The sequence below is a fragment of the Pseudomonas sp. MYb185 genome, assembly GCF_002979975.1.
Lineage (GTDB): Bacteria > Pseudomonadota > Gammaproteobacteria > Pseudomonadales > Pseudomonadaceae > Halopseudomonas.
Map to the genome: position 1 here is coordinate 1 of NZ_PCQD01000007.1, position 57,432 is coordinate 57,432.

Consider the following 57,432-nt stretch of genomic DNA (forward strand, 5'->3'; position numbering starts at 1 on the left):
TCCGCGCCCCGGCCCTTCGCAGAGCTCAGGGCGCTCCAGCGGGCGAAGCAGTGCTTCGCTATTCCCGCTTCCGCCCCGCGAGGGGAGAGGGGGGCGGTACGGCGGTGCTTGAGGGTTTGGCGTAGGGTGTTTGGGGCTGGCATGATCTCTGCATGTTTGTGCTGAGATCTTCTTTTTCAGCAGCGAACCGTCAATAAACGGTCGCAGAGGGTAAGGTTATGGCAATTACCGGTATCGGTTCGGGGATGGATGTCAGCGGCATGGTGAGTGCGCTGGTGAATGCGGAAGCGGCGCCCAAGACGGCGCAGCTTGACCGGCTGGAAAAGACCACCACCACCAAGGTATCGGCGCTGGGGCAGTTCCGCAGTGCGTTGTCGACCTTCCAGAAAGCGCTTGAAAAGCTCAACGACCCCTCGCTGTTTGAAAAGCGCAGTGCAACTTCCAGCGCAGCTGATACTGTCAGCATCACGGCGGATTCCAAGGCGATTGCCGGTAACTACAACGTGCAGGTGTTCAACCTGGCGCAGAGCAGCAAGGTGGCGCTGGCCGGTTTCGACAATGCCAGTGATGTGCTGGGCAGCGGTACCCTGACCATCAATGTGGGCGATGAGTCGCTGGATATTGATGTGTCGAACGGTAGCCTTACCGATATCCGCGATGCGATCAATGCTGCCGGGAAAGACAAGGGGCTCAGCGCAACTATCGTCAATGACCCGAATGGCGAGGGTGGGGCGCGGTTGGTGTTGAGTTCGGACAAATCGGGTACCGGTAACGATATCAGCGTGTCGGTGTCGGCGGATGCTACTGGTGATCTGAGCGAGCTGGCGTTCGCGCCACCGTCCGGTACCGAGGCCGATTTCGAGCCGACCCCGGTGAACGCAGATAATCCCCGCGCCGCACGGGTGATCAGTTATTCCCGCGATGCCAATCTGGCGATTGATGGAATCAACCTGAGCAGTGCCAGCAATACCGTGGAGGACGCCATCGAGGGCGTGACCCTGACGCTCAAGGGTGCGCAGTCGGCGGAAGCGTTGGCCAATGCCGAAACCATCAACCTCGGTGTGACCGAGGACAAGGCTGGCGTCAGAAAGTCCATTACTGATTTTGTCGATGCTTATAACGCGATGCTCGACAGCATCAATGCGCTGACCAGTGTGGTGTCGGTCGGTGGGGATGATGGCGAGCCGCTGGCTGCGGCGCTGGTGGGTGATTCCTCAGTGCGTTCGTTCATGAGTGCGATGCGCAGCGAGCTGACCGCGCCAAGCAGCGGGGAAGGTATCCGCATCCTGGCGGACCTGGGTATCAGCACCCAGCGCGACGGTAAACTGGCGGTCGACAATACCAAGCTGAACAAGGCGCTGGATACCAATTTCGAGCAGGTGAACAGCTTCTTTACCGGCGACCAGGGGTTGATGGCTCGGTTGGAGAACAAGGTCAAGCCCTATACCGAGACCGGCGGCATTCTGGAGAATCGCACCAAGGCGCTGCAGAATACCCTGTCGAGCGTGGATGACCAGCGTGAGACGCTGGCTACTCGTCTGACCAAGCTGGAATCGCGCCTCCTGGCGCAGTTCAATGCCATGGACTCACTGATATCGCAGATGAACAGCACCAGTTCCTTCCTGACCGCTCAACTCGACAGCCTGCCGGGCGTCGTGAGAAAGGATAAGAAATAAACCATGAAAAGCCCCATCGATACCTACAAGCAGGTCAACCTGGCCCAGGAAGTTTCCCAGTACCGGGCGGTGCAGTTGCTGCTGGCCGGCGCCATCGAGCGCCTGAAGCTGGCCCGGCATGCGCAGGCTACCGGCAACCCGGAGCGGCGTGGTACCGCGGTGAGCAGCACCATCAGCATCATTGGCGCGCTGCAGGCGTCGCTGGACAAGGATCTGGGTGGGGAGATTGCCGAGAATCTGGATGGCCTGTACGACTATATGACTCGCAAGCTGGCAGGGGTGGCGCTGGATGATACGCCGCGGTCGCTGGATGAAGTGCAGCAGTTGCTGGAAGAGATCAAGGAAGGGTGGGATGCGATTGAGCCCAGATAAGGGCGTGATGCGTTTCGGTTGATTGATGAACCCTGGCTTTGGCTGGGGTTTGTTGTTTTTGGGGTGGGCTTTCATCGAGCTGGTGCTCGATGTTCCCAGGGGGCTCGCCAACCCTAGGAGGGGAATTGTTATCCGGGGTGGTATAGATTAGGTTGTTATGTTTCTTATTGTTTACAAATAAGCAAAAATGCACATAATGAGAAACGGTTTTATTAGAGGATGCGCTGTATGTCTGCAGATATGCCCCCTTCTGACATCGCGGCGAGGGCTGCTCGACTGGGAAGCAAGATACGTGCTCGTCGCAAGGCGCTGAGAGTCAGTACCACTGTGACTGCCGAGGCTTCCAGTATTTCCAGGGTCACGCTGCATCGAATAGAGCGTGGAGAGCCCTCGGTGAGTATGGCGGCCTACCTCAGGGTTCTGGCGGCTTTGGGACTGGAATTTGAGCTGATTGAGGCGGCGAACGCTGAAAAGCCTGATCTGCAGGCACAGGCGAGTATTCCAGTTCGTGTATCGCTGGTGACCTATCCTGTTCTGAAGAGTCTTGCCTGGCAGGTACAGGGAACCGATAGTCTGAGCCCGCAGGAGGCTTGGGATATCTACGAACGTAATTGGCGCCATGCTGATCTGGATAAAGCCCTGCCGGATGAACTTGCTCTTATGGAGGCTCTGCGCCAGGTATTTGGTGGGGGAGGCCGGAATGTTTAAACGGGCACACCATCAGCGCATTGCCTTGGTACTTGAGAGCATGGATTCGGCCTTGTTGCGCGAGTGAGCGCATGAGCTGCATTCCGGACAATGTGCTGGCCTGAGATGGCGCTGGCCGGGATGGAACCCGGCCGTCCATGGTGCTGGTGTTGCCGGAGGGGTTAGATCCGGCAGTCATTTCCCAGGTTGGCTTCGATGATGGCTCTGTCTGCTTCGTCGGTCAGGCCGTCATGGTTGAAGTCGTACCAGCTGGAGTAGCCGCCGCCCTGTGCCGGGTCGCTCCAGTAGGCCCATTGCTCCAGGTCTTGTTGATTCACCTGCAGGTCGCCGTTACCGTCGCCGGGGCAGTCGATGCCGCTGGCCAGCAGGTGGGTCAGTTCGTCGCGCAGGGCGGTGAAGTTGGCCTGTTGCTCGCCGGTCAGTTGCTCGGGCGTGTTGCTGGCCAGCAGGTTGAGTTCTTCGCGGTCGAGCTTGAGTTCGGCGGGGTTGGTGCTTTCGTTTACTTCGTAGAACTCCTCGGTGTCGACCAGGGTGTCGGTGGCACAGTCCAGGCGGCGCAGGCGGACCAGTTTGAAATCTTCGTTACGCAGCGCGCTCTGGTGCTGGGGGAACATTACCGTGGCGGGTTGGTTCTGGCTTTCCAGGTAGGCGTTGACCGCGCAGCAGGAGCTGAAGCCGTTCGGGTCGATGTCGCTGCCGGGGCCGTACCAGACGCCGCTCTGGTCTTCGCACACGCCCTGCTGCGGGAAGATCTGTACGCAGGTGTTGGCGGCGGGAATCACGCAGGGTGGCGGGGTGGAGGCGCTGATGTTGGTGCCCTGTTCGGTGAAGTTGGTGCTGCGAATGCCGTCCCGGTCCGGTTCGGTCAGGTAGGGCATGACCGGCTGGGCATCCAGTTGCAGCTCACTGGGCAGGCTGCTTTCATCGATGCCGGCGATTTCGCGGAACAGGCTGAACAGGTCGGTGCTGTTGACCATGTGCGGCACATCCCGGTCCGGGCTGTTGACCATCGGGCCGGTTACCACCAGAGGTACCCAGACGCCGGTCTGGTACAGCGAGCCCTTGGCGCGCAGCGGGTCGAATGGCAGCTTGACGGTGGGCATGTAGGTACCGTTGTCACTGGTCAGCACCACCATGGTGTTGCTGTCGGGGTTGTATTGCAGGCTGCCGTCGTCGAGGCGCAGGGCGATGCCGGTGTCGACCAGCAGGCGGCCGATCTCCCGGTCCACGGCTTCCAGCATGTGCTGGGCGACCGCCCGTTGCTGGGCGAAGTCGGCGAGATCGACAGGGTCAACCGGGAGGATGCCGAGTTCGGTCAGGGAGTCGGCCACCGGAGTGCCGCAGCCAACCAGGCTGAGGGTGGCATCCGGGTTTGGCAGCAGGTTGGCTGGTGGCGGCTGCAGTGGGGTATGCAGGGAGGAGTAGCCCAGGCTCAGCATCCAGGGTGTGTCGGGCTGCTGCTGGCGCTGTTCGATCCAGTCGATGGCCAGGTCGGTTTCCAGGATGGTGCGGTAGCCGCGGGCGCGTGGGTGGTCGGCTTCCAGGACTTCATTGCTGCCATCGGCGTGGTTGATCTTCCAGGCGCCGGTGTAGTGGCCGTTCTGCACGCTGAAATCCAGTTCGGCGCGGCGTGACTGGCTGTAGGCGCTGCTGAGCGGGTCGAGGATGCCGCCCAGTTCCAGACAGGTGCGGCCGGGCGTGGGGTAAGTGTTCGGGTCGGTCATCAACAGATGGGTGCCGCTGGCGTGACCATCGGGTAGGTAACAGACGCCGTAGTCGGCGCCGTTGCTGCTGTCGGCGGTGGTATTGGGCACGAAGCCGCAATGATAGGTGCCCACCGGGGCGACGCCGCCGGCGGTGGTGTCGATGGGGTAGGGTGCGCCATCCAGGTAGCCGGCGAAGTAGTCCCAGCCCAGTTCGCGCATGGCGTCGTCACCCAGCGGGTGGTTGTGGGGGCTGATGTCGGAGCCGGTGAGGTGCATCTTGCCGATCAGTGCGCTGACATAGCCGGCCTGCTCCTTGAGCAGCTTGGGCGTGGTCAGGGTGTAGGGTGAGACCTGGGAGTTGGCCAGGTCGTTGGAGACGATGGCGTTGCGTACGCCGCTGCGGAATGGATACCGACCTTCGAAGAAGGTGGAGCGCGTTGGCGAGCAGGTGGGCATCGACCAGGTGTTGCGAAAGCGCACGCCGGCGTTGGCGATGGCGTCGATGCTGTCGGTCTGCGGCGGGAGAGCGCCGCCGTAGCCGAAGGCTTCGAACTGGTCGACGCCGACATCATCGATGACGATGAACAGGATGTTGGGTGGCGGGGCCTCGGTTGCGCTGTCCTTCGATCCGGAACTGGAGCTGGAGCCGAATTTGCAGCCGGTGATGGCCAGCAGGCACAGGGCGGCCAGGAGGAGGTGGCGAGTACTCATGTTATGTCCTTTGTCGGTACTACTGTTCGCTATTCCGTCAGATGCTTGCATATAGCCATTACGCAAAGATAGTCGCTGACTGCTGTTTGGGCAAAAATTTCTTCAAGTTTTTCCGGTGCTGCCGATAACAGAGGCATGTGCAACAGCTCAACAGGATCTATGCTCCCATGAATGCCTACGCAATGAAGCAGTACCAGACAGTCAGTGTCCATGCCCAGGTCAGCGAGGCGGACCCGCATCGGTTGATCCAGATGCTGTTCGAAGGTGGCCTGCAGCGTCTGGCCCAGGCCAGGGGCGCACTGGAGCACGGCAATATCCCGCTCAAGGGTGAGCTGATCGGCAAGGCGATGGGTATCATCGGTGGTCTGCGCGAGTCGGTTGACCGGGAGAAAGGTGGCGAAATAGCGGCAAATCTGGATAATCTATACGCCTTCATGCAGCAGCGTCTGAGCCAGGCCAATCTGCAGAACGATCCAGCCATGCTGGATGAGGTGGCAAGTCTGTTGCGTGAGATCAAGCAGGGCTGGGATGGCATTCGCCAATCCTGAGCCGCGAGGAGAGAACCCATGGCCGTTGCCGTAGAACAATTGCAGGATACCCACCAGGCGCTGATTGCCGCTGTGCAGGCGGGAGACTGGCAGCAGGTGGGGGAACTGGATCGACTGTGCCGCCAACTGGTACAGCAGGCCATGGCCCAGCCTGATCGGGACGAAGCGTTGCTGGCCGAGGTGCTGGGCTCGCTGTCGGCCACCTACCGTGAAGTCATCGGCCTGTGCCAGGCGGTGCAGGGCAAGCTGGCCGAGGAGCTGCAAGGGGTGCAGCGCGGCAAGCAGGGTGCCAAGGTATACCAGATGTTCAGCTGAGCCGAGCTCCGCGAATATCGCGATGCCGATATTTGCGGAGGCAATGAGACCCTCAATTCCGCTTTTTGTTCCGCCAATGAATGCGTTATGCGACGAGTTGCGCTAAAAAGGTGCGCCAAGTATTTGACTCGCGCTGCCAATCTCTCTACCTTGTGCTTATAGCCGCTAGATATGGCGTAAGGCCATTATATTCTGCGTGGAAACGCAAGTAGAGGAATTTCTGCCAGTCATGCAGCCCAATAGTCATATCCTTCTGATCGATGATTGTCCGCAAAGCCGCCACGACCTCAACCTGATTCTCGGATTCCTCGGAGAGGATACGCTGTTCACCAATTCCACCGCCTGGCAACAGGAGGCGGCCGCGCAGTTGCCGTCTGCCGCCGCGGTCAAGTGCGTGATTCTCGGCAAATGCGAACATCCCCAGGGGGCTGACGGGGTATTGGGCCAGCTCGACAAGTGGGATGCGCACCTGCCGGTGGTCATGCTCGGGCGGGACCAACTGGTCGGCTGGCCGGATCATCTGCGCCAGCGGCTGCTGGCAACCATCGAGCCGCCGTTGAGCTACAACCAGTTGCTCGATACGCTGCACCGCGCCCAGGTCTACCGTGAGGTATTCGACGACGGGCAGCGCAAGCGCCAGCGCGAACCGAACCTGTTCCGCAGCCTGGTCGGTACCAGCCGGTCGATCCAGTCGGTGCGGCAGATGATGAAGCAGGTGGCCGACACCGAGGCCACGGTGCTGATCCTGGGTGACTCGGGCACCGGCAAGGAGGTGGTAGCGCGCAATCTGCATTATCACTCGCAGCGCAAGGATGCCCCCTTCGTGCCGGTGAACTGCGGAGCGATTCCGGCCGAGCTGCTGGAGAGCGAGCTGTTCGGTCATGAGAAGGGTGCCTTTACCGGGGCGATTACCAGTCGGGCCGGGCGTTTCGAGCTGGCTGCCGGGGGCACGCTGTTCCTTGATGAGATCGGCGACATGCCGCTGAACATGCAGGTCAAGCTGCTGCGTGTACTGCAGGAGCGCACCTTCGAGCGGGTCGGCAGCAACAAGCCGCAACAGGCCGATGTGCGGGTGATCGCCGCCACGCACAAGAACCTGGAGCAGATGATCGCCAATGGCGAGTTCCGCGAGGACCTGTATTACCGCCTGCACGTATTCCCCATCGAGATGCCGCCGCTGCGCGAGCGGATCGAAGACCTGCCGCTGCTGCTCAATGAATTGATCACCCGTCTGGAAAACGAGAAGCGTGGCTCGATCCGCTTCAGCAGCGCAGCGATCATGTCCCTGTGTCAGCACCCCTGGCCGGGTAATGTGCGGGAGCTGGCCAACCTGGTCGAGCGCATGGCGATCATGCATCCCCACGGGGTGATCGGCGTCGGCGAACTGCCGCGCAAGTTCCGCTATCTCGATGACGACCAGGACGATCTGCGCCAACTGCGTGAAGAGCGCGATGACAACGCCTGGCGTCCGTCTGTTTCCGGTCTCAGCGGTCCCACCGGGCTGCCACCGGAAGGGCTGGACCTGAAGGAGTACCTGGCCGAGCTGGAGCAGGCGCTGATCCAGCAGGCGCTGGACGATGCCAATTACGTGGTGGCGCGCGCGGCGGAGCGGTTGCGGATTCGTCGTACCACGCTGGTGGAGAAGATGCGTAAATATGGCATGAGCCGCGACGCCGAGGCGGCAGGCGACCGGGAACCGTCAGAAGACTGACATCCGAAACGGCCATTTATTTATAAAGCATTGATTTTAAATGGTTTATTGTTGATGGCATAACCCTTGCTTGAGTGCTCCCCAGTTAGTGTGCTTATCAGGGAGTCACCATGGCTGTTACCGCTCACAACCTGCCGCAGGAGAGTCGCGCCGCGCCGCAGGAGAGGGAAAAGCTGGAGCAGGCCTATGCCTTGTTCAGCCAGATGTCCGAGCAGTTGCGCGAGTCCCAGGGGCTGCTCGAACAACAGGTCACGCAGTTGCAGGCCGAGTTGGCCGAGGTCAGCGCCCAGCGCAGCCGTGAGCTGGCGGAGAAGGCCTGCCTGGCTGGACGCCTGCAGAACCTGCTGGATCTGCTGCCCGGCGGCGTGATCGTGCTGGACGGGCGCGGCGTGGTGCGCGAGGCCAACCCCGTCGCCCGCGAACTGCTCGGTGAACCCCTGGAAGGCATGCTCTGGCGCGAGCTGATCAGCGAGCGCTTCGCTCCCCGTGAAGATGATTACCATGAGGTATCACTGCGCAGTGGCCGCCGGGTGTCGCTGGCTACCCGTTCCCTGCGTGGCGAGCCAGGGCAGTTGATCCTGCTGACCGACCTGACCGAAACCCGACGCCTGCAGGCGCAACTGGCGCGTAACGAGCGGCTGTCGGCGCTGGGCCGCATGGTCGCCTCCCTGGCGCACCAGATCCGCACCCCGTTATCTACTGCATTGCTGTATGCCAGCCATCTGAATCAGCCTGATCTGACCAGCAGTCATCGCCAGCGTTTCAGCCAGCGGCTCAAGGACCGTCTGCAGACCATCGAGCAGCAGGTGCGTGACATGTTGCTGTTCGCCAAGGGTGACCTGCCGCTGAATGACCGGACCACGGCGCAGGCGCTGTTCGCTGATCTGCAGCAGCAGGCCGAAACGCTGATCGATGAAGCAGGCGCTGTCTGCCGCTGGGAGGACCAGGTGCCGGCCGGCGTGCAGTTGCAGTGCAATCAGGAAACCCTGGTCGGGGCGATGCTCAATCTGATCGACAATGCCATTCAGGCCGGCGCCCCGGTGGCGCGGCTGAAGGTTGTCCAGCGCCTGCAGGAAGGCCGGCTGAGCCTGAGCGTGGTGGACGGCGGGCGCGGCATGACCCCGGCCGAGCTGGCGAAGATCGGTGAACCCTTTTATACCACCCGTGACCAGGGGACTGGTCTCGGTGTGTCGGTGGTGAAATCCGTGGCCCAGGCCCATGGTGGCGCTTTCCTGTTGCGCAGCCGGGCCGGCCGGGGTACCTGGGCGGAGCTGGTGTTGCCGGTTCTGCCGCTGGCGGTAGCGGGAGGAGAGTTGGCATGACGGGTCCACGCATTCTGTTGGTGGAAGACGACCGGGCATTGCGCGAGGCGCTGGCCGACACCCTGGCCCTGGGGGGCTACGATTACCTGGAAGCCGCCGATGGCGAAGCGGCGCTGGCTGTGTTGCAACGCGAATCGGTGGCCATGGTGGTCAGCGATGTGAACATGCCGGGCATGGATGGGCACGCGCTGTTACGGGCATTGCGCGAACGGCATCCGCAATTGCCGGTATTGCTGATGACCGCCTATGGCACGGTGCAGAATGCCGTATCGGCCATGCGGGAAGGTGCGGTGGACTATCTGGTCAAGCCGTTCGAGCCGGCGGCGCTGCTGGCGCTGGTGGCGCAACATGCCCAGGGCCGCCTGCAGGGGCGTGACAGTGACGGCCCGGTGGCGGTCGATCCGGCCAGCCAGCAATTGCTGCAACTGGCCCAGCGGGTCGCCGCCAGTGATTCGACGGTGTTGATTTCCGGCGAGTCGGGCACCGGCAAGGAAGTGCTGGCGCGTTATATCCACCAGCAATCTTCCCGTGCCGAGCGGCCATACATTGCCATCAACTGCGCGGCGATTCCGGAAAACATGCTGGAAGCGACGCTGTTCGGGCACGAGAAGGGCGCCTTCACCGGAGCGGTGGCGGCGCAGCCGGGCAAGTTCGAGCAGGCCAATGGCGGCACGCTGCTGCTGGACGAGATTTCCGAAATGCCGCTGGCGCTGCAGGCCAAGCTGCTGCGGGTGCTGCAGGAGCGGGAGGTCGAGCGGGTCGGTGGGCGCAAGCTGATCGAGCTGGATATCCGCATCATCGCCACCACCAACCGCGATATGCCGAGTGAGGTGGCCGCCGGCCGCTTCCGTGAGGATCTGTATTACCGTCTTGGGGTATTCCCCCTGCAATGGCAGCCGCTGCGCCAGCGCCCGGCGGATATCCTGCCGATCGCCGAACGCCTGCTGGCCAAGCATATCGGCAAGATGAACCAGGGGCCGGTACGCTTTGCCGGGGATGCCTGCCTGGCGCTGCAACAGCACAGCTGGCCGGGCAACGTGCGCGAGCTGGACAATGCCGTGCAGCGGGCGCTGATCCTGCAGCAGGGCGGGGTCATCCGCGCCCAGGACCTGTGCCTGGGTACAGCACCGGGCAGTGCCATTGCGCCCAACAGCATTACCTTTTCCGCACCTGCCTCGCCGGTGGCGGTTCCGGCCGGCATTGCCGTGCCGCCGCCTGTTTCCGGTGGGGCATTGGGGCAGGATGTGCGCCAGCGCGAGTTCCAGCTGATCATCGATGTGCTGCGTGCCGAACGTGGTCGTCGCAAGGAGACTGCGGAAAAGCTCGGCATCAGTCCGCGTACGTTGCGTTATAAGCTGGCGCAGATGCGCGATGCGGGGTTGGATGTGGAAGGTGTGCTGTTTGCCGGGTGAGGGGGTGCTTGGTTGTCGTTCGTTCCCCCTCTCCCCCGGCCCCTCTCCCGCAAGAGGAGAGGGGTGACTGATCCTGAGATCTCATCCTTAGATCAAAGCACGGCCTAACTCCCTCTCCCCTTGCGGGAGAGGTTGGGGAGAGGGGCGATCCTGGCATCAATCTTGCTAAATATTCTGCAGAATCGATTTTGCCGTCAAAATATTTACGGCCTGGAGAATGACCATGACGCAGGGTGTTGAATTCAATCGTCTGATGCTGCAGATGCGTTCCATGCAGATGGAGGCCATGAGCCGGCCGCAGCCGATCGCTCCGGCTGCGCCACAGGATGTCAAGGCGCCGGCGTTCGATGACCTGTTGCAGCAGGCGGTCAACCGCGTCAATGAATTGCAGCAGACCACCAGTGACCTGCAGAGCGGCTACGAACGTGGGGTGCCGGGGATCGACCTGGCCGAGGTGATGGTTGCCTCGCAGAAATCCAGCGTCGCTTTCCAGGCCATGACCCAGGTCCGCAACAAGTTGATTACTGCCTATGAAGACATCATGAAGATGCCTATCTGATATTCTGCGCCGTGATTGACCGAGGATACGATTGATGGATGCTGCCAGCACCCCCAACACCCCAGCTACCCGACCGGAGCCGGCCACCGCCGAGGCGCCGCGCAAGCCGTTCATGGGGCTGAGCTTTCTGGATAACCTGGCGCAGCTGCCGATGCTGCGCCAGTTCGCATTGCTGGTCGGTCTCGCCGCCAGTGTGGCGATCGGCTTTGCCGTGGTGCTGTGGTCGCAACAGCCGGAATACCGCCCGTTGTACGGCAGCATGAGCAACCTCGACGCCACCCAGGTGATCGAAGTACTGCAGCAGAGCCGTATTCGCTACAAGGTCGAGCCCAACAGCGGTGCGCTGCTGGTGCGCGCCGAGGATCTGGCCGATGCGCGGCTGCGCCTGGCCGGTGCCGGGGTGAACCAGGGTGACGGCAACCTCGGTTTCGAGATTCTCGACCGCGAGCGCGGCCTGGGCACCAGCCAGTTCATGGAGACCACCCAGTACCGCCGTGGTCTGGAAGGCGAGATGGCGCGGACCATTTCCAGTCTGTACAACGTCAAGGCGGCGCGGGTGCACATCGCCATACCGCGCTCCACGGTATTCGTGCGCGATGATCGCAAGCCCAGCGCCTCGGTGTTGCTGGAGATGTATGCCGGGCGCAAGCTGGAGCCGGCGCAGGTGATGGCCATCGTCAATCTGGTGGCGACCAGCGTACCCGAGCTGAGCAAGGACCAGGTGACCGTGGTCGACCAGCACGGCAATCTGCTGTCGGATCAGAACGAACTGAACGAGCTGACCATCGCCGGGCGCCAGTTCGACCACACCCGTCGCCTCGAAGAGACCTACACCCGCCGGGTGCACAACATCCTGCAGCCGGTACTGGGTACCGGCAACTACAAGGCCGAAGTGTCCGCCGATGTGGATTTCAGCACCATGGAATCCACCGCAGAGAGCTTCAACCCCGAATCGTCACTGCGCAGCGAGCAGGTGCTGTCCGAGCAGCGGGTTGCCGGGCAAGCGCCGCAGGGCATTCCTGGCGCCCTGAGCAACCAGCCGCCGGGCACCACCCAGGTACCGGAGCAGGTGATCGATCCGGAAACCGGCGAGCCGGTGGTCGTCGCTCCCCCGCGTGACTCCCGTGAGCAGGCCACGCGCAATTATGAACTGGATCGGCAGATCAGCTACACCCGCCAGCAGCAGGGCCGCCTGAACCGGCTGTCGGTGGCGGTGGTGGTGGACAATCACCAGCAGCTCAACGCCGAGACCGGCGAGATGACCAGCGTGCCGCTGAGCGAGGCCGAGCTGGCCAACCTGACGCAGTTGGTGCGCGATGCGGTGGGCTATGACCAGGCCCGTGGCGACAGTGTCAGCGTGGTCAACAGTGCCTTCGTGCCGGCCGGGGACGTGGTCGAGATAGCGGACATTCCGTTCTGGACCCAACCCTGGTTCTGGGATATCGCCAAGCAGGCATTGGGTATTCTGTTCGTGCTGGTCCTGGTATTCGGTGTACTGCGCCCGGTGCTCAAGAGCCTGGGTGGCGGCAATCGCCAGGCAGCGAGCGACAGCGACGGTTATCCGGCGCTGGGTGACGACGCCTTGCTGGGTGATGACCTGCGTGACGACACCGTGAGCCTGTCCGGGCCGACCAGCAGCCCGGTGCTGCTGCCGCCGCCGGGGGCCGGCTACGAGCAGCAGCTCAACGCAATCAAGGGCCTGCTGGCCGAGGACCCGGGCCGGGTAGCCCAGGTGGTCAAAGAGTGGATCAACTCCGATGAGTGAAGACAGCAAACGTACACAGAAACTCAGCAAACTCGACAAGGCGGCGATCTTCCTGTTGAGTCTGGGTGAGTCGGATGCCGCCGCGGTGCTGCGGCACATGGGCCCCAAGGAAGTGCAGCGGGTCGGCAGTGCCATGGCCGGGTTGCGTACCGTGCAGCGCGACCACGTGCAGCAGGTAATGGGCGATTTCATCGAGGTGGTCGGCGAGCAGACCGGCCTGGGTGTCGGCGCCGATGGTTACATCCGCACCATGCTGACCCAGGCGCTGGGCGAGGACAAGGCCAACAGCCTGGTCGACCGCATCCTGATGGGTGGCAGCACCTCCGGCCTGGACAGTCTCAAATGGATGGAACCGCGCGCCGTGGCCGATGTGATCCGCTATGAGCATCCGCAGATCCAGGCGATCGTGGTGGCCTATCTGGACCCGGACATGGCCGCCGAGGTGATCAGCTATTTCGACCACAAGGTACGCCTGGACGTACTGCTGCGGGTGGCCGCGCTGAATACCGTGCAGCCGTCGGCGCTCAAGGAACTGAACGAGGTGCTGGAGAAGCAGTTCGCCGGCAACTCCAACACCACCCGCGCCAACATGGGCGGGGTGCAGCGCACCGCCGATATCATGAACTATCTGGAGAGCGGTACCGAGGCGCAGCTGATAGAATCCATTCGTGATCTGGATGAGGATCTGTCGAACAAGATCGAGGATCTCATGTTCGTGTTCGACAATCTGGCCGATGTCGATGACCGTGGCATCCAGATGTTGCTGCGTGAGGTCTCCTCCGAGGTCCTGGTGGTGGCACTCAAGGGTGCCGACGAAGCGGTCAAGGACAAGATATTCCGCAACATGTCCAAGCGCGCATCGGAGCTGCTGCAGGACGACCTGGAAGCCAAGGGTCCGGTACGCATCAGCGAAGTCGAAGCGGCGCAGAAGGAAATTCTCACCGTCGCCCGCCGCATGGCGGACGCCGGGGAAATCGTGCTGGGTGGCAAGGGTGCCGAGGAAATGATCTGATGGTTGCCAACCGGCCAACCAACCTACCTCGCCACCTGCCGTCATTGCGAACCGCACAGCGGTGAAGCAGTCCATGGGCACGGAGTTGCCGACATGCGCGCCATGGATTGCCACGCCCTTCGGGCTCGCAATGACAGATGAGAGGGGCAGAAGGTCGTACGGGCGAGCGGCTCCCTCTGCGTCATTGCGAACCGCATAGCGGTGAAGTAATCCATGGGCACGGAGTTGCCGACATGTGCCCCATGGATTGCCACGCCCTTCGGGCTCGCAATGACGGGTGAGAAGGGCAGGAGGTCGTACGGGCGAGCGGCTCCCTCTGCGTCATTGCGAACCGCACAGCGGTGAAGCAATCCATGGGCACGGAGTTGCCGACATGCGCTCCATGGATTGCCACGCCCTTCGGGCTCGCAATGACGGATGAGAGGGGCAGGAGGTCCACGGGTGAGCGGCTCCCCTCGGCGTCATTGCGAACCGCACAGCGGTGAAGCAATCCATGGGCACGGAGTTACCGACATACGCTCCATGGATTGCCGCGCCACTGCGTGGCTCGCAATGGCGGGATGAGGGGGTGGTATGGATGGCAGGGGTGAGGGCATGACCGACAAGACCGAGAGTGAGTTGATCCGCGGGGATCAGCTGCAGGCATTCAATCTGTGGGATCTGCCCAGTTTCGACGAGGCGGCGCATCATGTGCCGCTGGAATCGGCCGAGCCGGAACCGGAGCCGGAACCTGCCCCCCAGGCCGAGGAGCCGCTCGACGAGCCGGAAGTCAAACCCTTCACCGTCGAGGAGCTGGAGCAGATCCGCGCCGAGGCCTACAACGAAGGCTTCGCCACCGGTGAGCGCGACGGCTTCCATGCCGGTCAGCTCAAGGCGCAGCAGGAAGCCAGAACCCGTTTGGAAGCACGCCTGGCCGAGCTGGAAGCGGTCATGGCGCAGCTCATGGAGCCGATCCGCCAGCAGGATGACCAGATCGAGGACATGCTGCTGACCCTGGTCGAAAGCATGGTGCGCCAGGTCATCCAGCGCGAGCTGAGCACCGACTCCAGCCAGATCCTGTCGGTGCTGCGCAGCGCGCTCAAGGCCCTGCCGATGGGCGCCGAGAATATCCGCATCTATCTCAACCCCGCCGATTTCGAGGCGGTGAAGGCGGTCCGCGAACGCCACGAGGAAAGCTGGCGCCTGCTCGAGGATGATCAGCTGCTGCCCGGCGGCTGTCGGGTGGAAACCGAGCACAGCCAGGTCGATGCGACCCGGGAAACCCGCCTGCAGCAGATCATCGAACAACTTAACGAGCAGCAGCGCGAGCAGCGTGTCCATCCCCCCGAGCCTGACCTGAGCATTGCCGTGCCGCCAGCGGAGGATGACAGTGGGCAAGCCTGAACGCATCAGCTTTGCCCGACGTCTGGCCGGGTATGGCCTGGCCATCGAACTGCCCGCGGCACCGGTGGTGGAGGGTCGGCTGATCCGCATGGTCGGCCTGACGCTGGAGGCTGAAGGCCTGCAGGCGCCGGTCGGCAGCCGCTGCGTGGTGATCAACGAGACGCCCCAGGGCGAGACCCGGGTCGAGGCCGAGGTCATGGGCTTTGCCGGCAGCAAGATCTACCTGATGCCGGTGGACCGCATGCAGGGCCTGCAACCCGGCGCCCGGGTGGTGCCCTCGGCCGGCGGTGGCAAGCTGCCGATGGGCAGCGAGATGCTGGGCCGGGTGCTGGACGGTATCGGCCGCCCGCTGGACGGCAAGGGCCAGTTCAAATGCGAGGACTGGGTCGATCTCAACGGCCCGGTGATCAACCCGCTCAAGCGCCATCCCATCGAGGAAACCCTGGATGTCGGCATCCGCTCGATCAACAGCATGCTCACCGTCGGGCGGGGCCAGCGCCTTGGCCTGTTCGCCGGCAGTGGGGTGGGCAAGAGTATGCTGCTGGGCATGATGACGCGGTTCACCGAGGCGGATATCACCATCGTCGGTCTGGTCGGTGAGCGGGGCCGGGAGGTCAAGGAGTTCATCGAGCAGATCCTCGGCGAGGAAGGCATGGCCCGCTCGGTGGTGGTCGCCTCACCGGCCGACGATGCGCCGCTGATGCGCCTGCGCGCGGCCATGTATTGCACCCGCGTGGCGGAATACTTCCGGGACAAGGGCAAGAACGTACTGCTGCTGATGGATTCGCTGACGCGTTTCGCCCAGGCCCAGCGTGAGATCGCCCTGGCCATCGGCGAACCGCCGGCGACCAAGGGCTACCCGCCGTCGGTATTCGCCAAATTGCCGGCGCTGGTCGAACGGGCCGGTAATGCCGAGCAGGGCGGCGGCTCGATCACCGCGTTCTACACGGTACTGTCCGAGGGCGACGATCAGCAGGACCCGATCGCCGATGCCTCGCGGGCGATTCTTGATGGTCACGTGGTGTTGTCCCGGCGGCTGGCCGAGGAGGGGCACTATCCGGCCATCGATATTGAGGCCTCGATCAGCCGCGCCATGCCGCAGATCGTGCCGCCGGAGCATCTGCAGCAGGCCCAGCAGCTCAAGCAGCTGTACGCGCGCTATCAGCAGAGCCGTGATCTGATCAGTGTCGGCGCCTACGCCGCCGGTTCCGATCCGATGACCGACAAGGCCATCGCCAAGATGCCGGGCATCCAGGGCTTTCTACGCCAGGGCCTGCGCGAAAGTTTCTCCCTGGCCGACAGCCGTGCTGCCCTGGAACAGCTGATCAATGAGTGACAACCGGGTAAAACGCATGGCGCCGGTGCTGGACCTGGCACTGGAAGAGGAAAAGAAGGCGGCCAGGACCCTCGGCGAATGCCAGCAGCAGCTCGATGAGGCCGGCGCGCGCCTGCGTGATCTGGAACACTACGCTGGCGAATACGAAAAGGGCTGGGCGCAGCGCGGTGGGCAGGGTGTGGGGCGTGAATGGCTGATCAACTACCAGCGTTTCATGAGCCAGATGCAGACCGCCATCGAACAGCAGCAGCAGACCCTGGACTGGCACCGGCAGAGCCTGGAGCGCGCGCGGGACAACTGGCGCCAGCGTTATCAGCGGGTGGAAGCCCTGCGCAAGCTGATCGAGCGCTACCAGGAAGAAGCCCGCGCCCGGGCCGACAAGCAGGAACAGAAACTGCTGGACGAACTGACCCAGCGCGCCTTTGCCAACAGACCCTAGCGCTTTAATCTCCGAAGCGGGCTACCATAGGTAATAGGAGCGGTGTTATCCGCAGGATGCCTTGGTACGCTCGATAAGGGGGCCCCATGCCGATTCATAGCATGTTGTCAGATGATGGACAGCAACTGACCATCAGCGTCAGTGGCCGCTTTGATTTCTCCGCCCACCAGGATTTCCGCCAGGCTTACGAGCGGGCCGGTGTTGTACGTCAGTACGTCGTGGATCTGCGCGATACCGAGTATATCGACAGCTCAGCACTGGGCATGCTGTTGCTGCTGCGCGACCATGCCGGTGGCGATGCCGCGGATATCCGCATCAGCCATTGCAGCAGCGATATGCGTCGGGTGCTGAGCATCTCGAACTTCGAGCAACTGTTTCGCATTGAGGCGCCCGCGACCGCACAGGCTGGCTGCTGAACCGCGCCGGCTGTGTGATGCGGTTGGCATTACAAGCAAACGGTAATCTGAGTGGTGTAGTCTTTGCCCGATAGCTTGGGCATACTCGCGCGGCAGGTCGGCCCGGTGCGGCATGCCTCGGCCGATCTGGTTCTCAATCAGTCAGGTGTATTCATGTTTGAACGACTTTCCGACCTGGATCCGACGGTACAGGACATGCTCCGCGACTTGATGCAGGATGACTATCAGTTGCTGTTGCAGACCTTTCTGCAGGACACCGACCGGCGCCTGTGCCAGTTGCATGACAATCTCCATCGCCACAACTGGGAAGGATTCCGTCAGGCGGCCCACAGCTTCAAGGGCAGTTGCAGCAATATGGGTGCGCTGGCCCTGCGCCAGGCCTGCGAGCAGGCCGAGGATGCGGCGCGGAATGCCGATCCGGTCGCCGCGGCGCAGGTCTGCGCTCTGCTCGATCGGCTCAGCCTGCGTATCCGCCCGCAGCTGGCTTGCCGGTACTGAAAACCTTCCTCAGCAGTGTGCACTACCCACCCGTCGGCGAGCAGGCGCTCGCCAACCCGCCACGAGCCGCTCTCCCAGCGTTCCACGCGCGGTGATATTGACCGGGGTGTAGCGCGCCTGCGCTACGCCAGCGCCCTGCCGTCAAAGCCCCGTCGTCGAGCAGGCGCTCGTCAACCCGCCACGAGCCGCTTTCCCAGCGCTCCACGCGCGGTGATATTGACCGGGGTGTAGCGCGCCTGCGCTACGCCAACGCCCTGCCGTCAAAGCCCTGTGGTCGAGCAGGCGCTCGTCAACCCGCCACGAGCCGCTTTCCCAGCGCTCCATGCGCGGTGACCCTGACCGGGGTGTAGCGCGCCTGCGCTACGCCAGTTTCCTGCCGTCCAAGCCCTGTGGTTGAGCAGGCGCTCGCCAACCCGCCACGAGCCGCTCTCCCAGCGTTTCACGCACGGTGATATTGACCGGGGTGTAGCGCGCCTGCGCTACGCCAACGCCCTGTCGTCAAAGCCCCGTCGGCGAGCAGGCGCTCGCCAACCCGCCACGAGCCGCTCTCCCAGCGTTCCACGCGCGGTGACACTGACCGAGGTGTAGCGTGCCTGCGCTACGCCAACGCCCTGCCGTCAAAGCCCCGTCGGAGCAGGCGCTTGCCAACCCGCCGCGAGCCGCTCTCCCAGCGTTTCACGCACGGAGATATTGACCGGGGTGTAGCGCGCCTGCGCTACGCCAACGCCCTGCTGTCAAAGCCCTGTGGTCGAGCAGGCGCTCGTCAACCCGTGGCGAGCGCTGGTCAGCCGGATGGTGGGAGCGGCGCCCCTCCAGTGATGGGGGCATCTTCAGGGGTTGGCCCGGAACTTGCCTTGTCCATGTAAAGAATCTGCGTTTGCGTTTTTGCATGGAGAGTATCGATGTCTACCAGCCAAGCCTTGATGGCTCTGTTGAGCTCCGACCTGCGTGCTGCCGGCCAGGGGCGCGGCGCTCAGGCAGCGCCGTCTGCAGATGGCAGCGGGGAGTTTGCCGGGCTGCTCGCCGAGCAGTTGCCGGCGCAGTTGGAGTCGGCACTCGATCAGTTGAGCCCGGAACAGCGGGCGGCACTGGAGCAGGCTGCGCTTGCCGCCGACGGCAAGATGTTGCCGGCCGAACTGCAGGATTGGCTGCAGCAGTTGCCGGCAGAGGAGGCCGAGCCGACCGCCGAGGATGCATTGGCGGTGGTGGGACAGTGGATGCAATGGTTGCAGGAGTCGGCTGATGTGGCTGGTTCCCGATCTGCACCCTCTACTCAGGCAGGTGACCCCGCGACCATGCTTGCCTCTCGGGCAGCGGCCGGGGGCGAGGCAGCGGCTCTGGCAGCGTCCGCAGAGCAGGCGGGTGAGGAGGGCGAGGGTGAACTGCCGGGCCGTGAGCTGCTGGGCAGAAACCCGGGCCGGGAGCAGGCCAATATCGAATCCGGCCGCCAGACAACCCAGGCCAATGCACTACAGCAGACTACCCAGCAGAGCGTGCAGCAGGACAGCCAGCAGGAGTTCGCTGCCGCCTTGCAGCGCGCCGCTGGTAATGAGAGTGCTGCCACATCGCCGGCCATGCTCGGCAAGCTGGTGGAGCAGCTGGAAGGCCTCAACCGCAGTGAAGACAGTGATGCCCTGGATGGCCTGGGGCGTCATGCTGCCCAGGCGGCCAGTGCCGCTGCCGCGCTGACCGCGCGCCCGGTCGTCGGCGCGACGCAGCCCATGGGCGTGCCTTTCGGCCAGCCGAGCTGGGGCGAGGCCATGGTCGAGCGGGTGATGTGGATGTCCAGCCAGAACCTGCGCAGCGTGGAGATCCAGCTGGACCCCGCCGAGCTTGGTCCGCTGGAGATCCACATCCAGCATCGCGGGCAGGAGTTGCAGGTGCAGTTCGTCAGCCAGAACCCCAGCGTGCGTGAAGCACTGGAAACGCAGATGCACCGGCTGCGTGAGATGTTCGGCCAGCAGGGGCTGGAGCAGGCGGAGGTCACAGTGGCCGACCGCTCGCCGGGGGAGCAATCCCAGTCCCGCCAGGGCGGTGGTGAATTGGCGGAACGAAGCGCCGGCCAGACCGGCTCCGGCAACAGCCTGAGCGGGGTCGCCGACAGCGAGGTGGTCGAGGTATCGAGCGCCCAGTCGCAAGCTCTGCCGTTGCGGCGGCTGGTCGACTATTACGTCTGAGGTTGCTTGGTCCTCCCTGGTGGGAGGCCTGTGCCATGGATTGCCACGCCCTTCGGGCTCGCAATGACGGGTGAGGGGGCAGTACAGGCAAGCCACTCACTCCCCCTCGTCATTGCGAACCGCAACGCGGTGAAGCAATCCACAGGCACCGGGTAGCCGGCAATCCCCAGATTGCCGGCGAGTACTCACATCAGGTATCCGGCGTGGATTCGACCAGCTTGCGCGCTTCTTCCAGGTGTTCCTGCAGCTTGGGCAGGGTTTCCCGGGCGAAGGCGGCAACCTCCGCATCATCCGAGCGGGTGGCGCGTTCGAACAGTTCGATGGTCCGTTCGTGGGCCGCCACCTGGTTATTGGCGTAGGCCGCATCGAAGGATTCACCCTCCCGTGCCTGCAGGATCATGGTCCTGGCCTTGTCCATCAGCGTGGCTTCATCGGATATCTCCAACCCCTTGTCTGCTGCGAGCTCGGCCATCTTCTCGTTCGCTGCGGCGTGGTCCTTGATCATCCGTTCGGCGAAGGCTCTGACTTCCGCATTCTGCGACTCTTCCAGGGCTTTCTGTCCGGTTTCTATTTCTGCCACGCCGTTGGCAGAGGCTTCTTCGAGAAAGTCCGCAGCATCGATGCTGTCGACATTCGCATCGGTGCCGGCCATGCCGCCATCGACCTGATCGTCATTACGGATGGCACCGGTGGTATCGGCACTGCCGCCATCACCCGTGGTGGCTGGGGTGCCGGTGGGGCCGGAGGTTTGGGGGGCGCGGTCGTCGGTCATGTCCTGGGCAAAAGCGGGCTGGGCAACGTAACCAAGAGCGATTGACATGATGGCGGCGGCCAGGATTTTCAGGTGCGTCGGTTTCGAACTGTACATATCTCACCTCTGCTGTTTTTGTGTACCTATCTGAATAGAGAAATATCCGCCCGCCAAGGTTCAACCAGAATAAAGCGCAGCGGCCGTCACATGTTCAGGACAGATGCCCGATCCGGTCACCGATGATCATCTCGCTGATCCAGTTGGTGAGGATGGTGGTGTAGGCACTCTGGCAGCGCTCGTCGGACAGCCCATGATCGGCTCCGTCGATGATGCGGTGGGTCATCGAGTGGGCCCGGCGGAACGCGGAGCGGTAGTTCATGATGGTGCTGTGTGGCACATGCTCGTCGTATTCCGACTCGACGATCAGCACATCGCCGAGGAAGTCGGCACAGGCCCCCAGCGCCCGGTTGTCCAGTGGGCCGAGCAGGGTCTGGCGGTAGCGCATCAGTTGTTGGCGATCCAGTTGCTGCTTGGGCACTTCCCACTGGTCATCCCAGTACAGTGCGGGCACGCGCATGGCCAGCCAGCGCACCGGGCGCAGGGTGGTGAGAATCGCCGCCAGGTAACCGCCGTAGCTGGTACCGATCACGGCGATACGTTCCGGGTCGGTCGAGGGATATTGCGCCAGGCGGTCATAGGCGACCAGGATATCCTGCAGGTTGTGTTCGCGGGTGACGGTCTGCTTCTGCAACAGGGTCCGCTCATGCCCGCGCAGATCGAACGTCAGGCATACGCAGCCGAGGCCGGCAATGCCGCGTCCGCGAGTCATGTCTCGGGTCTGGCTGCCGCCCCAACCATGCACGAAGAGGATGCCGGGCATGCGTTTCTGTGGTGCCAGCAGGGTGCCGGCGATCTGTTCCTGCGCAACGGTCAGTTCTATAGCTTCGCTGGTGGCTGCCATGGTCGGACTCTGACTCCTGTGGTAAGGGGGCCGGTGGCCGGATCATCGCCCTGATATAGCACCAGGGCACTTTCGGGGATCGGGGGCGCGGCGCCGTAGACTTCCCAACTGCCCGCCTGTACGCGCTGCAATGTCGGATCAGCGGCGAAGGCGAGCAGGGCATGGATCTCGGCACTGCTGGCGCCACCGATGCGCCAGGACTGTTCCAGCACGCCGCTGCACTGATGCCCGGCCGGGTCGTGGCCAACGGCGACATCGCAATTGCGCCGCGAGGCGATGAAACCGGGAAAGGCCGTTTCGGCGGCCTGCTCGTAACGCTGGGCCTGCGCGATGACGGTACGCGCCACGGGTAGATCCAGCTGGCGCACCAGGGCGCGGTAATCGCCACGCACCACCCACAGGTCCGAGCCGCCATATACCGCTTCACCGTCATTGGCCCGGGTCAGCTTCTGGGTGCCGAAATAGCTGGCGACCAGGTTACCGACGCGGGTCTGGCCGACGCTATAGGTGGCTATCGCGCCGAGGTTCTGTTCCAGCACCAGACCTTCCTCGCGCACCCGGATCGCATCCTGCTGGCCCAGCCAGTGTTCCAGTTCGGCGAGTGATCGGATCACCTGTTGTCCACGCCCGGCGCGGCCCGCTACCAGCTTGGTGCGCAACGCGCCGCGCTGCAGTAGCTGGCGACCGGCCCGCAGGGCATCGTCCACATCGAAGGCGCTGTAGCCCGGCAGCACCACATCGCTGGCCAGCTCGATGAAGCGCGTATTCCAGCCCTCGGGCGCGCGGGCATTGGCATCGACCAGCGGATGGGAGATGGCCTTGGTGGCCATGAACGGGTGAGTGACCACGCCGCCATAGAGATCGGCATCACTGCTGATGGCTGGCTGTGGCGCGATCAGCGTGTCGTCGGGCACCACATACAACTGCTGCGGGGCGCTCTTGCCCCGCTGCACGCCGGCGAACGGAATGCCCAGCAGTTCGGCGATCTGGCCAGCGAGATGCCGATGCACATGTTGCTCATGGGCTGAGGTCGGCTGCCCGGTTTGCAGCAGCACCACAGCCGACTTGGGTGGCGATTGGACCTTGCCCAATGACATTCCTCCAAGCCAGGGTGCCCAGGCTTGCGCAGCGGGGGCGTTACTTGAAGCGCGGTGGCGGCGGGATGACTCGCTGTTCGCGCATTTCCTGCAGTCGCCGCTTGGCCGGGCAATAGCCCCGGGCGCCGCGATAGATCACCGCCGCGCCAAGTGCCAGATTAATCAGGCCCAGCGGCCCCGGTCGTTTCAGCCCCTTGCCGATCAGCACCAGGCCGCCACCGATCGACACCCACTTTTCCGCCGTGGTGACATTGTGCGTCGGTGGTTTGCCAAACAGCTCACGTAATACCTCGTACATTGTCGTTCTCCTCAATTGGCCCGGCGCAGGGCATTGACCAGTTCCTGCTTGCGCATGGTCGAACGACCACGGATGTTCTGTGCCCGGGCCTTGGCCATCAGTTGATCCTTGGTCTGCTCCTGCAGCGAGGCCGAACGCGATCCGGCCTTGCGTGTGGCGGCAGCCTGCTGCGCCGAATCACTGCGTGCGGCGGCCTTGCTACCGGCGGATTTCTTCTGTCCGGAGCCGCCGGAGCGGTTGCCGCCACCGGACTGCTTGTTCACCGTGGCCCAGGCTCGGGCCTCGGCTTCCTTCCCGGAAACGCCTTTGCGCTCGTACCCTTTCTCGATGTGTTCGGCCTTGCGTTTCTGCTTGTCGGTGTACTTGTCTTTGTCACCTTGGGACATGTCGATTCTCCCGGTTGGTTAGGGCAGGTCAGGGTTGGTAGTTGTGCCCCGGCTCGGAGTCGGGATGCAGCACTGGGGTCACCTGAATGTCGGTGATGTGTTCCGAGGGCCGGCTGTCATGCCGGGCTTCGACGTGTGCCCGGGCCTGCTCCGGCGACAGGTGCTCGGCAGCGCACTGCACTTCCATGGTGGTTGGCTGGTTGTCGATGATGTAGCTGACAAGGAACCGGTGTTTCTCGCGCATGGCTGTTCTCCCGTGCAGATCGGCCGTAATACCGGTGGCCCGTATCCATACAGACAATGCGCAGTGGCGGGGAGGTTCATTGTTTTTCTGCTGCCCGCCTGGCGCGGATCGGGGCTGAACTTTTGTCTTCGCCACCGGGTCATCCGTAGACAATGCACACAATGGCCAGGAGCATCCTGTTATGGCACGGGCAATCTGGAAGGGCGCGATCAGTTTCGGCCTGGTTCATATCCCGGTCTCGCTGGTGTCCGCCACTTCCTCCAGCGGTATCGACTTCGACTGGCTGGACCAGCGCAGCATGGACCCGGTGGGTTACAAGCGGATCAACAAGGTCACCGGCAAGGAGGTGGCCAGCGAACATATCGTCAAGGGTATCGCGTTCGAAAAGGGCCGCTACGTCATCATCAGCGAAGATGAGATCAAGGCCGCGCTGCCTAGGGCGACGCAGACCATCGATATCTTCGCCTTCCTCGACAGCACCGAGATTCCGCTGCTGAATATCGCCAAGCCGTATTTTCTCAGCCCCGACCGGCGCGGGGAGAAGGTCTACGCCCTGTTGCGAGAAACCCTGGTCAGGACCGGCAAGGTGGCCCTGGCGCATGTGGTGGTACGTACCAAACAGAGCCTCGCCGCGCTGATGCCGCTGGATGCGGCCCTGGCCCTGATCATCCTGCGCTGGCCAGCGGAGGTGCGCAGCATCGAGCAACTGGATCTGAAGGAGGAGGTGCGCGAGGTCAAGCTGAGCAGCAAGGAACTGGATATGGCCAAGCGCCTGGTGGAAGACATGGCCGCCAGCTGGGAACCGGAGGAATACCACAATACCTTCGAGGAGCAGATCATGGCGCTGGTCGACGAGAAGGTCGATGCCGGCGAAATCCAGGCGGTGGAAGCCGAGGAACTGGAGCAAGAGCGGCAGAGTGCGGATGTGGTGGACCTGACCGAGTTGCTGAAACGCAGCCTGGGTGGCAAGCAGCGCGGGGCGGGCAAGGCCGCCGCCGGCAGGACGGCTGGCAAGAGTGCCGGGCAGGGTAGCAGAGCCCCGCGCAAGAAATCCGGCTGACAACCGCATGATTCATATGTCATTGCGAGCCACGCAGTGGCGCGGCAATCCAGGAAGGCGCGCCGGCTATTCCGTGCCCGTGGATTGCTTCACCGCTTTGCGGTTCGCAATGACGGCAGGGAGTGGCGGATGGCCAGGCGCAGGCCGCGCAGGATATGCGTCATTGGGTCCAAAGGCCTCTCATTCACTGGAGTCGTCACCATGCCCAGACCGCTGACCGAATACAATCGCAAACGGGATTTTGACAAGACCCGTGAGCCTCCCGGCCAGCGGTCGAAGGCGCGCCAGCGGGCCGAGGCCGGTTCACTGAGCTTTGTCATCCAGAAGCACGCCGCGCGGCACCTGCACTACGATTTTCGCCTGGAGCTTGATGGCACCCTGGTGAGCTGGGCGGTACCCAAGGGGCCGAGTCTGGACCCCAAGGACAAGCGGCTGGCGGTGCATGTGGAGGACCATCCGCTGAGCTATGGCAATTTCGAGGGCAGTATCCCCAAGGGCCAATATGGCGGTGGTGAGGTGATCGTTTGGGACCATGGCATCTGGAAGCCGCATGCCGATCCGGGCAAGGCCTACCGCGACGGCAAGCTCAAGTTCACCCTGATCGGTGAAAAACTGTCCGGTGATTGGACACTGGTGCGTACGCGCCTGAAGGGCAGTGGGGATCGGCAGCAATGGCTGCTGATCAAGGAAAACGATCATGCCGCGCGGGGCGCGGCTGAGTACGATGTGCTCACCGAGCGCCCGGAGAGTGTGATATCCGGCGCCACCATCGATGAACGCAGCGGCCAGCGCAGCGAAGCCACCGGGAAGAGCCCGCCAGTTGCGAAGACGGCGGCCAGGCCAAAGCCACAGAAAAAACCGACCGCCACGGCAGCGGCCAAGCGAGGCTCCGCAGCCTTTCCCAAAACCCTGGCGCCACAACTGGCGACCCTGGTCAGTCAGCCTCCGGCGGGCGACTGGCGCTACGAAATCAAGTTCGATGGCTACCGGCTGATGATCCGCTTTGATGCCCGTGGCAAGCTCAGTCTGTTGACCCGCAATGGTCATGACTGGAGCCACCGGTTGCCTGAACAGTGCAAGGAACTGCGTGGCCTGGGGCTGAAGAACAGCTGGCTGGATGGCGAGCTGGTGGTGCTCGATGAAGATGGCCTGCCGGACTTCCAGGCCCTGCAGAATGCCTTCGACACCGAGCGCAGCCACAGCATGTTGCTGTATCTGTTCGATGCGCCTTTTTTGAATGGCGAGGACCTGCGCCAGCAACCGCTGGAAACCCGGCGCCAGGCGCTGGAGCAGGTATTGGCGGCGCATGCCAGTGAGTCGCTGCGCTTCTCCGACACCTTCGAGGCGGACTACGCCTCGATCCTCAAGAGCGCCTGCGCCATGTCCCTCGAAGGTCTTATCGGCAAGCGTGCCGGTAGTCCCTATGTGTCCCGGCGCAGCGCCGACTGGATCAAGCTCAAGTGCAAACAGCGCCAGGAATTTGTCATCATCGGATTTACCGCGCCCAAGGGCAGTCGCAGCGGCTTCGGCTCGCTGCTGCTGGGGGTGCATGAGGGCGATCAGGATCAGCTGCGCTATGCCGGGCGGGTCGGTACCGGTTTCAGCCAGGCGCGCATCAGTGAACTTCACCGGCAGTTGGCCCGGCTACAGCAGGATGCCCGACCGGTGGCCGGCAGCGTGCCGGACTCGCGCTCGGCAACCTGGGTCAAGCCACAGCTGGTATGTGAGGTGGAGTTCGCCGAATGGACCACCAGTGGTGTGATCCGCCAGCCGGTATTCGTTGCGTTGCGCAGCGACAAGCCGGCCCGGGATATCGTCCGCGAACAACCTCTGCAGCCGGAGCAGGTGGCGCGGGTGATGGGGCGCAAGAAGGTGTCCGGCCAGGTGGCTGGGGTGCGCATAAGCAATGCGCAGCGGGTGATCGACCAGCACAGCGGCATCACCAAGGGCGAGCTGGCGGCCTTCTATGCCAGCATCTGCGACTGGATCATGCCGCACCTGAGCGGCCGCCCGGTATCGCTGCTGCGCGCCCCCGAAGGGGTGGAGGGCGAACAGTTCTTCCAGAAGCATGCCGAGCGGCTGGCCATTCCGCATATCCGCCATCTCGACCCGGCACTGGATCCCGAGCACGGCCGCTATATGGAGGTGAACAACCTCAAGGCGCTGATCGGTGCGGTGCAGATGGGCAGCATCGAATTCCACACCTGGGGGTCGGGTAGCCGCTACATCGACAAGCCGGACCGCCTCACCCTGGACCTGGACCCGGACCCGGAACTGCCATGGAAGAGCATGCTCGAAGCCACCGAGCTGGTATTGGCGGTGCTGGATGAACTGGGACTGCAGAGTTGGCTGAAGACCAGTGGCGGCAAGGGCATGCACATCATCGTGCCATTGGCCCGGCACACCAACTGGGAAACGGTAAAGGCTTTCAGCCGGGCGATCTCGCGCTTCATGGCCCGGCAACTGCCGGATCGTTTCACCGACAAGATGGGCCCGCGCAATCGGGTGGGCAAGATCTTCGTCGACTATTTACGCAACCAGCATGGCGCCAGCACAGTGGCGGCCTATTCGGTGCGGGCTCGCCCTGGCCTGGCGATATCGGTCCCCATTGCGCGCGAGGAACTGTCACAGTTGCGCAGCGCAGCCCAGTGGCACATCGGCAATCTGCATGAACGCCTGGGGCAACTGGCCCAGGACCCCTGGACGGGCTATCAGAATCGCCAGCGCATCAAGCGCGAACACTGGCAGCAGCTGGACGCAGAAGCCCCCTGACGGGGCAGGGGGCTTCAGGGGTGCAGTGCTGCAGAAGGAGTATCAGGTCGCCGATGCCTTGAAGGCCAGGCGTCTCCTTTCCCACAGGCTGGCCGCGCGGGTCTTGTACAGGCGGCCATTGGTATAGGTCGGTAGGTTGGACACGTCGATGGTGCCAATTACTTCCCGGGTTGGTGGCTGTCCCTTGGCCATCATGAGATCCAGTCGAACGCGACGAATCAGCTGATCCGCACTTTTCTGATCATCGGGGAGCACGCGTCTCAGTTCCTTGCCGTCGGCGGACTTCACGATGATGACAAAGCTCCCATCGGGTCTGGGGTTCGCGGAAATCGTGCAATCAGGCAAGGCCGCATGCCATTTGGCCAAATTGGTAAGCATCTTTCCCTCCTATCTTTAAGGTGGAAGAGTAAATCTAGTACAAGCGAAACATATTGCCAGTGCGGGGATACTTATCCGATGAAAGGGGATATTTCCTGATGTCGCAGTGATGTTGTATTGGTTGTAATTGATCGCTTGAGTTGGTTTATGCGTTATCTATCAGATGACACAAAACGTGAAAGTGCACTATTGCCGTTCCGTTTGATTGTATGAACTTTGGCTGACCAGTCATTTTCTATTGCTTACATTCATCAGAACGGAGGGTCGCACAATGGCTACTCAAGAGCCGGTAGAGAACCTCATGAGCTGGCTGCGGGATGCGCATGCAATGGAGCAGCAGGCCGAAAAGATGTTGTCATCCATGTCTGCCCGGCTGGAGCATTATCCGGTACTCAAGGCGCGGATCGATCAGCATATCGACGAGACCCGCGGCCAGCAGGCCCGGTTGGAAAGTTGCATCCGGCGACTGAATGGCAGCCCTTCCACGATCAAGGACATGGGGGGCAAGCTGATGGCTTTCGCCCAGGGTGTCAGTGGCATGGTCATGAGCGATGAAGTAGTCAAGGGCGCCATGAGCGGCTACGTCTTCGAACATATGGAAATTGCCTCCTACACCATTCTCATCGCTGCAGCCGAGGCGGCGCGTGATAGGGAGACGCAACAGGTCTGTGAGCAGAACCTGCGGGAGGAGCAGGCAATGGCCGAATGGCTGCTGCAGCACCTGCCGGAAGTTACCCAGGCCTTCCTGGCGCGCTCAGCCAACCCGAATACGCAAGCCAAACGTTGATATCCATTTTCAGTTATATGTTATTTCGAAAAGATCAGTATTGAGTCTATAAATGGGTGGAACGAAGACAAGTAAGCTCTGCCTACTTATATAGTTCCGATGTCGGAACTTAACTCGATAAACGAAACGGGAGAGCTGAAATGACTGAGCAACATCGTGGTGGTAAAGGTAACTTCGCCGAAGACCCCAAGCGTGCATCGGAAGCCGGCCGCAAAGGTGGACAGCAAAGCGGTGGCAATTTCAAGAATGATCCCCAGCGTGCCTCTGAAGCAGGGCAGAAGGGCGGTGAGAAGAGCCGTCGCAGTTAACTGACTGAGCCGGCGGGAGCATCTCTCGCCGGCTTACCCATTCATTCCATTTTGTTCAAGCAGAGGTCGAGAAGCACAATCCGGCCGATGGGCTGGGCGCCTCTGCCGGACATGATGTGGTTCAAGAACCAGCGCAACTTCGTTCGCAGGGTGCTGGCCGAGGAGACCGGTCGGGTATCGGTTGGCTATGACCGGGTGCCTGGCGGCGGTGCGGAAGCGGATAAGTGAGGCTGACGATGAGCGACAAACAGACCCCTCCAGCGCAACACCAGGACCAGCAGCCCGGCTCGGAAAAACGCATGCACCCGCAGCCGGAATTCATTTCCGAGCATTACCGGGCGGCGGACAAGCTCGACGGCAAGGTGGCGGTCGTTACCGGTGCCGACAGTGGTATCGGCCGGGCGGTGGCGGTGCATTTCGCCCGGGAAGGGGCCAGGGTGGCGTTGCTGTATCTCAACGAGGAGGAGGATGCGCGCAAGACCGAGGAGGAAATCCGCAAGGCCGGCGGCGAGGTGCTCTGTTTTGCCGGGGATGTCGGCGATCCCGGTTTCTGCCGTCAGGTGGTGGATACCCTCACCGGCAAATGGGGACGCATCGATGTGCTGGTCAATAACGCCGGTGAGCAGCATCCCCAGGAAAAGCTGGAGGACATCAGCGACGAGCAGTGGCAGCGTACCTTCCATACCAATATCTTCGGCATGTTCCTGCTGACCAAAGCGGCACTGCCGCATATTCCCGAGGGTGGCTCAATCATCAATACCACCTCGATCACCGCCTACAAGGGCAACCCTCAACTGATCGACTATTCCGCCACCAAGGGCGCCATAGTGTCCTTCACCCGGTCGCTGGCGATGAACCTCAGCAGTCGTGGCATTCGGGTCAATGCGGTAGCGCCGGGGCCGATCTGGACGCCGCTGATTCCCTCGACCTTCTCCGCCGAGCAGGTCTCCGAGTTCGGTGGCAACACGCCGATGGGGCGGCCCGGCCAGCCGGCCGAGCTGGCGCCGACCTATGTGTATCTGGCCTGCCAGGATTCCTCTTATGTCAGCGGGCAGGTGCTGCATGTCAACGGAGGCACGGTGGTCAATGGTTGAGCAGCAATCCGTCGATCAGGCCATTGCGCAACCCCGCATCGCCATAGAGTCGGTCACGCCGGCGGTGGAGCACGGTCGTTGCGCGGCCAAGGTCCTGCAGGGGCGCGCGGTGACGCTGTCCGCTGTGCTGATTTGCGATGGACATGGCAAGCTGGGGGGCGAAGTACTCTGGCGCATGGACAGGGAAGAGGAATGGCAGGCGCTGACTCTGCAGCCTCGGGGCAACGATCTGTGGCAGGTCGAATTGATTCCGCGCCGCACCGGCATGCTGCATTTCCTGGTGCAGGCCTGGGTCGATGTATGGGCCAGCTACTGCGATGAGTTGCACAAGAAACACCAGGCCGGGATGGCCGTGGACCTCGAGCTGCTCGAGGGCGAGCGGTTGCTGCAGGAAACCCTGGAGCAGGCTGAGCCCGAGCATATCGACATGCTGCAGGAACTGCTGGTGGAGCTGGCACAGACCACGGATGCCGAGGCGCGGGTGGCGCTGTTGCTCAGCCCCCATACCGCCGATGCCATGGCCTTGGCCAGCGAGCGGCCACACCTGTCGCGCAGCGCTCGGCATCTGCTGGATGTGGAACGCTCGCTGGCCGAGTTCGCCAGCTGGTACGAGCTGTTTCCGCGTTCGCAGACCGATGACCCGAATCGGCATGGCACCTTCGATGATGTGATCCGGCGGTTGCCGGACATCCAGCGCATGGGTTTCGATGTGCTGTATTTTCCGCCCATCCACCCCATCGGCCTGGCCCACCGCAAGGGGCCGAACAATACCCTGCAGGCCGGCCCCCATGACCCGGGCAGCCCCTATGCCATCGGCAGCGAGGAGGGTGGGCATGATGCCGTGCACCCGCTGCTGGGCAGCCTCGACGACTTCCACCGTCTGGTCAGCGCGGCGCGTGCGCATGACCTGGAAATCGCCCTGGACTTCGCCATCCAGTGCTCGCCGGACCACCCCTGGCTGCGCGAGCACCCCGGCTGGTTCAACTGGCGCCCGGACGGCAGCATCCGCTATGCGGAGAACCCGCCGAAGAAATACGAAGACATCGTCAACGTCGAGTTCTATGCCGAGCAGGCCCTGCCGGACCTGTGGCTGGCGCTGCGTGATGTGGTGCTGTTCTGGGTGGAGCAGGGAGTGACATTGTTCCGCGTCGACAACCCGCACACCAAACCCTTGCCATTCTGGGAGTGGCTGATCGCCGAGGTGCGCCGCAGGCATCCGGATGTGATCTTCCTCGCCGAAGCCTTCACCCGGCCGGCGATGATGGCACGCCTGGGCAAGATCGGTTTCAGCCAGAGCTACACCTACTTCACATGGCGCAACACCAAGCAGGAGCTGGCAAGCTATTTCACCGAGCTGAACCAGTCGCCCTGGAGCGAGTGCTACCGGCCGAACTTCTTCGTCAATACGCCGGATATCAACCCCTGGTTCCTGCACAGCTCCGGGCGCGCGGGCTTTCTCATCCGCGCCGCGCTGGCCACCATGGGCTCGGGGTTGTGGGGCATGTACTCCGGCTTCGAACTGTGCGAGGCAGCGCCGCTGCCGGGGCGCGAGGAGTACCTGGATTCGGAAAAATACCAGCTGCGCCCCCGCGACTGGCATGCGCCGGGCAATATCGTGGCCGAGATCGCCCGGCTCAACCGCATCCGCCGGGACAACCCGGCGTTGCATACCCACCTGGGTTTCCAGGTCTACCACGCCTGGAACGACAACATCCTGTACTTCGGCAAGCGCACCGCGGACCTGTCGAACTTCATTCTGGTTGCCGTGAGCCTGGATCCGTTCAACGCCCAGGAAGCACACTTTGAACTGCCGCTATGGGAGTTCGGTCTGAAAGATGATGCCAGTACGCACGGCGAAGACCTGATGAATGGCCATACCTGGTTATGGCATGGCAAAACCCAGTGGATGCGTATCGAACCCTGGTATCTGCCGTTTGGGATATGGCGTATCCGACCCATGGCCTGAGGTGTGAAACATGGCAAGACGAAACCGGGCACCGGCGTTTATCAACGACCCCTGCTGGTACAAGGACGCAATCATCTATCAGATCCACGTGAAGTCCTTCTTCGATGCCAACAACGACGGCATCGGTGATTTCGCCGGTCTGATCCAGAAGCTGGACTACATAGTCGACCTGGGCGTGAACACCCTGTGGCTGCTGCCGTTCTATCCCTCGCCGCGGCGGGATGATGGCTACGACATCGCCGACTACCGCGGCGTGCATCCCGACTACGGCAACATGGCCGACGTGCGTCGCTTCATCCGTGAGGCTCACCGCCGCGGCTTGCGGGTGATCACCGAGCTGGTCATCAACCATACCTCGGACCAGCACCCCTGGTTCCAGCGTGCCCGGCTGGCGCCCAAGGGCTCCCGGGAGCGCAATTTCTATGTCTGGTCCGATACCGACCAGAAATACCAGGGCACGCGGATCATCTTTCTCGATACCGAACAGTCCAACTGGACCTGGGACCCGGTTGCCGGCCAGTTCTTCTGGCACCGCTTCTATTCCCATCAGCCGGACCTGAACTTCGACAATCCGCAGGTGCTGCGCGCGGTGCTGTCGGTGATGCGCTTCTGGCTGGACATGGGTGTGGATGGCATGCGCCTGGATGCCATTCCCTACCTGATCGAGCGCGATGGCACCAACAACGAGAACCTGCCGGAAACCCACGTGGTGCTGAAGAGGATCCGTGCCGAGCTGGATGCCCTGTACCCCGACCGCATGCTGCTGGCCGAGGCCAACCAATGGCCGGAGGACACCCAGCCGTACTTCGGTGGCGAGGATGGCGGCCCCGGTGACGAGTGTCACATGGCCTTCCACTTTCCGCTGATGCCGCGCATGTACATGGCCATCGCCCAGGAGGACCGCTTCCCGATCACCGATATCCTGCGCCAGACCCCGGAAATTCCCGACAACTGCCAGTGGGCGATCTTCCTGCGCAACCACGATGAGCTGACCCTGGAAATGGTCACCGAGCAGGAACGCGACTACATGTGGAACTACTACGCCGCCGATCGCCGCGCGCGCATCAACCTGGGCATCCGCCGGCGGCTGGCACCACTGGTGGAGCGCGACCGGCGGCGCATCGAGTTGCTCAACAGCCTGCTGCTGTCGATGCCGGGCACGCCGACGCTGTACTACGGTGATGAGATCGGCATGGGCGACAATATCTTTCTCGGTGACCGCGATGGTGTGCGCACGCCCATGCAGTGGTCCACCGACCGCAATGGTGGCTTCTCCCGCGCCGATCCGGCCGGTATGGTGCTGCCGCCGATCATGGACCCGCTGTACGGCTACCACACCATCAATGTCGAGGCGCAGACGCGCGATCCGCATTCGCTGCTGAACTGGACCCGACGCATGCTCACGGTGCGCAAGCAGCACCAGGCGTTCGGCCGCGGCACCCTGAAGATGCTGGCCCCGGCCAACCGCAAGATCATCGCCTATCTGCGCGAATTCACCACCGAGGGTGGTCGCCACGAGATCATCCTGTGCGTGGCCAACCTGTCCCGCGCCGCCCAGGCCACCGAGCTGGACCTGTCCGCCTGGGCTGGCAAGGTGCCGGTGGAAATGCTCGGCGGCAGCAGCTTCCCGCCGATCGGCCAACTGCATTACCTGCTGACCCTGCCGCCCTATGGCTTCTACTGGTTCGCCCTGGCGGACGAGAGTCAGATGCCCAACTGGCACGTCGAGCCAGTACAGCCGTTGCCCGAACTGGCCACGCTGGTGATCAAGAAGGACCTGTCCGATCTGCTGAAGGAATCCAGTCGGCGGATATTGCAGGAAGAGTCGTTGCCGCAGTGGCTCGGCAAGCGCCGCTGGTTCTCCGGCCGGGCCGATGGCAGTGAGCCGATCCGCCTGCTGTACGCGATCCCCTTCTGCGAGGACAACGAACCCTGCGTTCTCTGCGAGTTGGCAGTGGGGCAGGAGCATTATCAATTGCCGCTGGGTTATCTGCCTTCCACCGACTCGTCCGACAGCCACGGCCAGGCACCCGCGGCCTTCGCCCTGGCGCGCCTGCGTCGCGGTCCGCGGCTGGGACTGCTGACCGATGCCTCGACACTGCCGGGATTCACCCGCCGGGTGCTCGACAGCCTGCGCCAGGGCCGGGTGCTGCCGGCCCAGGGCCAGGAGGTGCACTTCATTCCCGGGCCTGGGCTGTTCCAACTGGAAGAGCTGCCGAACGAAGAGATCCAGGCGGTCACCGTCGAGCAGTCCAATACCTCGATCCTGATCGGTGAGCGGATGATGCTGAAGATCATCCGCCGGGTGATGCCTGGGGTGCATCCGGAAATCGAGATGGGTGGTTTTCTCACCGAGCGGGAATTTCCCGCCATCGCGCCCCTGCTGGGTGAAGTGCGACGGGTCAACGGTGACGGTGAGCAATACACGCTGATGATCCTGCAGGGCTATATCGACAGCCAGGGGGATGCCTGGCAATGGACCCGGGACACGCTGGAACGGGCGATTCGCGACCAACTGGTCGGTGGCCTGTCCGAGCAGGAGAACCAGTACACCGCGCTGGCCGAGCTGGAAGCCTTTGCCGGCACTGTCGGCCAGCGGCTCGGGCAGATGCACGTGCTGCTGGCCGATGCCCAGGGTGGGGAAGGGTTCGGCTTCGAGATCAGCGACCAGGCGGACTGCGAGCGCTGGGTGGAACAGATCGGCGAGCAACTGCTGGCCGCGCTGGATGCCCTGGAGCATCACCGCGAGCGGCTCTCGCTACCGGCCCAGGAACAGGCCGACTGGCTGCTGGCCCGGCGCCAGGGGCTGACGGAACAGGTCGCCGAGCTGGCGCGTCGCAGTCAGGGTGGCATCCGCATCCGCGTGCATGGCGACCTGCATCTGGGGCAGGTGCTGGTTCTGCCGGGGGACGCCTGCTTCATCGACTTCGAAGGCGAACCGGCGCGTCCACTGGAGGAGCGACGCCAGCGCCTGAGTCCGCTCAAGGACGTGACCGGCATGTTGCGGTCCTTTGACTATGCCGCGGCTACCGCCGTGCGCAGCGTGCACGGCACCGATCATTCCGACGAAGCGCAGCAGGCGCGGCAGGATATCTGCCAGATCTACCGGGAGCAGGCCGAGCGCGCCTTCCTGCAGGCCTACCAGATGGCCAGCCCGGATCTGCCGCATGCCTGGGCAATGCCCGACGGCGAGCAGGCGGCACTGGCCCTGTTCAGCATCGAGAAGGCCGCCTACGAAGTGCGTTATGAAGCCAGCTACCGCCCCGATTGGCTGGATGTGCCGCTGGCTGGCCTGGTGGCGTTATGCAAACCCCTGATGGAGAGTGGCAACGATGGCTGACAGGATAAGCGGCAACGAGGGTGCAGGCAGTTTGCACGTGCAGGTCCAGGCACTGGTCCGGGCCGAGCATGGTGACCCCTTCGCCTTTCTCGGTGCCCATGAACAGGATGGTCGGATCATCGTTCGCAGCTGGCAGCCCGGCGCCCTGGAGGTGGAGCTGCTGGATGCCCAGGGCGGGTCGCTTGGACCCATGCAGGAGCAGGTGCCGGGGCTGTTCACCGGCCAGCTGGAGGCGCGTCAGCCCTATCGGCTGCGCATTCACTGGGCCGGTGGGATCCAGGAAACCGAGGATCCCTATGCCTTTGCGCCACAGCTCGGCGAGCTGGACATCCATCTGTTCGCCGAGGGCAATCACCGCCGCCTGGGCCTCTGCTTCGGTGCCCAGCCCTGGCAGGTCGAGGGAGTGGCCGGGGTACGCTTCGTGGTCTGGGCGCCGAACGCCCGGCGGGTATCGGTGGTCGGCAACTTCAACAACTGGGACGGCCGCCGTCACCCCATGCGCCTGCATCCCGGTGCCGGGGTCTGGGAGCTGTTCATTCCCCGGCTGGGGCCGGGAGAGGTATACAAATACGAGATTCTGGGCCAGCAGGGGCTGCTGCCGTTGAAGGCCGACCCGGTGGCCCTGGCCACCGAGAAACCACCGTCCACCGCGTCGGTGGTGGCTGCCGGAGTCGATTTCCACTGGGATGACCAGCAATGGATGGCGCAGCGTGGCCAGGCCCAGTCGCGTGACCGGCCGCTGTCGATCTACGAAGTGCATGCCGGCTCCTGGCGGCATGCCAGTGAGGCCGACGGCGAGCCATTGAACTGGGCGCAGCTGGGCGAACAGCTGATTCCCTATGTGCTGGACATGGGTTTTACCCATATCGAACTGCTGCCGGTGATGGAGCATCCGTTCGGCGGTTCCTGGGGCTATCAGCCGCTATCGCAATTCGCACCGACCGCCCGTTATGGCACGCCGGAGGATTTCGCCCGTTTCATCAACGCCTGCCACCAGGCGGGTATCGGTGTGATTCTCGACTGGGTGCCTGCGCACTTTCCCGGCGATGCCCATGGCCTGGGCCTGTTCGACGGAACCGCGCTGTATGAATATGCCCATCCGTTCGAGGGCTGGCACCCGGACTGGGACACCCATATCTACAACCTGGGACGCACCGAGGTGCACGGCTTCATGCTGGCCTCGGCGCTGCACTGGCTGCGCGAGTACCACGTCGACGGCCTGCGGGTGGATGCCGTGGCCTCCATGCTGTACCGGGATTACTCACGCAAGAGCGGCGAGTGGATTCCCAATCGCCATGGCGGCCGGGAAAACCTCGAAGCCATTGATTTTCTGCGCCATCTCAACGATGTGGTGGCCACCGAGGTGCCGGGTGCCCTGGTGATCGCCGAGGAGTCCACCGCCTGGCCAGGTGTCAGCCAACCGACCCAGCAGGGCGGGCTGGGCTTCTCCGGCAAGTGGAACATGGGCTGGATGCACGACACCCTCAGCTACATCAGCGAAGATCCGCTGCACCGTCGCTACCACCATCAACAGATCGCCTTCGGTCTGCTGTATGCCTTCACCGAGCACTTCATCCTGCCGATCTCGCATGACGAGGTGGTACATGGCAAGGGCTCGCTGCTGGCGAAGATGCCCGGGGATCGCTGGCAGCAGTTCGCCAACCTGCGGCTGTATCTGTCGTTCATGTGGAGCCATCCGGGCAAGAAACTGCTGTTCATGGGCTGCGAGATCGGCCAGTGGCGCGAGTGGAGCCATGACCGGCAACTGGACTGGTATCTGCTCAATTACGACGAACACCGTGGGGTTCGCGATCTGGTCCGCGACCTCAATCAGCTGTATCGGCAGTACCCGGCGCTGCACCAGCGCGACGACAGTGCCGATGGTTTCCAATGGCTGATCGGCGATGACAGCAGCAACAGTGTCTATGCCTGGCTGCGGCGCGGCGAGGATGGGGCGATGTTGCTGGTGGTGCACAACTTCACCCCGGTGGTACGCACTGGCTACCGCATCGGCGTGCCACAGGCCGGCCCGTGGCGGGTCCTGCTCAACAGTGATGCCCATCAGTATTCCGGCTCGGGCGCCGGCAGCTATGGCGAGCTGCAAAGTGAAGATCAGCAGAGCCACGGCCAGCCCTGCTCACTGGCGCTGGATCTGCCACCGCTGGGCAGCCTGATCCTGGGCTGTGGCGTATGACGACGAGACCGCCATCGCCGGGCGTTCAAACGGGGTGTAGCGCGTCTGCGCTACGCCTGCGGAATCGGTGCCAGCCTGTCGTCGAGCAGGCGCTCGACAACCCGGGGTTGCGGTCCGCGTTCGGGCGTTCAAACGGGGTGTAGCGCGCCTGCGCTACGCCTGCGGCGTCGGTGCCAGCCTGTCGTCGAGCAGGCGCTCGACAACCCGGGGGTTGCGGTCCGGTTCGGGCGCTCACACGGGGTGTAGCGCGCCTGCGCTACGCCTGCGGCGTCGATGCCAGCCTGTCGTCGAGCAGGCGCTCGACAACCCGGGAGTTGTGGTCCATGTTCGGACGCTCAAACGGGGTGTAGCGCGTCTGCGCTACGCCTGCGGCGTCGGTGCCAGCCTGTCGTCGAGCCGGCGCTCGACAACCCGGGAGTTGTGGTCCGTGTTCGGGCGTTCAAACGGGGTGTAGCGCGCGGGCGCTACGCCTGCGGCGTCGGTGCCAGCCTGTCGTCGAGCCGGCGCTCGACAATCCGGGGGTTGCGGTCCGTGTTGGGGCGTTCACACGGGGTGTAGCGCGCGGGCGCTACGCCTGCGGCGTCGGTGCCAGCCTGTCGTCGAGCCGGCGCTCGACAATCCGGGGGTTGCGGTCCGTGTTGGGGCGTTCACACGGGGTGTAGCGCGCGGGCGCTACGCCTGCGGCGTCGGTGCCAGCCTGTCGTCGAGCCGGCGCTCGACAATCCGGGGGTTGCGGTCCGTGTTGGGCGTTCACACGGGGTGTAGCGCGCCTGCGCTACGCCTGCGCTACGCCTGCGGCGTCGGTGCCAGCCTGTCGTCGGGCAGGCGCTCGACAACCCGGGAGTTGTGGTCCGTGTTCGGACGCTCACACGGGGTGTAGCGCGCCGGCGCTACGCCTGCGGAGTCCGAGCTTGCGCGAACCTCGACAAGCCACAGTCGCTAGGAACGACGCCTCGCCGCGATAGGGGCTAGCCCAGCCACCCCAGCATCAGCAGCAGCACGATGATCCAGGCGCTGGTGGCCACCGTGCCGGCGTGCCACAGGCGGTTCCAGTGTCGTTCGCTGCGGCGCCAGCGCTGCTCATCCATCGATTTGCCCAGCTCCGGCAGCAGTGGCCGTTGCAGCAGACGCATCAGGCGCAGCGAGAGCACCCGTGCCGGGTTGGGCAGGTGTTGCAGCCGGGTTGGTAGCTGCCAGCCCATTTTCCACACCAGTCCACTGATGGCCAGCGCCAGCAACGCCGGCCACAGCGCGGCCCAGATGGCATACAGCGGCAGGCTGTCGAGCATGGCCTGACGTAGAGGCGGCCAGGCCCAGGGCAGGGCGACGGGCATCAGGCACAGCAACAACCATGGCATCGACTGGCCTGCCACGAGCGGCGGCAACGAGGTCTGCCGCTGACTGGCGCGCATCAGCCACAGCAGGCGCAGCATCAACAGCATGGTGCCGGTGGAGCCGAGCACCAGCAGGAGCATCCAGCCGGCGAGGTGGCCGGCTTCGATGCCATCCTTGAGCAGCAGCTTGACGGCCGCGCCGCTGGTCAGTGGCAGGCCGGCCAGGGCCAGCGCCGGCAGCGCCAGACACAGCCAGTGCCAGGCCCGGAGCCTGCCCCGCGTACTCAGCCCCGCGCCCATGAACAGCGCGCCCTTGGCCAGGCCGTGATGCACCGCATACAACGCCAGCAGAACCGCCGCCGCTTCCCGGTACCCCGGTTGCTGCCAAGCCAGCGCCAGGATGATCAGCAGGTAGCCGACCTGGCTGATGGAGGAATAGGCCAGCAGCGCCTTGCTGCGGGTCTGCAGCAGCCCGAGTGCCACTCCATACAGGGCGCTGATGGCCCCTGCCGCCAGCAGCCAGGGTGTCCACTCCCGCAGGAGCGGGTCCTCGGCGGGTAGAAACTGCCACAGGCCGAGAATCCCGGCCTTGATCATCGCCCCGGACAGTACCGCGCTGGCCGCCGCCGGGGCTGCCGGGTGGGCCAGCGGCAGCCAGACGTGCAGCGGCCAGAAACCGGCCTTGAGACCGAAGCCGACCAGCAGCAACGCGGCGCTCCAGGTGCCGATCGGTGTCTCGCGCCAGACCTCCAGTGCCAACGCACCGCCGGCCTCATGGATGCGCATCAGCATGCCTGCATAGATCAGCATTTCGCCGAGCACCGCCAGTTGCAGGTACAGCCGGCCGGCCTGGCGTGGGGCAGGGCCGCGCTGGTGGGCCACCAGCGCATAGGCGCTCAGGCTCATCAGGGTGAAGCCGGCATAGAAGCTGCCGGCGTCGCCGGCGATCACCAGCAACAGATTGCCGAGCAATGCCAGCAACCAGAATATCCAGAAGCGCTGCTGCCGATCGTCATGCGCCATGTCGGTCACGGCAAAGCGGCTGGCACAGGCCCAGAGCAGGGCGCTGAAACCGAGCCAGGCGCGGCTGAGCGGATCGTCCGCAGCCCATTGCGCACCCGGCCACAGCGCTGGCAGCGCCAGGGGCTCGGCGGGCCACAGGCAGAGCGCCAGCGCCGGCAGGCAGCTCAGCCACAGCCAGCTGGCGCAGCGTCTTGGCCCGGCGCAGACCAGCAGCATCCCGGCCAGCAGCGGGGCGCCGGGGACCAGCAGCCAGAGCAGCCCGTTCACAGACCGAACTCCCGGTTGATGATCAGCTCGCTCCAGCCCAGCGGACTGAAGCCGGTGCCGGCCAGAATGCCGGCGAGCAGGGCCAGCACGGCGGTGAACAGGGTCGGGGCCAGGAGCATCCAGTGTGTCTCGCGCCACCCCGGTCTGCCGGCATGAGCCGCTTTCCCTGCCGGCCATTCGGTCTTCGGCGCGGCAAACCAGCCCCGGTAGATCAGTGGCAGGAAATACGCTGCATTGAGCAGTCCGGAGATCACCAGCACCAGCAGAATGATCGGCCAGCCGGATTCCAGTGCGCCCAGCCCCAGATACCATTTGCTGATGAAGCCGGCGGTTGGCGGTACGCCGATCATGCCCAGCGCAGCGAGGGTGAAGGCGGTCATGGTCAGCGGCATGCGCTGGCCGATGCCGTCCATTTCCCGGATGCGGTGCACGCCCAGGGTCTCGGCGAAATTGCCGGCGCAGTAGAACAGCGTGACCTTCATCAGCCCCTGGTGCACCAGGTGCGCCAGGGCGCCGACGGCGGCAATCGGGCCCATCAGGGCGACGCCCAGGGTGATGTAGGAGACCTGGCTGACGGTAGAGTAGGCCAGGCGTTTCTTCAGTTCCTGTTGCTGCAGGGCCTTGAGCGAGCCATAGATGATGGTCGCCGCCGCCAGCGCCAGCAACGGCAGATGCAAGCCCAGCGCCTGTACCGGCTCCACCCCGTACACGTCGTATACCACGCGGACAATGCCGAAGGCGCCGGCCTTGACCACCGCCACCGCATGCAGCAGCGCACTGACCGGGGCCGGGGCGACCATCGCCTGCGGCAGCCAGCCATGCAGCGGCAGCAGCGCGGCCTTGACGCCGAGACCGGCGATCATCAGGGCAAAGGCCAGGATCAGGCTGACGCTCCGCGTTTCCAGCAGGGGTTGCAGATAGCCACCGGCGCTGAATTCCGGGCTGCCGGTCAGGCTGTGCAGCAGCGCCACACCCATCAGCAACAGGGCGCCGCCACCCAGGGTGTAGGTCAGGTAGATGCGCCCGGCCCGCAGTGCCTGCGGCGTGCCGCGGTGCACCACCAGCGGGAAGGTAGCCAGGGTCAGCAGCTCGTAGAACAGCAGGAAGGTAACCAGGTTGCCGGCCAACGCCAGGCCGACGGTGGCGCTGACACACAGGCTGAAATAGCCGAAGAAGCGCGAGCGCAGGGGCGCATCTTCCAGATAGCCGATGGCATAGATGGTGGTCGCCAGCCACAGCACGGTGGACAGGCTGACGAACTGCAGCGACAGCGCATCGCCCTGCAGCACCAGATCGCCGCCGGGCAGGAACGGTAGGCTGAAGCGGAATTCCAGGCCCTGGGCGACGCCCCATAGCATCAACCCCACCAGTCCCAGCTTGAGCATCACGCCGAACAGGTTGAGCGCTATCCGCAGACGCGTCTGTTCCTCGCGCAGGGTGAATATCAGCAACCCCGGCAGCAGCGAGCTGAGCACGATGCCCAGTGGCAGCAGGTTGGTCCAGTTGGCGATCATCCGCTTGCCTCCGTCAGCCAGCGGATCAACGGCTGGCTGAACAGGGCCAGGCCCCACACGGCGATGGCCGGCAGCAGTGCCAGCCACTGGGCGAACGGGTCGGGATTGAAGTTCGGCGGGGTTGCCTCGGCCCGGTCGAAGGACAGCGCTACCACCCGGAACACATAGGCGGCGCTGGCCAGGGTGCCGATCAGCACGCCCAATGCCCAGGGCCAGTGGATCGGTTCCGCCAGCAGTGGCTGCAGCAGCACCCACTTGGCGACGAAGCCGCCGCTGGGCGGCAGGCCGATCAGGCTGCCACCGGCCACGGCAAAGGCGAACATGGCCACCGGCATGGTCTGTGTGGCGCCCTTGAGCGAGGCCACCCGCCTGCTGCCAAGGGTCGCCTGCATTTCCCCGGCGGCCAGGAACATCGACACCTTGGCCAGGCCGTGGGCCAGCACGAATAGCCACAACGCCACCGACAGCTCGCTCTGCTGCCAGCGCAGCAACAGCCCCAGGGCCAGCAGCGCATACCCCAGTTGCGCGACCGTGGAATAGGCCACCAGTCGCTTCAACAGCGGCGTGCGCAGCGCTGCCCAGCCGCCGGACAGCAGGGCGACGATGCCGGCGAGGGCGAACAGCAAGCCCGCTGACTCGGTCATCTCCAGCGGCGCTACCCGGCTCCACAGTAGCCAGAGGATGAACAGCGGCCCCTTGACCACCAGCGCCGAGAGCAGCGCACTGACGGCGGTTGGCGCGCTGCTGTGGGCCGCCGGCAACCACAGGTGCAGCGGCCAGAGCGCGGCCTTGAGCATCAGCCCGACAGTCATCAGCAACAGCGCCATGCGCGTGCTGTGATCGGCTTGGCTCGACTGCGCCAGCAGGTCGAGATCGAGCACACCATAGCGACCGTAGAGCAGGGCGACGCCGAGCAGGTAGCATAGCGAGGCGGCCAGCGACAGCAGCAGATAGCGCAACGCCGGTGCATACGCCTTGGGTCCGCTGAGGATGATCATGGCTACCGCGACCAGGCCGAGCAGCTCCAGGGTGACGTACCAGTTGAACAGGTCGCGTGACAGCCACAGCGCTGCCAGGCTGGCATGCAGCAGTGATGACAATGGCCAGTAATCGGTATCGCGGGTCTGGCTGTGGCGGCTGTACTGGGCATAGATCGCCACCAGCAGATGGGTCATGGCAGTGAAGATCAGCAGCAGCGCCGTCAGGGTGCTCAGCTCGAAGCGGATGCCCAGCGGTGTACGCCAACCGCCGATGACCAGCGTCTGCAGCCCCTGGTCGAGCACCTGGTTCAAGGCCAGCCCGGCGCACAACAGGCTGCCCAGGCTGGCGACGATCACCCAGTTGCCGGAACGCAGGCGCAGCGCCAGCATCAGCAGGGCGGTGCCCAGCGGCAATAGCAGGCTTGCCAGTGCCAGCGTCACTCGCCTGGCTCCCGGGTCGACTGCCGGCTGGATCTGCGTGGCTGGTGCGCCACTGCCAGCCGCAGGGCGAAGGCGGTGGCGCTGACCGCCACCACCAGGCCGGTGACCACCAGCGCCTGCAGCACCGGATCGTTGTGACCGTCCCGGCTGGCCAGCGCCACCATCACCATGAAAGTGCCGCTGCCCATCACGTTGATTGCCATGATGCGGCGCAGTGTCTGCCGCAGGCGCAACAATCCATGCAGCCCGAGCAACCAGAGCATGACGCCCAGGCACAGATAGAAGGTGGTGCCGCTCATCTCTCCAGCTCCTTGCGTTCACCGACCACCAGCAGGCTCAGGCTGGCGGCGATCGACAGCGTCGCCGCGACCTCGATCAGCAGTATCAGTGGACCTGACCAGCCCGGCGGGTAGCTCAGCCAGCCGTCACCGAGCCAGGCGCCCGCGGCGGCAATGCTGAGAAACAGCGCCAGGCCGATCAGCACCAGCGCGCGCAGTGGCCAGTATGCCCAGCGCAGCTCCGGCAGCAGTCCCGCCAGGCGCAGCATGACCACCCCAGCGGCCAACAGCGCGCCGGCCTGGAAGGCGCCGCCGGGTGCGTGGCTGCCGCGCCATAGCAGGTAGCCGGCGATGAGCACGCTCAGCGGCGCGAGAGCACGGCTCCAGGCTTGCAGCAATGGCCACACGCCGGGCAGTGGCTGGCCGGACGGGCGCAACTGCCGCACGCCGAGCACCGCCAGCAGCAACACCAGCAACTCCAGCAAGGTATCCCAGGCGCGGAAGTTGAGCAGTACCGCGGTCACCGGGTGGCTGACACCGCTGGCTTCAAGCTGGCTGGCGACCAGCGCCGGCAATGGCTGCGGTCCCTGCGCCAGGGGCAGCACCGCGCGCAGCAGCAGGATCAATACCAGAACGCCGAGCAGCAGGGCTGCCAGCATCCTTGCCGGCGCTCTGATCGGTGCCGGTTCGCTGCCGCTGTCGCTGCGGCCGAGGGCCGACAACAGCAGCACCCCGGTCAGTCCGGCGCCGATGACCGCTTCGGCCAGCGCCAGGTCAGGGGCGCCGAGCCTGGCCCACACCAGGGCCAACAGCAGGCCGAAGGCGATGAAGGATATGATGCCGGTATACAGGCGCTGGCCATGCAGGGCGGCCACGGCCAGGATCAACAGCAGTGCGCCCAGGGTGAGATCCAGCAGCAGCTCAGGGGCTGGCATTGTCATCCTCCTCAGCGAGTTGGTCCCGCTCGCGCTGATAGCGCGCCAGCAACTGGCAGGCGGTGGTGCTCGAGGCCATCACCAGCAGCCAGACCAGCAGCATCAGGAGCGCCGCCCGCCAGGACGGGGCGCGCAGACACAAACCAAGGACCACCAGGCCAAGACCCAGGGTATCGGCCTTGGTCACCGCATGCAGCCGGCTGTAGACATCGGGGAAACGCAGCAGCCCGAGGGTACCGGCAATGAAGAAGAATGCCCCCGCCACCAGGGCCACGCCGCTCAGCCAGGCCAGCATGTCAGCCCGCCCCCGGCGGTCGGCGCAGGAGCTGGACCAGGGCGGCGGTGACCACGGCTGCGAGCAGTGCCAGTACCAGGGCAGCATCGATCAGTGCCGGCTGCGCCTGCCAGTCGGCCATCAGCATCAGCAAGGCGGCGCCGGTGGTACCGAACAGCTGGATGGCCAGCAGGCGGTCGGCCCGGGTTGGCCCGGAAAATACCCGCCACAGGCCGGCCAGGATGGTCAGCACCAGAATCAGCGCCAGCAACATCATGCCGGCTCCTCACCGAGCAGGCGCAGCAATCGCTGCTCCAGCCGGGCGGTGCTGTCCAGCCAGGGTTGGTGCTGGTCCAGCACATGCATGTTCAGGCAGTCGTCCTCTATCGCCGCCGCCAGGGTGCCTGGTAGCAGGCCGACCAGTGAAGCGAACAGCAGCCGGTTGCCGGGCTGGCGGATGGTCAACGGGTAACGGACCCAGGCCGGAGCCAGCGGCATGCGGGGCTGTATCGCGCGGCGGGCGACATCCCAGCCGCCGGCCAGCAGCGCGCGCAGAAAGAACAGCAGGAAGGCGGGCGCGGCCCTCAGGCGAACATGCCAGACCGGGCTGCCCAGCCAGTGGGACAGCGAGGCCGCAGTCAATATGAAAGGTACGCCCAAATACCAGCCCGTGCCGCCAGCCAGCAACCACCACAGGGCGGCATACAGAAGTAGCCAGAACAGGGTCTGGCGTGAAAAAAGGTGGCCTGCCCAGGGAAGAGGCACGATGACTCCCGTTGCGTCGTTGGCATCATGTTAGGTCAGCATCGGGGGTGGCTCAAATGGGGACCGTCCCTCAGTGTGTCAGGATATGTGTCGAACCTGCGGCCTAGACATTGGCGCTGCGCATGGCCTTGGCGCGTTTTTCCAGTACCAGGTACACCGTCAGGGCGATGCACAGCGGGAGCAGGAAGTAGATCGCCCGGTACCCGATCAGCGCCGCGAGCAGGGCGCTTTTCGCCACCTGGCCCTGCAGCAGGGTGAGGAAGATGGTTTCCAGTACACCGAGGCCGGCGGGGATATGGGCGATGGCGCCGGCGATACTGCTGATCATCAGGATGCCCAGCACCGTCGGGTAGAACACGCCCTCGGGCAATAGCAGCCAGATCAGCAAGGCCATCAACGACCAGTTGAAGGCACCGACCGCCGCCTGCACCAGGGCCAGCCGCCAGTGCGGCAGTTCGATGCTGTGGCCGCGGATATGCCAGCGCCGGCGCGGGGAAAAGGCGCAGGCCAGCAGATAGGTCAACGCCACCAGCATCATGGCCACGCCGATCAGCCGCAGGCTGGTAGTGCCGATGTTCCAACCCTCGGGCAGGCGCACCATGCCCAGGGCGAACACCGTGCCGCCCAGCCACAGGTAACCCAGCCAGTTGGTGATGATGCTCAGACTGAATATCCGGGTGATGGTCGGTATGTCCAGCCCCAACCGGGTATACAGCCGGTAGCGCAGCGCTACCCCGCCGACCAGCGCGTTGAGATTCAGGTTGAAGGCATAGCAGACGAATACCAGCGGGATGACCTGGCGCACCGGCAGGCGGTGCCCGGTGTAATACCGGCCGAGCAGGTCGTAGCAGCTGTAGTTGAGATAGCTGAGCAGGGCGATGCCGACCCCGGCCAGCAATATCCACCACGGGTAGTCGCGCAGCGCGGTGCTGACTTCCTGCCAATCGGTGTTGCGCAGCTGCAGGTACAGCAGTGCCGGAATCAGGATCAGAAAGAACAGTGTCAGGCCGCCCTTGACCCAGCGCATGCGGTGGCTGGCTGGGCGCTCGGCCCCGGTGTCGCTCATAGCAGCTTCTCCTGCTGGTCCAGTCGCGGCAGCTCATCCTCGGGGTCTTCTCCGACTACCGGCAGCAGCGGCTCCAGCCGTGGGGTATGGGCCGGCAGACTGCCGGCGATGGCGGGGAAGTGGCGCAGGAAGTGAAAACACAGGAACGTCATCGGGGCGCGCCACCAGAAGCCACGGGTGGCCTTGCTCTGGGTGATTTCGCTGCAATGTTGATGAGCCAGCGACTGCAGGTGGTCATAGAGCCGCTGGTTGAGCCTCTGGTCACGGATGAACAGGTTGCCCTCCAGGTTCAGCGATAGGCTGAGCGGGTCCAGGTTGCTGGAGCCGACCGTTACCCACTCGCTGTCCATCAGCGCCACCTTGCCGTGCAACGGGCGCTGGCAGTACTCATGGATCACCACCCCGCTGCGCAGCAGATAGCTGTACAGAAAGGTCGAGCAGTTGCGCGCCCAGGGCATGTCCGGTTCGCCCTGCAGGATCAGCGTCACATGCACCCCGCGGCGCGCGGCGTTGCGCAGTTCACGCAGCATGCGATAGCCGGGAAAGAAATAGGCATTGGCGATCACCAGCCGGTGGTTGGCCGAGCGGATGGCACGCAGGTAGTGATCCTCGATATCCGAGGTGTGATGGTTGTTGTCGCGGATCGCCAGCATGATGCGTGCACTGCCGGCATAGCGGGTGGCACTCCGGTGCTCGGGGTTCAGCGGCAGGGGCAGCTCGCGGCGGGCGTGGCGAAACAGATTGAGGCTGGCATGACGGATATCCATGACCACCGGCCCACGCACCTCCACGGCATAGTCCTGCTTGGCGCCGGGGCCGTAATCGCCGAGGTGGACGGCGGTGAAGTTGATGCCGCCGACATAGGCCACTTCGCTGTCGATGACCACGATCTTGCGGTGCAGGCGCCGGAACAGGTTGGTGCGCATGCCAAACCGCCGTGGCTGCGGATCGAACACATGCACGTGGATGCCGGCCTCGATCATCTCGGCCAGGTACTCGTTGCTCAGGTCCACGGTGCCGTAGCCATCGACGATGACCTCCACATGCGCCCCATTGTGCGCGGCGCAGATCAGCGCCCGCTGCAGGGCCTTGCCGACCTTGTCCTCGAGCACGATGAAGGTTTCCAGCAGCACCTCCTTGCGTGCCTGGCGGATACGCTCGAAGACGCGGGGAAAGAATTCCTCGCCATTGATCAGCAGGTCTGCAGCATTGCCTTCACGCCAGAATGATTTCATCAGAAGCGTACCTCGACAGCCAGAGGCGCATGGTCGGACAGGTGCGACCAGGGGCGCCGATACAGAGTCTTCGGATCATGTGTGGTGACATTGCGCACGTAGATACGGTCCAGGCACAACAGTGGCCAGCGTGCCGGAAAGCTCTTGGCCGGCGTACCGAAGGCCTCGACGAACGCCTCGGTCAGGCCGCAACGATCCATGCGCGGGCCGGCGCGCTGCCGCCAGTCGTTGAAGTCACCGGCGACGATCACCGGGTCGTCCGGCGGCAACCGGTCCAGCAGGTGACACAGCAGCCGCAGCTGCCGCCTACGATGGCGCTCGCGCAGGCCCAGGTGAACGCAGATGGCATGCAGGTCCGCCTGGCCGGGCACATCGAGAATGGCATGCAACAGACCACGCTCCTCGGTACCGCTGATTGAAACATCCAGATTCTCGTAATGCAGTATCGGAAATTTTGACAGCAAGGCGTTGCCGTGGTGCCCGTCTGGATAGACCGCGTTGCGGCCATAAGCGAATTCCGGCCACATGGTGTCGGCAAGGAATTCGTAATGTGGCGCGTCGGGCCAGTTGTCGATCAACTGGCCGTGGCGTTCATGGGTACCGAGCACTTCCTGCAGGAACACCACATCCGAGGACAGGGTACGCACGGCATCACGCAGCTCCGGCAGGATGAAACGCCGGTTGAGCCAGTTGAAGCCCTTGTGGGTATTGATGGTAAGCACGCGGATGGACCGGACCGTGGGGGCCTGGTTGGTCAGGTGCTCATGGGTGGAACTGAGTGGCGTCACAGAAACTCCCCGGACAACTGGCCCGGCCGCACCTGAAGATGATCGGCCAGACCGAGCTTTTCCAGCAGGCGGCGGGCGTCATAGGGTGCGCGGACCTTGAGGTCGTTATCGAAATAGCAGTACACCGCGCGGCTTTTGCGTGACGGTTCCGGCCCCTGCGAGATGCGGCGGGCGTCAGCGGGTTGCCGGCCCTGGTGCCAGCTGCGAATGCGTTGTTCCCATTGGTCCAGCGCCTGCTCGTCGTAGCCGCTGGCATACAGCTCCTTGTCCCCGTGCAGGCGCAGGTACATGAAATCCGCCGTCAGCTCCTCCAGCAGCGGCCACTTGCCGGCCATGTCGGCCACCACCAGAGCGATGCCGTGCTGGCGCAGCAGCTCGATGAAGTCATCCTGCATGAAGCTGGCATGCCGGATCTCCACCGCGTGGCGCAGCGCAGTGTCGGCTTTCAGACTGGGCCGCTGTGGGTCGGCAAAGCGCCTGCTGCGCAGGGCGCAGTGATATGCCTGGCCGATGGTTCCGGGCAATTGTTCGAACAGCTCGCTGAACAGTCCCTGGTCGAACTTGAAGCTGGGCGGGAACTGCCAGAGAAAGGGACCGAGTTTTTCCCCCAGCTGCAATGGACCCGAGGCGAAGAAGTTGGCCAGCGGCTCGGCGATCTCGCGCAGGCGCCGCACATGGGTGATGTAGCGGGGCGCCTTGACGCTGAAGACGAAGTCATCCGGGGTCTGCGCATACCAGCCGGCGAAGCGTTCGGGTGTCTGCAGGGCATAGAAGGAACCGTTGATCTCGATACTGCTGACCGCCCGCGAGGCATATTCCAGTTCCCGGCGTTGCAACAGGCCCTCGGGGTAGAAATCCCCCCGCCAGGGGGCATAGCGCCAGCCGGAAATACCGATATGGATACCGTTCATGCTGTCCCCGTCATTCAGGGTTTCGGTGACGCCATCGACGGTGGATCACTGGCCGGGAAGGAGTCGTCCAGCGCCTCGTCCAGTGGGCCGTCGGTGTCGTCGGCCTCGGGCTGCAGGGCGACCTTGACCCAGCCACAGGCGCCCCGGTCGAAGGCCTTGAAGGCTTCGATGCTGTCCTGCATGGGTTCAACCTGGGTGAGGATGCGGGTGGGGTCGACGCGTCCGGTCAGCACCAGTTCGATAAGGACCGGGATGTAGCGACGGTGGTGGCAGTTGCCCATGTTGATGGTGAGGTTGCGACTGGTTGCCAGACCGATCGGAAAGCTCCTCGACTGCGGTGGATAGAGGCCGACGATGGCCAGCGTACCGGCCTTGGCCAGCCCCTCTACCGCCCAGTGCAGCGCCTGACTGGGCGCGTTGCCGGGATGCCAGTTGTCGCCGTCGGGATGGGTACGCGGGGTGTTCTGCGCCATCTCGCTGCGGAACTGCCCCTGCTGTATGGGATCGTCCAGGCCGGCCGGAGGTTCGGCATCCACCCCGACGGCATCGATGGCGCGGTCCACGCCGATCCCCCCGGTCAGACGCTGGAGGGTCTGCACCGGGCTCTCCTCATCGAAGTTGATCACCTCCGCGCCCTGCTGACGGGCCATCTGCAGGCGGTCGGACAGGTGGTCGATGGCGAACACCCGGGAAGCGCCGAACAACAGCGCGCTGGCGATGGCGAACTGGCCCACCGGGCCGCAGCCGAACACCGCCACGGTATCCCCGGGGGTGATTTCGGCCATCTCCGCGCCGAAATAGCCGGTGGGGAACACGTCCGACAGCAGGATCGCCTGATCATCACTGATGCTGTCCGGCAGTTTGATCAGGCCGATGTTGGCATAGGGAATCCGCGCCTTCTCCGCCTGCAGCCCGGCAAAGCTGCCGCTGGCCTCGGGCCCGCCGAAGAATGCGGTGCCGGCCTGTGGCCCGTTCGGGTTGGCGGTATCGCACTGGGCATAGTAGCCGGCCCGGCAATAGGAGCAGTTGCCGCAGGCGATGGTGGAGGGAATCACCACGCGGTCGCCGACCTGCAGGTTGCGTACGTCGGTGCCCAGGGTCTCGACGACGCCGACGCCCTCATGGCCGAGAATGGTGCCCGGACGCATGCCGCTGACGCTACCGCGCACGAAGTGCAGGTCGGTACCGCAGATGGCCGAGGCGGTAAGGCGGACGATCGCATCGGTGGGCGCCTGCAGTACCGGGTCGGCGACCTCCTCCAGGCGGATGTCGCCGACATCATGAAAAACCACTGCTTTCATGCTGTTACCTCCTTCGCAGCGAAGCCGACAGACTTCGCCATGGCTATAGGTTCCGACTGGGAGGCAGTGGCTTGGTTCAGGGTTTTTCACGCTCCAGGCGCAGCAGCAGCAGCGAACGTCCGGTCATCAGGAACTCGCTGTCGAACTCGTGCACCTCGCCGTCGCGCAGCTGCGTGCGGTTGGTGTCGAGCTGACAGAGCCAGTGACTGCCCTGGGCGACATGGGGCAGGCAGAAGCTGACCACATCATGGTGGGCATTCATCAGCAACAGCAGGGTGGTGTCGTCGCCGCTGCGGCGAATGCCGGTCGGTTGGGCGCGGCCGTCGAGCAGCATGCCCAGGCAGCGGGCATTGGGGTCGTCCCATTGCTCATCGGTCATCGGGTCGCCGGAGGGCGACAGCCAGGTGACATCGTTGACGCCCAGTTCCTCGTTGTACTCACCGACCAGGAAGCGACCGCGACGCAGGATCGGATAGGCATGGCGCAGGGAAATCAGGTGGCGGGTGAAATCCAGCAGTTCACGGCCATCGTCATCCAGGTTCCAGTCGATCCAGCCCAGCTCGTTATCCTGGCAGTAGATGTTGTTGTTGCCATGCTGGGTACGGCTGAACTCGTCCCCGGCCAGCAGCATCGGCGTGCCCTGGGACAGCAACAGGGTCGACAGCAGGTTGCGCATCTGGCGCATGCGCAGGCTGTTGATCTCGGGATCGTCGGTGGGGCCTTCGCAGCCATGGTTCCAGGACAGGTTGTGATCGCTGCCGTCCTGATTGTCCTCGCCGTTGGCCTCGTTGTGCTTGTGGTCATAGCTGACCACATCACGCAGGGTGAAGCCGTCATGGGCGGTGACGAAGTTGACCGAGGCGTAGGGCCGGCGCCCGCGCTGGTTGAAGTGGTCGCCGGAGGCGGTCAGGCGGCTGGCCAGGCCTGCTATCTGACCTTCTTCGCCCATCCAGAAGGCGCGCACGGTATCGCGGAAACGGTCGTTCCACTCCACCCAGCCGGGAGGGAATCCGCCGACCTGGTAGCCGCCGGGGCCGCAGTCCCAGGGCTCGGCAATCAGCTTGCTCTGGCTGAGGACCGGGTCCTGGCGGCAGGCGACGAGAAAGCCGTGGCGCTCATCGAAGCCATGCGCATGGCGCGCGAGAATGGTCGCCAGGTCGAAGCGGAAGCCGTCAACCTGCATCTCGTCGGCCCAGTAGCGCAGCGAGTCGGTGACCATCTGCAGCACGCAGGGGTGGCTCAGGTCCAGGGTGTTGCCGGTACCCGAGTCATTCACGTAGTAGCGCTTGTCATCGGCCATCAGCCGGTAGTAGGTGGCGTTGTCGATACCGCGCATGGACAGCGTCGGCCCCAGCTCGTTGCCCTCGGCGGTATGGTTGTAGACCACGTCCATGATCAGCTCCAGCCCGGCATCATGCAGGTGCGCGACCATCTCCTTGAATTCGCTGATGTTGCCGGTGGCCAGGTAGGCCGGATGGGGGGCGAAGAAGGCGATGCTGTTGTAGCCCCAGTAATTGCTCAGGTGCTTGTCCAGCAGGTGCTGGTCATTGACGAAGGCGTGCACTGGCAGCAGCTCGACGCTGGTCACGCCCAGCGAGCGGATGTGCTTGAGCACTTCCGGATGCATCAACCCGGCGAAGGTGCCGCGCACCGGCTCGGGCACCGCCGGGTGGGTCATGCTGATGCCGCGCACATGGGCTTCGTAGATGATGGTCCGGTCCCAGGGTGTTTCCCGGTGGGTGTGCCGGCCCCAGGTGAAGGCCTGGTCGATGACCTTGGCCTTGGGTATATGGGCGGCGCTGTCACGGTCATCGAAGCTCAGATCCGCATCCGGGGAGCCGAGGGTATAACCGAACAGTCGGTCCGACCAGGTCAGATCGCCCACCAACTGCTTGGCGTACGGATCGATCAGCAGTTTGTTGGGGTTGAAGCGATGCCCGGCATCCGGCTCGTAAGGACCATGCACCCGATAGCCATAGATCATGCCCGGATGGGCATCGGGCAGGTAGCCGTGCCATATCTCGTTGGTGTACTCGGGCAGTTCGATGCGTTCGATCTCCTGCTTGCCCTGGCTGTCGAACAGGCACAGCTCGACCTTGGTGGCATGCGCCGAGAACAGTGCGAAATTGACACCCAATCCATCCCAGGTGGCTCCCAGGGGAAAGGGTTGGCCCTCGGAGACCCGGGATTTGTGGGTCGGCTGCACAGCGCGTTTCCTGGCGTTCATGGTGGCTTACTCTTGCTGATCCGGCTCGGGTTTGCCCGGTTCGGTGATCTTGGTGGTTCGGGTGATGGCCTGGCGCCGGGGTCGTGCCGGCTTCTTGGCCGCGGCCGGCTTGTCCAGCAGGGCGGGTTTCTCCAGTTGGGTTTCGTCCTCGGTGGGGGCTGCAGCGGCCTTGCTACGGGGTTTACGGGTGGCGGCCTTTTTTGCCGGTGTCGGCTGCAGTTCGCCGTTCTGTTCACTCTGGAACAGTTTGCAGGCCATCTGCCAGTGACGTTGCTCCTGACCGGCGGGGCGGCCCTCGCTTTCCCATATCTGATAGGCCAGTTCGCGGATTCGCTGTTCATCATTGTTCATGGGGTCGATTCCTGATGGTTGGCGGTAACGAGAAGATTCACCGGGACGCTGGCCAGCAGTTCGCTCACTGGCACAGCAGGCCCATTGCGGACAGCCTCGCCGGTCAAGGCGCTGACCAGGGGCGCGGCGGGTAGATCGATCAGCGTATCGTCCCAGCGCGCCGCTGGAATCAGCGGCAGTTCGCTGTCGCCCAGCAGGGGCGCGGCGAGTCGGGGAACGATGGTGATTGCCAACTGTTGTCGGTGCTGGCGGCAGAAGGCGATGAGCCGATCGGCATGGGTGCCATGGAGTTTCAGTGGGCGAAAGTCGCCATGGCCGAACAGCGCCGGCTGGCGGCGACGGGTATCGAGTACCTGGGCGATCAGCCACTGCTTGATGCGTCCGTTGCGCCACTGCTGCAGCAGTTCGGCCGGGCTGGCCGGCTGGTTCAGGGTATGGCGGCGTTCGGCATAGTCGACCGCTCGGCGGTTGTCCGGGTCGACCATGCTGAAATCCCAGTATTCGCACCCCTGGTACAGGTCGGGTACCCCCGGAACGGTCATGCGCAGCAGGCACTGGCTCAGACTGTTGAGCGCGCCGTTGCAGGCCGCGAGATCGACTGCATGAGCCAGGGCCCGGCGCAGTTCCGCACCCTCGCGGCTGGTCATCAGGCGCTGCAGAAAGTCATGGCAGGCCTGTTCATAGGCGTTGTCCGGTGCGGCCCAGCTGCTGCGCAGCTTGCTCTCGCGCAGGGCTTTCTGTTGCCAGTTCAATACCCGCTGGGCGAAGGTCGCGCAGCGGTCGCCATCTTCCGGGTCCAGCTCCAGCGGCCAACTGCTGAACAGGGTCTGATAGAGCATCAGTTCATCGGCGGGCGAGGGCGCTGGCTGTTCCTCGACCAGCGAGCGCAGCGGTTCGGCCAGCTTGTACCAGAAGCGCACCTGGATGCCGAACCAGGGGGCATGTTCGCTGACTACCGCCAGCCGGGCGCGGGCATCCTCGCCGCGCTTGTGGTCATGGGTGGCGGTGGCGAGCAGGCCGAGAGGGAAGCGTTCGGCCTGCTCGCTGCACTGGGCATGGAACCAGTCAGGATCGGCGCTGAAGCGCTCGGGGTTGAACCCCACATCATTGCGCGACAGCAGTACCGCGGAGCGGTAGCAGGCGGTGTCCTCTACCGCCTTGGCTGCGGTGGGGGCGGTCAGTTGGTGGAAGCGCGCCAACAGACGGCGCTGGAAGCGCCGCCGGGGGCCGGCCGCGCCGGCGTGCAGCGGTTCGCCACCGAGCCAGCGCTGCAACTGGTCCAGGGCCGGCCAGTCGTTTCTGCCCAGCTCGCGGCGGGCACCGCCCAGGGCCATGTCGAAGAAGCGTCGGTCCTGGGACGAAGGCCCGCAGACCCCGGTGTAGGTGCGGTACACCGGATAGTGCACGATCAGTGCGCGCAGGGCACGACGGATGGCCCCCAGGGTGAGGTCGCGCGTGGCCAGGCTGCTGCGGGCCAGGCGCAGCAGGGCCTGGGCCAGGATCTCGACATCGGCGGCCAGGGAATTGCTCAGCACCAGCCGGCGGGCGGCGCGGGTTTCCTCGCTGAAGTCCGCGGTGCGCCCGCTGAGCGAACTCCACAGCTCGGCCAGCTCGGCCTGGCCGTTGGGATCGTGCTGCAGCAGGGCGACGCGGTTCATGAACTCGTAGCCGGTGGTGCCATCCACCATCCAGTCGCCCGGCAACTGCTCATCGCCACCGAGGATCTTCTCCACATAGATCGGGAAGAATTGCTGGCGCTCGGGCAGCAGGCGCTGGACGCGGCGGCGCAACCGTCGGCAGTAGGCCCGGGGGTTGGCCAGGCCGTCGATATGATCGATGCGCAGGCCATCGATCAGTCCGGCGGCGATCAGCTCGAACACCTTGGCGTGGGTGGCCTCGAATACCTGGGGCAGTTCGCTGCGCAGGCTGATCAGTTCGTTGACATCGAAGAACCGGCGCCAGTTGATATCGTCATTGGCGGTGCGCCAACTGGCCAGGCGGTAATGTTGGCATTCGAGCAGCTCATGCAGGCGCAGACAACCCTGGGCGGTGCCCGGATCGAAGCGCCGCAAGGCCTGCTCGATGACCTCGGCGGTACTGCCCCAGGCGATGGCGGCCACCTCCTCGCAGATCTCGGTGGCGATCTGTCGCGCGCCGAACTCACCCTCCAGCGCGGCGCAGCGATCGGCCAGGCGAGTCAGGGCGTCGAGGCCGGTATCCTGCAGCAGAGCCGGATAGCCGTTCATGGCCAGCGGCAACCGGTGGTCGAAGTGACAGACATGGAAGCGCCCGGCGGTGGCATCGAACTGCAGGCGGATCTCGCCAGCCTTGAGGGTCGTCAGGTAATCGTCGCGCAGAATCGGCAGCAGCAGCCGGTCACGCATGAATTCGTCATGCGAGCGCCAGGTGATGTCGAAGAAGCAGGCATAGGGGCTGGCGCTGCCCCACAGCAGCACGTCCTGCCACCAGCTGTTGTCATTGTCCACTGCCATGTGGTTGGGCACGATATCCATGATCAGCCCCATCTGCCGTTGGTGCAGCGCGCCGGCCAGGCGCTGGAGCGCCGGCTCGCCACCCAGTTCCGGGTTGACGCAGGTCGGGTCGATCACATCGTAGCCGTGGCTGGAGCCGGGGCGGGCCTTGAGCAGGGGAGAGGCATAGATATGACTGATCCCCAGCTGGGCAAAATAGTCCACCAGCGCCGTGGCATCATCCAGGGTGAAGCCTGCGTGAAACTGCAGGCGCAGGGTGGCGCGAGGTTCATTCATCGGACGGGTTCCTTTCACGGCCCTGGCGCTCCTGCTGCAGATGCTGAAGACGTTGCCGCGGCAGCTCGGCATCGAGCATGTCGGCAGCGGGCTGCGGCCAGCGCCGCCGCCAATTGGGGTGAACGGCGGAACCGGGCAGGTTGGGCTGTTCTTCGCTGCCCATGACGTCCTCCAGCGGCACCAGGACCAGCGGCGCGGGGGTGCGGCCGAGGAAGCGGATGCCGGCATCCAGCTGCTCGGCTATGCCGGCATTTTCATCCAGCAGCCCCTCAGACTGCAGGGCGGCATCCAGAACGCTCACCTGCTCGTCGCGAACCTGCCGGTCATGCCGGGCCTGTTCCGGGCTGCGCTCGTTGGCGCGCAGGCGCCAGTCGATGTCGCGGCTGTCGAGCCAGCCACTCAGCGTCGGCAGGTCATGGGTGCCGGTGGTGGCCAGGGCCTGGGCGGACCACTTGTGCGCAGCGGGCATGTGACCGTCCTCCTGCTCGAACAGCAGCACGCGCATGCCGAGGATGTTGCGTTCGGCGAGCAGGGCCTGCAGTCCCGCCGGTACGGTGCCCAGATCCTCACCGATGATCAGTGTCCGGTGTCGCCAGGACTCCAGTGCCAGCAGGCGCAACAGATCATCCAGCGGATAGTTCAGATAGGCTCCGGCCTGGGGCGAAGCACCATCGGGGATGATCCACAGCCGCTGCAGGCCCATGACATGGTCGATGCGAACACCTCCGGCCTGGCCCAGATTGGCCCGCAGCATGGCGATGAAGGCGCTGTAGCCGTTGCGTTTCAGCCCCAGCGGTGAGAATGCCGCCACCCCCCAGTCCTGACCGTCCTGGTTCAGCAGGTCCGGTGGTGCGCCGATACTGACCTGGCTGAGCAACTGCTGCTGGCAGGCCCAGCCGAAGCTGCCGCTGGGGTCGGCGCCGATGGCCATATCGCTGATCAGGCCAATGCCCATGCCGGCGCTGCGTGCCTGCTGCTGCACCTGGGCCAGGCAGCGGGCGGCCAGCCACTGACCGAAGGCGTGGAATTCCAGTTCCGCAGCCTGCTCCTCGGCGAATCGGCGGACCGCAGGCGAATCGGGCTGGCCCCAGGGGGCGGGCCAATGGTGCCAGTCATCGCCGTGGCCGGCGTCCAGCATGTGTCGTTGCAATGCCTCGTGACAGCAGTGCAGCTGCAGGGACTCGCCACCGTCGTGGCGAAAGCGCTGGAAGTCCTCGCGCAGGGTCACTGGCGCCTCGGCAAAATGCGCATGCAGCTGGCGCAGCAGTTGCA

51 protein-coding genes (1 of these 51 only partly in view) are annotated in these 57,432 nt (G+C 64.2%); 26 read left to right on the forward strand and 25 right to left on the reverse strand.

Annotated elements, in window-relative coordinates:
* Window positions 1–218: 218 nt before the first annotated feature.
* From fliD to CQ007_RS11895, 3 genes are all read left to right on the forward strand, one after another.
* Complete coding sequence (gene fliD, locus CQ007_RS11885; protein ID WP_105646051.1) at window positions 219–1,676, forward strand: flagellar filament capping protein FliD; 1,458 nt, start codon at window positions 219–221, stop codon at window positions 1,674–1,676.
* A gap of 3 nt (window positions 1,677–1,679) precedes the next feature.
* Complete coding sequence (fliS, locus tag CQ007_RS11890) at window positions 1,680–2,048, forward strand: flagellar export chaperone FliS (protein WP_105646052.1); 369 nt, start codon at window positions 1,680–1,682, stop codon at window positions 2,046–2,048.
* A 228-nt stretch (window positions 2,049–2,276) separates the two neighbouring features.
* Complete coding sequence (locus tag CQ007_RS11895; RefSeq protein ID WP_158256766.1) at window positions 2,277–2,756, forward strand: helix-turn-helix domain-containing protein; 480 nt, start codon at window positions 2,277–2,279, stop codon at window positions 2,754–2,756.
* Window positions 2,757–2,917: 161 nt separating this feature from the next.
* Here the strand turns inward: CQ007_RS11895 and CQ007_RS11900 are convergent, their stop codons facing one another.
* Window positions 2,918–5,173, reverse strand: coding sequence for a sulfatase-like hydrolase/transferase (locus tag CQ007_RS11900; RefSeq protein ID WP_105646054.1), 2,256 nt, complete (start codon window positions 5,171–5,173; stop codon window positions 2,918–2,920).
* Between the two features lie 167 nt (window positions 5,174–5,340).
* Here CQ007_RS11900 and fliS (CQ007_RS11905) point away from each other — a divergent pair, with 167 nt between their 5' ends.
* From fliS (CQ007_RS11905) to CQ007_RS11970, 14 genes are all read left to right on the forward strand, one after another.
* The gene (gene fliS, locus CQ007_RS11905) at window positions 5,341–5,721 is read left to right on the forward strand and encodes a flagellar export chaperone FliS (RefSeq protein ID WP_105646055.1); all 381 of its coding nucleotides are present in this window, start codon (window positions 5,341–5,343) and stop codon (window positions 5,719–5,721) included.
* 18 nt (window positions 5,722–5,739) lie between these two features.
* Window positions 5,740–6,036: a flagellar protein FliT gene (locus CQ007_RS11910; protein WP_105646056.1), complete on the forward strand. Its 297-nt coding sequence runs from the start codon at window positions 5,740–5,742 to the stop codon at window positions 6,034–6,036.
* Between the two features lie 229 nt (window positions 6,037–6,265).
* On the forward strand, window positions 6,266–7,747 hold the full coding sequence (locus tag CQ007_RS11915; RefSeq protein ID WP_105646057.1) for a sigma-54 dependent transcriptional regulator: 1,482 nt from the start codon (window positions 6,266–6,268) through the stop codon (window positions 7,745–7,747).
* Between the two features lie 110 nt (window positions 7,748–7,857).
* A complete protein-coding gene (locus CQ007_RS11920) occupies window positions 7,858–9,069 on the forward strand; it encodes a PAS domain-containing sensor histidine kinase (protein ID WP_105646058.1) in 1,212 nt (403 codons plus the stop codon).
* A complete protein-coding gene (locus CQ007_RS11925) occupies window positions 9,066–10,481 on the forward strand; it encodes a sigma-54 dependent transcriptional regulator (protein WP_105646059.1) in 1,416 nt (471 codons plus the stop codon). Before CQ007_RS11920 ends, CQ007_RS11925 begins: the two co-directional genes overlap by 4 nt.
* Before the next feature lie 223 nt (window positions 10,482–10,704).
* Window positions 10,705–11,040, forward strand: a complete 336-nt coding sequence (gene fliE, locus CQ007_RS11930) for a flagellar hook-basal body complex protein FliE (protein ID WP_105646060.1) — start codon at window positions 10,705–10,707, stop codon at window positions 11,038–11,040.
* A 34-nt stretch (window positions 11,041–11,074) separates the two neighbouring features.
* Entirely contained in the window at window positions 11,075–12,805 is a 1,731-nt protein-coding gene (fliF, locus tag CQ007_RS11935; RefSeq protein ID WP_105646061.1) for a flagellar basal-body MS-ring/collar protein FliF, read from the forward strand.
* On the forward strand, window positions 12,798–13,817 hold the full coding sequence (fliG, locus tag CQ007_RS11940; protein ID WP_105646062.1) for a flagellar motor switch protein FliG: 1,020 nt from the start codon (window positions 12,798–12,800) through the stop codon (window positions 13,815–13,817). Before fliF ends, fliG begins: the two co-directional genes overlap by 8 nt.
* Window positions 13,818–14,411: 594 nt before the next feature.
* Entirely contained in the window at window positions 14,412–15,200 is a 789-nt protein-coding gene (fliH, locus tag CQ007_RS11945) for a flagellar assembly protein FliH (protein ID WP_105646278.1), read from the forward strand.
* Window positions 15,187–16,536, forward strand: coding sequence for a flagellar protein export ATPase FliI (gene fliI / locus CQ007_RS11950; RefSeq protein WP_256582279.1), 1,350 nt, complete (start codon window positions 15,187–15,189; stop codon window positions 16,534–16,536). The genes fliH and fliI overlap by 14 nt, the downstream gene beginning before the upstream one ends.
* On the forward strand, window positions 16,529–16,975 hold the full coding sequence (gene fliJ / locus CQ007_RS11955) for a flagellar export protein FliJ (protein WP_105646064.1): 447 nt from the start codon (window positions 16,529–16,531) through the stop codon (window positions 16,973–16,975). The genes fliI and fliJ overlap by 8 nt, the downstream gene beginning before the upstream one ends.
* A gap of 86 nt (window positions 16,976–17,061) precedes the next feature.
* Complete coding sequence (locus CQ007_RS11960; RefSeq protein ID WP_105646065.1) at window positions 17,062–17,391, forward strand: STAS domain-containing protein; 330 nt, start codon at window positions 17,062–17,064, stop codon at window positions 17,389–17,391.
* Window positions 17,392–17,544: 153 nt separating this feature from the next.
* Window positions 17,545–17,889, forward strand: coding sequence for an Hpt domain-containing protein (locus tag CQ007_RS11965; protein WP_146114579.1), 345 nt, complete (start codon window positions 17,545–17,547; stop codon window positions 17,887–17,889).
* 902 nt (window positions 17,890–18,791) lie between these two features.
* The gene (locus CQ007_RS11970; RefSeq protein WP_105646067.1) at window positions 18,792–20,066 is read left to right on the forward strand and encodes a flagellar hook-length control protein FliK; all 1,275 of its coding nucleotides are present in this window, start codon (window positions 18,792–18,794) and stop codon (window positions 20,064–20,066) included.
* Between the two features lie 190 nt (window positions 20,067–20,256).
* On the opposite strand, the gene CQ007_RS11975 is transcribed toward CQ007_RS11970, so the two are convergent.
* The 6 genes from CQ007_RS11975 to CQ007_RS12000 all read right to left on the reverse strand — a co-directional run bounded on the left by CQ007_RS11975 (window position 20,257) and on the right by CQ007_RS12000 (window position 23,803).
* A complete protein-coding gene (locus CQ007_RS11975; RefSeq protein WP_256582280.1) occupies window positions 20,257–20,934 on the reverse strand; it encodes a DUF4142 domain-containing protein in 678 nt (225 codons plus the stop codon).
* A gap of 94 nt (window positions 20,935–21,028) precedes the next feature.
* On the reverse strand, window positions 21,029–21,778 hold the full coding sequence (locus tag CQ007_RS11980; RefSeq protein WP_105646068.1) for a S9 family peptidase: 750 nt from the start codon (window positions 21,776–21,778) through the stop codon (window positions 21,029–21,031).
* A complete protein-coding gene (locus CQ007_RS11985) occupies window positions 21,754–22,875 on the reverse strand; it encodes a DUF3182 family protein (protein WP_105646069.1) in 1,122 nt (373 codons plus the stop codon). The genes CQ007_RS11980 and CQ007_RS11985 overlap by 25 nt, the downstream gene beginning before the upstream one ends.
* Before the next feature lie 40 nt (window positions 22,876–22,915).
* Window positions 22,916–23,173, reverse strand: coding sequence for a DUF2892 domain-containing protein (locus CQ007_RS11990; protein ID WP_105646070.1), 258 nt, complete (start codon window positions 23,171–23,173; stop codon window positions 22,916–22,918).
* Between the two features lie 11 nt (window positions 23,174–23,184).
* Window positions 23,185–23,559, reverse strand: coding sequence for a Rho termination factor N-terminal domain-containing protein (locus tag CQ007_RS11995; protein WP_105646071.1), 375 nt, complete (start codon window positions 23,557–23,559; stop codon window positions 23,185–23,187).
* 28 nt (window positions 23,560–23,587) lie between these two features.
* On the reverse strand, window positions 23,588–23,803 hold the full coding sequence (locus CQ007_RS12000; RefSeq protein ID WP_105646072.1) for a hypothetical protein: 216 nt from the start codon (window positions 23,801–23,803) through the stop codon (window positions 23,588–23,590).
* Between the two features lie 181 nt (window positions 23,804–23,984).
* Between CQ007_RS12000 and CQ007_RS12005 the strand changes: the two genes are divergently transcribed.
* On the forward strand, window positions 23,985–24,863 hold the full coding sequence (locus CQ007_RS12005) for a Ku protein (protein WP_105646073.1): 879 nt from the start codon (window positions 23,985–23,987) through the stop codon (window positions 24,861–24,863).
* A 201-nt stretch (window positions 24,864–25,064) separates the two neighbouring features.
* On the forward strand, window positions 25,065–27,635 hold the full coding sequence (ligD, locus tag CQ007_RS12010; RefSeq protein WP_105646074.1) for a DNA ligase D: 2,571 nt from the start codon (window positions 25,065–25,067) through the stop codon (window positions 27,633–27,635).
* A 42-nt stretch (window positions 27,636–27,677) separates the two neighbouring features.
* On the opposite strand, the gene CQ007_RS12015 is transcribed toward ligD, so the two are convergent.
* On the reverse strand, window positions 27,678–28,013 hold the full coding sequence (locus CQ007_RS12015) for a DUF3509 domain-containing protein (RefSeq protein ID WP_105646075.1): 336 nt from the start codon (window positions 28,011–28,013) through the stop codon (window positions 27,678–27,680).
* Window positions 28,014–28,284: 271 nt separating this feature from the next.
* Here CQ007_RS12015 and CQ007_RS12020 point away from each other — a divergent pair, with 271 nt between their 5' ends.
* From CQ007_RS12020 to glgB, 7 genes are all read left to right on the forward strand, one after another.
* Window positions 28,285–28,800, forward strand: a complete 516-nt coding sequence (locus CQ007_RS12020) for a ferritin-like domain-containing protein (RefSeq protein WP_105646076.1) — start codon at window positions 28,285–28,287, stop codon at window positions 28,798–28,800.
* A 140-nt stretch (window positions 28,801–28,940) separates the two neighbouring features.
* A complete protein-coding gene (locus CQ007_RS12025; protein WP_105646077.1) occupies window positions 28,941–29,108 on the forward strand; it encodes a general stress protein in 168 nt (55 codons plus the stop codon).
* An 87-nt stretch (window positions 29,109–29,195) separates the two neighbouring features.
* Window positions 29,196–29,336, forward strand: coding sequence for a hypothetical protein (locus CQ007_RS18945; protein WP_158256767.1), 141 nt, complete (start codon window positions 29,196–29,198; stop codon window positions 29,334–29,336).
* A gap of 8 nt (window positions 29,337–29,344) precedes the next feature.
* Window positions 29,345–30,202, forward strand: a complete 858-nt coding sequence (locus CQ007_RS12030) for an SDR family oxidoreductase (protein WP_105646078.1) — start codon at window positions 29,345–29,347, stop codon at window positions 30,200–30,202.
* On the forward strand, window positions 30,195–32,168 hold the full coding sequence (locus CQ007_RS12035; RefSeq protein WP_105646079.1) for an alpha-1,4-glucan--maltose-1-phosphate maltosyltransferase: 1,974 nt from the start codon (window positions 30,195–30,197) through the stop codon (window positions 32,166–32,168). Before CQ007_RS12030 ends, CQ007_RS12035 begins: the two co-directional genes overlap by 8 nt.
* 10 nt (window positions 32,169–32,178) lie before the next feature.
* Window positions 32,179–35,508, forward strand: coding sequence for a maltose alpha-D-glucosyltransferase (treS, locus tag CQ007_RS12040; protein WP_105646080.1), 3,330 nt, complete (start codon window positions 32,179–32,181; stop codon window positions 35,506–35,508).
* Window positions 35,501–37,702: a 1,4-alpha-glucan branching protein GlgB gene (glgB, locus tag CQ007_RS12045; protein ID WP_105646081.1), complete on the forward strand. Its 2,202-nt coding sequence runs from the start codon at window positions 35,501–35,503 to the stop codon at window positions 37,700–37,702. The genes treS and glgB overlap by 8 nt, the downstream gene beginning before the upstream one ends.
* Before the next feature lie 968 nt (window positions 37,703–38,670).
* On the opposite strand, the gene CQ007_RS12050 is transcribed toward glgB, so the two are convergent.
* The 17 genes from CQ007_RS12050 to malQ form a co-directional block, all read right to left on the reverse strand.
* Window positions 38,671–40,326, reverse strand: coding sequence for a proton-conducting transporter membrane subunit (locus CQ007_RS12050; RefSeq protein WP_105646082.1), 1,656 nt, complete (start codon window positions 40,324–40,326; stop codon window positions 38,671–38,673).
* The gene (locus tag CQ007_RS12055) at window positions 40,323–41,840 is read right to left on the reverse strand and encodes a proton-conducting transporter membrane subunit (RefSeq protein ID WP_105646083.1); all 1,518 of its coding nucleotides are present in this window, start codon (window positions 41,838–41,840) and stop codon (window positions 40,323–40,325) included. Before CQ007_RS12055 ends, CQ007_RS12050 begins: the two co-directional genes overlap by 4 nt.
* Entirely contained in the window at window positions 41,837–43,261 is a 1,425-nt protein-coding gene (locus tag CQ007_RS12060; RefSeq protein ID WP_105646084.1) for a complex I subunit 5 family protein, read from the reverse strand. The genes CQ007_RS12055 and CQ007_RS12060 overlap by 4 nt, the downstream gene beginning before the upstream one ends.
* A complete protein-coding gene (locus tag CQ007_RS12065) occupies window positions 43,258–43,560 on the reverse strand; it encodes an NADH-quinone oxidoreductase subunit K (RefSeq protein ID WP_105646085.1) in 303 nt (100 codons plus the stop codon). The genes CQ007_RS12060 and CQ007_RS12065 overlap by 4 nt, the downstream gene beginning before the upstream one ends.
* Window positions 43,557–44,474: a hydrogenase subunit MbhD domain-containing protein gene (locus CQ007_RS12070; protein ID WP_105646086.1), complete on the reverse strand. Its 918-nt coding sequence runs from the start codon at window positions 44,472–44,474 to the stop codon at window positions 43,557–43,559. Before CQ007_RS12070 ends, CQ007_RS12065 begins: the two co-directional genes overlap by 4 nt.
* Window positions 44,461–44,769 (reverse strand): monovalent cation/H(+) antiporter subunit G, encoded by a 309-nt coding sequence (gene mnhG / locus CQ007_RS12075; RefSeq protein WP_105646087.1) that lies wholly within the window; start codon window positions 44,767–44,769, stop codon window positions 44,461–44,463. Before mnhG ends, CQ007_RS12070 begins: the two co-directional genes overlap by 14 nt.
* A 1-nt stretch (window position 44,770) precedes the next feature.
* Window positions 44,771–45,025 carry a monovalent cation/H+ antiporter complex subunit F gene (locus CQ007_RS12080; protein WP_105646088.1) on the reverse strand — a complete coding sequence of 85 codons (255 nt, stop codon included), beginning with the start codon at window positions 45,023–45,025 and terminating at the stop codon, window positions 44,771–44,773.
* Window positions 45,022–45,513 (reverse strand): Na+/H+ antiporter subunit E, encoded by a 492-nt coding sequence (locus CQ007_RS12085; RefSeq protein ID WP_177424334.1) that lies wholly within the window; start codon window positions 45,511–45,513, stop codon window positions 45,022–45,024. The genes CQ007_RS12080 and CQ007_RS12085 overlap by 4 nt, the downstream gene beginning before the upstream one ends.
* Before the next feature lie 103 nt (window positions 45,514–45,616).
* Window positions 45,617–46,579, reverse strand: coding sequence for a lysylphosphatidylglycerol synthase domain-containing protein (locus tag CQ007_RS12090; RefSeq protein WP_105646090.1), 963 nt, complete (start codon window positions 46,577–46,579; stop codon window positions 45,617–45,619).
* On the reverse strand, window positions 46,576–47,814 hold the full coding sequence (gene clsB / locus CQ007_RS12095) for a cardiolipin synthase ClsB (protein ID WP_105646091.1): 1,239 nt from the start codon (window positions 47,812–47,814) through the stop codon (window positions 46,576–46,578). The genes CQ007_RS12090 and clsB overlap by 4 nt, the downstream gene beginning before the upstream one ends.
* A complete protein-coding gene (locus CQ007_RS12100; RefSeq protein ID WP_105646092.1) occupies window positions 47,814–48,602 on the reverse strand; it encodes an endonuclease/exonuclease/phosphatase family protein in 789 nt (262 codons plus the stop codon). The genes clsB and CQ007_RS12100 overlap by 1 nt, the downstream gene beginning before the upstream one ends.
* Window positions 48,599–49,513, reverse strand: a complete 915-nt coding sequence (locus CQ007_RS12105) for a DUF72 domain-containing protein (protein WP_105646093.1) — start codon at window positions 49,511–49,513, stop codon at window positions 48,599–48,601. Before CQ007_RS12105 ends, CQ007_RS12100 begins: the two co-directional genes overlap by 4 nt.
* 14 nt (window positions 49,514–49,527) lie before the next feature.
* The gene (locus tag CQ007_RS12110) at window positions 49,528–50,814 is read right to left on the reverse strand and encodes a zinc-dependent alcohol dehydrogenase (RefSeq protein WP_105646094.1); all 1,287 of its coding nucleotides are present in this window, start codon (window positions 50,812–50,814) and stop codon (window positions 49,528–49,530) included.
* Window positions 50,815–50,890: 76 nt separating this feature from the next.
* On the reverse strand, window positions 50,891–53,041 hold the full coding sequence (glgX, locus tag CQ007_RS12115; protein ID WP_105646095.1) for a glycogen debranching protein GlgX: 2,151 nt from the start codon (window positions 53,039–53,041) through the stop codon (window positions 50,891–50,893).
* Between the two features lie 6 nt (window positions 53,042–53,047).
* Complete coding sequence (locus CQ007_RS12120; RefSeq protein ID WP_105646096.1) at window positions 53,048–53,392, reverse strand: DUF2934 domain-containing protein; 345 nt, start codon at window positions 53,390–53,392, stop codon at window positions 53,048–53,050.
* Window positions 53,389–56,160 (reverse strand): malto-oligosyltrehalose synthase, encoded by a 2,772-nt coding sequence (gene treY / locus CQ007_RS12125; RefSeq protein ID WP_105646097.1) that lies wholly within the window; start codon window positions 56,158–56,160, stop codon window positions 53,389–53,391. Before treY ends, CQ007_RS12120 begins: the two co-directional genes overlap by 4 nt.
* A protein-coding gene (gene malQ, locus CQ007_RS12130; protein ID WP_105646098.1) for a 4-alpha-glucanotransferase crosses the window boundary here: on the reverse strand, window positions 56,153–57,432 show its 3' portion. 790 nt of this gene lie beyond the right edge of the window; the window shows 1,280 of its 2,070 coding nt (coding positions 791–2,070); its start codon lies beyond the right edge, outside the window — the gene reads right to left on this strand; the stop codon is at window positions 56,153–56,155. Before malQ ends, treY begins: the two co-directional genes overlap by 8 nt.

Coding starts and splice junctions, on each gene's coding strand:
- fliD (WP_105646051.1), top strand. CDS start 219: ATGGCAATTACCGGTATCGGTTCGGGGATGGATGTCAGCGGCATGGTG.
- fliS (WP_105646052.1), top strand. CDS start 1,680: ATGAAAAGCCCCATCGATACCTACAAGCAGGTCAACCTGGCCCAGGAA.
- CQ007_RS11895 (WP_158256766.1), top strand. CDS start 2,277: ATGTCTGCAGATATGCCCCCTTCTGACATCGCGGCGAGGGCTGCTCGA.
- CQ007_RS11900 (WP_105646054.1), bottom strand. CDS start 5,173: ATGAGTACTCGCCACCTCCTCCTGGCCGCCCTGTGCCTGCTGGCCATC.
- fliS (WP_105646055.1), top strand. CDS start 5,341: ATGAATGCCTACGCAATGAAGCAGTACCAGACAGTCAGTGTCCATGCC.
- CQ007_RS11910 (WP_105646056.1), top strand. CDS start 5,740: ATGGCCGTTGCCGTAGAACAATTGCAGGATACCCACCAGGCGCTGATT.
- CQ007_RS11915 (WP_105646057.1), top strand. CDS start 6,266: ATGCAGCCCAATAGTCATATCCTTCTGATCGATGATTGTCCGCAAAGC.
- CQ007_RS11920 (WP_105646058.1), top strand. CDS start 7,858: ATGGCTGTTACCGCTCACAACCTGCCGCAGGAGAGTCGCGCCGCGCCG.
- CQ007_RS11925 (WP_105646059.1), top strand. CDS start 9,066: ATGACGGGTCCACGCATTCTGTTGGTGGAAGACGACCGGGCATTGCGC.
- fliE (WP_105646060.1), top strand. CDS start 10,705: ATGACGCAGGGTGTTGAATTCAATCGTCTGATGCTGCAGATGCGTTCC.
- fliF (WP_105646061.1), top strand. CDS start 11,075: ATGGATGCTGCCAGCACCCCCAACACCCCAGCTACCCGACCGGAGCCG.
- fliG (WP_105646062.1), top strand. CDS start 12,798: ATGAGTGAAGACAGCAAACGTACACAGAAACTCAGCAAACTCGACAAG.
- fliH (WP_105646278.1), top strand. CDS start 14,412: ATGACCGACAAGACCGAGAGTGAGTTGATCCGCGGGGATCAGCTGCAG.
- fliJ (WP_105646064.1), top strand. CDS start 16,529: ATGAGTGACAACCGGGTAAAACGCATGGCGCCGGTGCTGGACCTGGCA.
- CQ007_RS11960 (WP_105646065.1), top strand. CDS start 17,062: ATGCCGATTCATAGCATGTTGTCAGATGATGGACAGCAACTGACCATC.
- CQ007_RS11965 (WP_146114579.1), top strand. CDS start 17,545: ATGTTTGAACGACTTTCCGACCTGGATCCGACGGTACAGGACATGCTC.
- CQ007_RS11970 (WP_105646067.1), top strand. CDS start 18,792: ATGTCTACCAGCCAAGCCTTGATGGCTCTGTTGAGCTCCGACCTGCGT.
- CQ007_RS11975 (WP_256582280.1), bottom strand. CDS start 20,934: ATGTACAGTTCGAAACCGACGCACCTGAAAATCCTGGCCGCCGCCATC.
- CQ007_RS11980 (WP_105646068.1), bottom strand. CDS start 21,778: ATGGCAGCCACCAGCGAAGCTATAGAACTGACCGTTGCGCAGGAACAG.
- CQ007_RS11985 (WP_105646069.1), bottom strand. CDS start 22,875: ATGTCATTGGGCAAGGTCCAATCGCCACCCAAGTCGGCTGTGGTGCTG.
- CQ007_RS11990 (WP_105646070.1), bottom strand. CDS start 23,173: ATGTACGAGGTATTACGTGAGCTGTTTGGCAAACCACCGACGCACAAT.
- CQ007_RS11995 (WP_105646071.1), bottom strand. CDS start 23,559: ATGTCCCAAGGTGACAAAGACAAGTACACCGACAAGCAGAAACGCAAG.
- CQ007_RS12000 (WP_105646072.1), bottom strand. CDS start 23,803: ATGCGCGAGAAACACCGGTTCCTTGTCAGCTACATCATCGACAACCAG.
- CQ007_RS12005 (WP_105646073.1), top strand. CDS start 23,985: ATGGCACGGGCAATCTGGAAGGGCGCGATCAGTTTCGGCCTGGTTCAT.
- ligD (WP_105646074.1), top strand. CDS start 25,065: ATGCCCAGACCGCTGACCGAATACAATCGCAAACGGGATTTTGACAAG.
- CQ007_RS12015 (WP_105646075.1), bottom strand. CDS start 28,013: ATGCTTACCAATTTGGCCAAATGGCATGCGGCCTTGCCTGATTGCACG.
- CQ007_RS12020 (WP_105646076.1), top strand. CDS start 28,285: ATGGCTACTCAAGAGCCGGTAGAGAACCTCATGAGCTGGCTGCGGGAT.
- CQ007_RS12025 (WP_105646077.1), top strand. CDS start 28,941: ATGACTGAGCAACATCGTGGTGGTAAAGGTAACTTCGCCGAAGACCCC.
- CQ007_RS18945 (WP_158256767.1), top strand. CDS start 29,196: ATGGGCTGGGCGCCTCTGCCGGACATGATGTGGTTCAAGAACCAGCGC.
- CQ007_RS12030 (WP_105646078.1), top strand. CDS start 29,345: ATGAGCGACAAACAGACCCCTCCAGCGCAACACCAGGACCAGCAGCCC.
- CQ007_RS12035 (WP_105646079.1), top strand. CDS start 30,195: ATGGTTGAGCAGCAATCCGTCGATCAGGCCATTGCGCAACCCCGCATC.
- treS (WP_105646080.1), top strand. CDS start 32,179: ATGGCAAGACGAAACCGGGCACCGGCGTTTATCAACGACCCCTGCTGG.
- glgB (WP_105646081.1), top strand. CDS start 35,501: ATGGCTGACAGGATAAGCGGCAACGAGGGTGCAGGCAGTTTGCACGTG.
- CQ007_RS12055 (WP_105646083.1), bottom strand. CDS start 41,840: ATGATCGCCAACTGGACCAACCTGCTGCCACTGGGCATCGTGCTCAGC.
- CQ007_RS12065 (WP_105646085.1), bottom strand. CDS start 43,560: ATGAGCGGCACCACCTTCTATCTGTGCCTGGGCGTCATGCTCTGGTTG.
- CQ007_RS12070 (WP_105646086.1), bottom strand. CDS start 44,474: ATGCCAGCCCCTGAGCTGCTGCTGGATCTCACCCTGGGCGCACTGCTG.
- mnhG (WP_105646087.1), bottom strand. CDS start 44,769: ATGCTGGCCTGGCTGAGCGGCGTGGCCCTGGTGGCGGGGGCATTCTTC.
- CQ007_RS12080 (WP_105646088.1), bottom strand. CDS start 45,025: ATGATGTTGCTGGCGCTGATTCTGGTGCTGACCATCCTGGCCGGCCTG.
- CQ007_RS12090 (WP_105646090.1), bottom strand. CDS start 46,579: ATGAGCGACACCGGGGCCGAGCGCCCAGCCAGCCACCGCATGCGCTGG.
- clsB (WP_105646091.1), bottom strand. CDS start 47,814: ATGAAATCATTCTGGCGTGAAGGCAATGCTGCAGACCTGCTGATCAAT.
- CQ007_RS12105 (WP_105646093.1), bottom strand. CDS start 49,513: ATGAACGGTATCCATATCGGTATTTCCGGCTGGCGCTATGCCCCCTGG.
- CQ007_RS12110 (WP_105646094.1), bottom strand. CDS start 50,814: ATGAAAGCAGTGGTTTTTCATGATGTCGGCGACATCCGCCTGGAGGAG.
- glgX (WP_105646095.1), bottom strand. CDS start 53,041: ATGAACGCCAGGAAACGCGCTGTGCAGCCGACCCACAAATCCCGGGTC.
- CQ007_RS12120 (WP_105646096.1), bottom strand. CDS start 53,392: ATGAACAATGATGAACAGCGAATCCGCGAACTGGCCTATCAGATATGG.
- treY (WP_105646097.1), bottom strand. CDS start 56,160: ATGAATGAACCTCGCGCCACCCTGCGCCTGCAGTTTCACGCAGGCTTC.